The following is a 55,531-nucleotide window of genomic DNA, read 5'->3' on the forward strand; positions in this document are numbered from 1 at the left end:
GTGCTGAAAGGTCTGGAAGGTCCGCAAACCGTGGTGCTGTTGTGAAAGCCACGCGTGCAGGTCGTTCATATGAGCTCCTTCGAATAGCGGAAGAAGCTACCGGTTTATACAGTGGTGGTGCGGGGAGGGGAAGGGTGGGGGAGATCGAATGTGTTGAGCCAGTCCGTCTTCGCCAAGAGGCTTCGCCGGACACGCTTCACCCTTCGGGCTACAGGTGGCTTCGCACGGCCGCGCCACGCGTAGCCCGAAGGGCGAAGCGTGGTGCCCCTGGCCAGCACCAGAATAGCGAACTAAGTATCTGTCAAGTAACCAATTTCCTAGTTTGAGCTGCAAGAGTTACCCAGACTGTTACCCAAAAGTCAGGGAAGGGGAGTAGGAGTTGGGCCGACTGTGAGATTCCAAACTGAAAACGAATGCGTTGATAATAGCGCGTTCCTTATCCTCAAAAGAAAACACACTCTGTGTTTGAATATATTAGATTCTATTAGAGCGAACTGGCATTTCCAAAATTGCCTTATGTGGCAACGTATATCGGCAATCCGATTCGAAATTCCTTGTGTCAGAGACCCCACTTTGTTGTGTCAGAGACCCCGGGTCCTTGTGTCAGAGGCCCCACCTGATGCACAGTTATCCACACTCGGCGCAGCGTCTTTCCGACGAAGCTTATGAAGGGCGACTCATTGACAAGTCGCAATTCATGTGTCGCGAAACAGATATTGTCCGACCCATTTTATATGGCTCTGTTGGGCCATATCTTCACAGCCATCTATTTCGTGGCTCGGCTGAGCCACTTTTCAACGCCAGAAGCGGCTTCGTGATGTATGGCGCACGTGCAATACGTGGACTTCGTTACCAGCCACCTTGTAGAAGATGAAATATCGCAGTTGAGGCACGACGAGCAGTAAAGTGCCTGGTTCGTCGGTTTGGCGTCCTTGGTCAGGAAGATGCCCCAGCGACCAGGAAATTTCGATTAGCCGCGTTATAACGCGCGAGGCAGCGTCGGGATCGAACCGGCCTATGTAGTCCTGGATTTGAATGAGGTCGGCTTGCGCGGGCCGGGTAAACCGAACTCTCATGCCTCCCGGTGCAGCTTATAGAACTCTTCCATTTCGTTTTCGGGGGCGAAACTGCCTTCCTCAGCGGCGACTATTCCCTGTCGAATGGCGGCCCTTTCCTCGTCGGACAAGGCATAAATGCCGGTTCGGCGAGATTCAATTTCACGCGCGACGCTAGCTAACTCTTCCTGATCTTCAGCAGGCCAAGCCTCAACACGCTGCAAGAGCCGTTTAGTACCTTGTGTCATACTGGCATTATATCAAACAGGCGTACTTTCGCCACGAGCCTCCCGCCACTGTTCAAACGTCTGGATCTGGTCGGGGTGACGCTCGGCCGTGATGCGAGCCCGGGCCATATCGGCGAGATGTGATCGTATCGGATTATTTCCCTTCTCCTCCCCTACCTCGGTCTGAGCTAGCGCCAGGATCGCCTGCTGCTCGTCGAGCGGAAGCGATGCGAAGAGCTTGTCTGCCGCCCTTCGGCGGTATGTGCTGTACTCAATACGCCCCGCTTGGGCTTGCTTTTCCGCCGCCGCTCGTTGCGCAGCTTTGGTGTCCGTCGTCCGGCGCTCCCGGCGCTCAAGGTAACCTGCCAAGTACTGCTTAAGGCCGCCTAGCGATTTCACGTCGAATTTCGTCTTGTCGGCCTCAGCGAGTGCGTAGGAAAGGAATCGCGAAATCTCCTCGAAGGGTACTTTGGTCAGGAGAAATTTTGCAGTCTCCACGTCCTTGGAAGGAACATATGGAATGGCAGTGGTCGGCTGGCCGGTGCGTTTCTCCAAAAACATGTATGCGACCTTAAGCGGCTCCGCCGTCTCATATTGGTCGCTCTGAAATTCGAACTGCATTTCTGCCTGATATCGGCCGCGATAGAAGCGTTCGTAGTCTGTGATGAAAGCGAGACCGGGACGGAAGGTCAGAATAAGACCGTTCCCGTCCGCAGCGGGCGCGATACCATACGACGCTAAAAAACCGATCTCCCTCAATTTTCGGAGGTGCGGACCCAATTGGTCGCGCTCGATAACGGATGGCTGTGTGTGAACCGTAAGGCCGCCAAGCCATTCGGTGTTGATGTCCTCGTAACGTTTTTTGAACGTCGGTCGATTGCGCGGATTATCCATGTACAGATTCGCGAAATGGAAGAACAGGCGCATATAAAGCGCTTGCCCAATCGTGCCGAGCTCGGCCATGAGTGTATGATTGAGGCACGTGAAGTGCTCGTCATTGAGCGACGCAACAATAGGACGCGCCAGTGTCACCGTGCATCGTTCGACGGGATCACTGTCCTTCTCTCGACGCTCCAAATAGACTTCGGGGAAAATGCTAAACGTTTGCTCTGCGTATTTTCCATCCGCAGTTTTGAAATTTGTTCGCACGTGCGAAAACTGAATTTCTTGGAGCGCACGTGTGAGCCGTTGATTGTAAATTCCTCCCCACTGCTTGTAGCCAATGAGACGCATAAGCTCGCGCCGTGAGAAAGATATGTCGCTCTGGATCGGGCGGCCGTAATTTGAGTGTTTCTTGATGAGCGCAACAAAAATTTTGTGTGCGAGTGGACCGGGCTGGCCAAGCGCTGGGTCGGGCCGAATGAAGACCGCTTTTTCTTTTACGTTGTGATTGAGTGCAATCTCTTTGGTGCGTGTCGATGCACGCTTCGCGTCGTGGCAGAACAACGCGCCGGAAACGCGAAGTAGCGTGTTCTCCATGTAAATCTTTTCAGCTGGTGCAGGCGCGGCCTGACCGATTGTTGTCGTTTGCTTGGCTGCCATAGATCGGCAGCTAAATTATACGCCGAAAATCGTTGGTAATTCGAGCGGCTCGTGTGGAGAGCCGCTACGGCTGCTGCCCCTCCTCTGCACCTCGGCGATCGGGTGAGGCGAGAAGCGGAAACATTTTTTGCAGGCCTGCTATCAAATGATTGGTCTCGCGAGCGCGTTCGGTCAATTCGGCTATCTGTGTATTCTTGACGGAGATTTCGCCGCGCAAAAACTCTACCTGGTTCTCAAGCATCAACACATACTTGTCGTCGCTTGTCGTGGCTGTCGCGACAGATCGCGGCTGGTCGGTGCTTGTCGTCGTTGGTCGCGGCGCTGGTTCGGGCTTAACTTCCAACGTGCGAACGGTCGCGTCTTGTCGCGATTTGTCGTGACTAGTCGCGGCTGGTCGCGACACCTCTTTGATGTATTTTATGTGCCGCTCAACGGAATAGGGCGCGACAAGGTATCGTTCGCCGGTCGGCGTCTCGGCTTTATGGCAATCGAGTTTGTTTAGCGCGCAATAGCGTTGGATGGTACGGGGATCACGGGGGAGGCCCGCCTCTTCGTACATGTCCGCAACTTCCTCGACGGATAGGAAATAGAGCTCATCTGGCGAACGGTCGCGACTTGTCGTGTCCTGTCGCGGTTGGTCGTCTTGCATGGCTTGATGATAGCCCGGCGGCCCTCCACCTGCCGCCGGTTATCCCCATCTGGCGGGTTGGAAGCTCGCAAGTGCGGGGCCGTGCAATCTAGAAAGATCAGTCGGCGGACGGTATGAATTCGCATAGATGGTAGGGAACGTACCGGGAAACAACTGAGTGAGGTGCTCCAACTCTAGAGGTCGGCCCTGAAGCGCAGCAGTGTGCCGGATAACAGCCTTCCGATCGGCTGAGATGCGGGGTCCTGGCTTTTGTTCGCGTGCGGCCACGAGCCTCTTCGTAGGTGCTGGCCCCGCTGCCATTGCCTTCATCCTTGCTGGGCGTCTATTGTAGGCTTGACCGCCGGACGCGAGGGGCCGTGCCGAGACGATTTTCCGTTGCGTCCGGCCCCACGTCGCCCTTGCCGGCGCGCAACGGTGAAGAAGCGAATGGACCAACCCCCTATCAGTTCCGAGCGTGCGCTGCCACCTGGCTGGGCTTCGGTGCGTGTTGATCAGGCGGGTGAGGTGCGGCTCGGTCGGCAGCGATCACCCGAACAGGACTCGGGTGCGCATATGACGCGTTATGTTCGTGCCGCCAACATTACGCCCGGCGGCATGGATTTCTCAGACCTTCTCGAGATGAATTTTACGCCGGCCGAACGGGAAGTGTTCGGACTTAGGGCTGGCGACGTCTTGTTGACGGAGGCATCGGGCAGCGCGTCACAGGTCGGTCGTGCTGCGATATGGCGAGGCGAAGTCGAGCCTTGCTGTTTCCAGAATACAGTAATCCGTTTTCGTCCGCATGTAACCACGTCTGAGTATGCGTTCCTGGTGTTCCGGTACTTTGCGGTGGCCGGTGTTTTCGCACGCGTCGCGCGGGGTGTAGGTATTCAGCACTTGGGCGGCTCACGCTTTGCCGAAATGCCTTATCCCTTGCCGCCGCTGGCTGAGCAGAAGCGGATAACGGACATCGCTGACCTGCGCCTAGCGGAGATTAGGGAAGCGGAGGTCCGCCTTCGATCTGTGCTGAACCACCTAAGTGAACAGACGCGCGAGATTCTAGCTGCGGCGGTTGCTGGTGAATTGGTACCGAGATCGTCTCCGGCGCCTGAGCCAAATCGCCCGCGTCGGTCGCCAGCGAGTGGGCAGGCCAGTCTATTCGAGGACGAGGCTGCGCTGAATTTTGACGCTCCGAGGCTTGGCGCTACAGTGCCAGAAGGGTGGACAAGGCGTCGTGTCGATGAGGCCGGAGAAGTTACGCTCGGGCGACAGCGTGCGCCCAAGCATGCGCGTGGTCGCAATATGCGTCCCTATCTCCGGGTGGCAAATGTGCATGAGGACAGGATCGACACGTCCGACATCTTGCGCATGAACTTCGAGCCAGAGGAAGTCGCGATTTACGAACTGCGAAACGGCGATGTTCTACTTAATGAAGGGCAGAGTCCGGAGCTTGTTGGTCGTCCAGCGATTTATCGCGGAGAAGTACCAGGCGCTTGTTTCCAAAATACGCTGATCCGTTTCCGGTCCGGGGACGAGATTGAGCCCGAATATGCGCTCCTTGTCTTCCGTCATTATATGCATTCGGGGGTATTTCGTGACATCGCACGATGGTCGACAAACATCGCTCATCTAGGACTGGAGCGGTTTCGAGCACTTCCGTTTCCGATTCCGCCTCGTGACGAGCAACAGCGTATTGTCGCCGAGGCTCGCCGACGCCTGGATGCTACAACAGCTCAGACAATCGCTGTCCAAGCCTCTCTCAAGCGCTTACCAGAGATCGAAAGGGAACTGCTGGCCGCAGCCTTGGCGGGCGAGCTAGCGCCGCAAGACCCAGATGATGAGCCGGCTGGCGAGCTTCTACGGCGGCTGGGCGCTCCGCGCAAATCCCAAGCCACATTATTCCCCGCGCCCAGGAGAGGCCATATTATGCAGAAGAGCAGACCTCGCCCGACACAGCAAGCTGAGCCGTCGCCTGACTTGGCAGCCGTGTTGCGGGAAAACGGGGGGGCTTTGCCGTTGCCTGAACTTTTTGCGCAGGCCGGGTACAACCGGGATCTTCCCGAACACATCGAGCTTTTTTATCTTGCTCTGCGGGAGGCTCTCGGTAAGACGATTCGTTTGGTGGGTGATGCCGCCGAAAATGCGGAGCTTGAGATCGCCGATGCGACTTGAGTCGGTCAGGATTGGGGCATTTAAGAACCTTCGGGATCTCTCGGTCGACTTTGACGAGGGATCGCCCTACACAGTGCTGGTTGGTGAGAATGGCGCCGGGAAGTCCAATCTGATTGAGGCGTTAACACTGATCTTCCGCAATCTCGATCTCGACGTCGAAGCGCCGTTTGACTACGACCTAAAGTACGAGTGCCGTAGGAGCCATATCGAGGTCCGAGCGAAGGCGGACGAGTTTCCGACATTTCGGGTAAAGCAGGCTGGCCAAACCGAGTATAGCGATCTTCCTCGAAGAAGCTTCATGGCGGAAGATGCGGATGGTCGGCCCCGTCATCGTCCCGCATTTGTATTTGGCTACTACTCAGGGCCTAGTGATCGTTTAGCGGCAATCTTCGAGAGGCACCGTGAGCGATTTTATAGTTGGATCATAAAAGCACCTGAGCAGCGCGGGAAGGCGATCAGCGATCCTAACGCGTTGCGGCGTTTGTTCTACGCTCAAACACTGCATGGGCAGTTCGCCCTCATCGCGTTCTTCATGGAGGCCAGCGAGGCCTCGAAAGAAGACCGCGGCTTTCTTCGAGAGCATCTTCAAATCGACGGGTTGGATAGCGTGCTCTTTGCGCTGAAGGAACCGCCCTGGAAGCGAAAAGGCGGAGATCCGCGGTTTTGGAATGCAGTAGGAGAAGTACAGCAGTTTCTCAGTCGCCTATATGACCAAGCGATGCTTCCGCTGCGCATGACGCGGCGTATTCCAGTCGACTTAACAAAGAATCCAATCGTTAAGAGTCTTTATCTCTTTCTCTCCAGCGCGGAATCTCTCGCAGACGTGTACCGATCGTACGGCAACCAATACGCCTTCTTCACGGCGCTCGAAAGCATGCACCTATCGAAGGTGCTGGCCGAGGTCCGTACACGTGTCCGGATGAGCGCCGGGGCCGGTGGCGGGAATGTCACATATCGCGATCTAAGCGAGGGTGAGCAGCAGTTGCTGTTAGTTCTCGGTTTACTAAAATTCACGGCTCGAGATGAGGCTCTGTTTCTGCTGGACGAACCGGACACTCACCTCAACCCGGCTTGGAGCACGCAGTACTTGACGTTCCTGGATCGCTTCATCAGAGGGCGCGATAGCTGCCACATCGTGATGTCCTCGCATGACCCGCTCGTATTTGCCGGCCTTGAGCGAGCTCAAGTGCGAATCTTTAGACGTGACCAGGAGGGCCGCGCTATCGCAGAATTACCGGATCAGGACCCCCGGGGAATGGGCGTCGCGGCAATCTTGACCAGCGATCTTTTTCGCCTCAAGACGACGCTTGATGCCAAGACCCAGGCCGCCCTCGATCGTCAACGCGTTCTTGCCATGAAGGATGCGCTGACGCCCGAAGAGGAGGGAGAGCTTGGTCGGATCAGGGATGACCTCCGTGGTCGGGGCTTCGACTTCACGATACGGGACCCCCTCTATCAGGAATTCTTGAGAGCGTGGACAGCGCAAGAGGACCCAGCCTGGCGCGACGCGGTGGAATTGACACCGAAGCAGCGCGAAGATCGCGGGAAGTTGGCAGCGCGGATCGTCGAAGAACTGCGCCGGGAGGCAGGTGCGTCCTGACAGCTATGCGGTTTATCAATCTCGAAGCCATCCTCCCGAAAATCCGGGACCTTCTAGCTGACCTACAAGTCGCGCAGGATGCGACGCTCGCAGAACCAGACGCTCAGCGGCGTGCGCGCATCATTGAGGCCAATCAACAACGTTGGGCGGCATTGCGGCAGGCATTCGAGGAGGCGTCATTTGACAAGTGTTGGTACACGGAGTGCAAAAGTCCCGGCGCAGACAATGATGTCGACCACTTCCGCCCGAAGGGAAAAGTGCGAGAGGACCGAACTCATCCGGGTTATTACTGGCTGGCGTTCGATTGGAAGAACATGCGGCTGAGTTGCCAGCGCGCCAACCGGCCACGCCTAGTCCCTGGGGCGCGTATCGCTGGTGGAAAGGCGACGCACTTTCCTCTCCTGCCGACGGGTGTGCGCGCTCGGGGACCGAATGACGATTTAGCTTTGGAGCATCCTGCTCTTCTTGATCCTACGGAGCCAGGTGATCCTGTTCTTCTGACCTTCAGGCCGAATGGCGAGATTGACGTGTCGCCTGAATTCAAGGGAAACAGAGTCGCCGAGGCAAAGGTAGAGGCAAGCAGGCTCGGCTTACACCTGAACTGGCCAAAGTTCGTCGAGGGTCGGTTGACGCTCTACAATCTGGTGGAGCGAGCAGTCGAGCGCGGTCGCCGAGAGGCGCCTACCAATTTCGAAGGCTGGCCGATGGCCAGCGAGGCGTTTAAGGATGCTATCCGCGACTTGAAAGCTTACATGGATCCTCAGGCCGAATACTCGGCCGCGGCCAAGGTCTACGTTGAGTCGTTCAAGAATGTTTGGTGGGTGAACGACGTGGTTCTAAGGCTTTGAAATGACGGACAACCGGGCGCCTGGGGCGCAGATCCTAGTTCGGAAACTCTGGCAGTATTGCAACGTCTTACGAGACGATGGCCTTTCGTATCCAGATTATGTCGAGCAACTAACCTATCTGCTGTTCTTGAAGATGGCAGACGAGCAAGCCGACCGCGCGATACCGAGGAAATACTCGTGGAGCTCGCTGGTTCGTCTCGGCGCTGGAGCGATGCATGTGCATTATGGGCGTGTTCTGACCGCGCTCGGTAAGCACGGAGGTATGCTGGGGCTGATCTTTGGCAATGCAAAAAATAAGATTAGAGATCCCGCAAAACTACGCCTATTGATTGTTGATCTCATCGGCCAGACGGAGTGGACGGGGCTTTCCGACGATCTGAAAGGCGACGCCTATGAAGGCTTGCTGGAGAAGAATGCGCGCGACACCAAAAGTGGGGCAGGGCAGTATTTCACGCCACGTCCACTCATTGAAGCGATTGTTGAATGCGTGAATCCGCAACTGGGCGAAGTGATATGTGATCCAGCCTGCGGAACGGCGGGTTTTCTTTTGGCAGCCCACGATCATCTGCGAAGACGTTATCCCAAGATGACGGCGGCGCAGAAAAAGATGCTCGCCACGAAGTCCATTCGAGGCGTCGAGTTGGTTGAAGAAGTCGCGCGCCTCGCGACCATGAATCTGCTATTGCACGGCGTTGGCGGTAACGCCGATGATGAGTTGCCGATCGCGTGTGAGGATAGCCTTAAAGCGCCGCCAGCTCGGCAGGTTGACGTCGTCGTTACGAACCCTCCGTTTGGGATCAAAGGTAGCGTGACCTATGCCCAAGAGAAGTCGACCCGCCCAGAGGATAGCCTGACGATTGTGCGCCCGGATTTTTGGGTTCAGACGGCGAATAAACAACTGAACTTCATGCAGCATATTGTGGCGCTTCTGAAGCCAGGCGGGCGGGCTGCGGTCGTGGTCCCAGACAACGTGTTGTTCGAGAGCGGTGCCGCAGCTTCGGTGCGTCGTCGGCTGGTTGAGACCTGCAGAGTCCATACGGTGCTTCGGCTTCCGCCCGGATTATTCTATGCCGCAGGCGTCAAGTCCAACGTCGTATTCTTCGACAAACCGAAAAGGTCATCGACGGCAACCCAGCGGGTGTGGATCTACGATCTTCGCTCCGACAAACGATTTTCGCTCCGCACGAAGCCGCTGCAAAGGGAGGACCTGCAAGAGTTCGTGACTTTATACGCCGATCCGGTTCGTCAAGACGGCGAAAGGCATCGATCATTTGACGTGGCGGAAGTACTTGCCGATCCTGATTGTCGCCTGGATCTTTCTTGGAGCGACCCCGCTCTGCGTGCTAGGGCACCCGGGCTCGCTCGGCTTGATGAGCTTTCAAGATTGGTGGTCGATGATCTTCAACGCGCTCTGGCGCTGATTGCGAAGTCCCCGGGTTCATAGAATCCTGAAGTCGTGTTGAGGCATTGGCAACGGACGGCAGCGATCGTTCCATTTTGTGCGTTATGCAGATGTTGGCTGCGACCGACCGCAACCATATGCGTTCCGCAAGAAATCGCTGGTCTTGCTGATTTGAAGGCCACTAGGCGCGAGCCGCATTGCGGTGACCTCTGCGTGTTCCGCGGAAAGAGCGACAAGCTGACAAGACCTCTCTGAAATGACGGATTGGGTTTTTCCCATTCTAGGGCGGCCGATCGAACGATGTGGTGAATTGCGATCAGAGTTTCTCTCCGTGATCCTGGGCTGCTTCAGAATGCGACGCCGCCATCCGATGGAAATAGCGGCGCAAATCCAAATGCGATTCATGCCGAGCGGGAAGCAGGGCTAGTTGTCGTTCCCGTTGAAGAACGATCCTCCAGTATAACGCGCGCCAAGAGGTCGAAAGCGAACGTTCTGGAGGGTGAGCGGAATTGTCGTTCGGCGCCCGTCAACAGACACGAAGAAGGCGAGGGTGACAGGAACAGCCTGGAGACCTGAAAGCATAGTCAAATTGCAGTCGGGAGATGCTATCGAAATTGTGCCACTGATTGACTGACCTGGCGCCAGTGTTGTCAAGCTTCTATCTATCACGTCGACCCCGGCGTTTGTATCAACTGCCGGTATCCCTGCTGTTGCCGGATTCCATCCTCTTGCCATGCAAGGACCGGCGGAAAGTGATCTATCTTTGAGAGCTACAGCCGCAGGACTTGTACCAGCATTGCGGACGCTAAAACTCAACACGCTGTTTTCGCCAACATACGTGGCGGAGGGGTGGATCGCAAAATCGGAGACGGCGAGCTGAAGTTGAACCGAACTCGGCGGCCGAACGGCCGGACGATCAGGTGAAATATCCACAGGGGCGCCGACGGGCGGTACCATCACTTGGAATTCCTTTTGGGAGAGTACTTGGCCATTGGCCTTAACCAAGACAGCGTAACGATCGCTTTCTAGCGGCTCATTCCACCAACATGACACCACTCCTTTCGGAGTCCTGACGATCTCGGGCGCACAGGGCCATTCCCAGTCGGCCTGAGCAGGCTTGAGCACTAGAATGATCTTGTCTGCAGAGGAGGAGCTATTTTCGTACGAGACCGTGGCAACGACCTGTGTCCGCTGTTGCACAAGATCCGGCAGCTTATCTAGACGGCGCCCATGCCCGTCGGCTTTATTGAGCACAATGGACCGTATCGTTGGTGGTAAGGGAAGTGCAGGAGGCTGGGTGGCCAGTGGCTCTATTCGAGTGTTCGTATTCGGCTTCTCAATTGGTGGGGATTGTATCGCCGAACTGGCCGGAGGCGCCTCGGAATTTGCGTGTCGCTGAGCCGGTTGTTCATGGGGCGCTGCTTCCGGCAGCGGCGGCGGCGAGGCACTCGGAGCAGGGTGCGGTGTTAAGGGTGCATTGGAAGCAACGACGTTGGTCTGCTCGACGGCAGTAGTGAACAATTGCACGAGCCCCGAGTACACCTCAAAAATGAGCGTGGCCACTAGCAGAAGGAGTACCAGAGCCGGCCAGTCCCAAAACGGTATACGAGGACGACCAACAGGTCGGGGTGTGGAAGGTGGTACACTCGGCGGACTGTCGCGGCGAGGCCCCTGAGGCTTGTTTCCGTTAGAAGTGACAGGCTTTGGTTTCGTTTCGTTCGCCGTCCAACATCGTCGAACAGATTCCGGCAGCTCCTTTTTAATGAGATGTTCGAGGATCTGTTCTCCGAGTTCCCTGCTGATCGGCTTGTTTCGACGTTCAGTGGCGAGGCGGCCATTGACGAGTGCCACAACGTTCTCGAGTTTATCGACGAAAAATGGGAGGTCGGCGTCAACTTTGAGAACGCAATTCGGATTTGTCACCACGACGGCGTAGTTGACCCAGATACTCCTCTTTAGCCCTTTGTCTTTTTCTACCAGTGTATCTTTGAGTCCCTGGGAGGCGTTGAAGGCCTGGTTAAGTGGATTTCCTTTCTTGCTTATTCCTTCCCAATCTCCGACTTTGGGACAAAATATTTTGCCGCTAAAGTACTTAAGCTCAAGTACGATGATTCCTTTTGGACCAAGAAGGACGACGTCGATTTCGTTCTCGGCGGCAAATGGCGGGAGATTAGTGAGCAGTATCCATTCGTCTCCGAAAGACTGACAAATCTGCTCGATAGCGTCGCGTTCATTAGAATGAGGGGGGCCGCAGGAAAAGTGGAACGCCATGGTTAGCCCGGCGACTGATAAATCGATGAGAAGTAAGAACAAAGTAGCCCCGCGACAATGCGAGGCTACGACGACTGCTACTTCATCAGCTCCTCAAACCTAAGAGTGGCCGCCTTCAGAATTTTCTCACCAACGTCAATCATCGTCGGCTTATGTTCGACACCTATTTGATAGATATCGATACCGTTTGCGTGGAAGACGTCGATGATCTCCCGGCAAATTAATCTTGCGGCCTTACGTCCGACGTCCGAAATTAGCGAGGCTGGAAAAAGCTTCGAGTCCAAAGAACTCATGAATTCCTCCTGTTCAAGGACAGCCGCCGAAGATTCAGAAGCTGCGTCTCGAACGCGAAAAATTCTGGGATACATCCTGTATTAGAATTCAATTTTTGTCAAGTTGTTGAGCCGCTTGGAGATGGCTTCGGACTATTAGGTCGTCGTTGATCTCTACGGGCGAAACCAAGCGGTAGAGGAGAGAAGCTGTGCTGAATGAGGGCTGCGAATGAATACGCTTCAGCGATACTTGGAGGTCATCGTCGACCCGACGTGGGACGACTTCCACGCCAACCGCAATTCGGCTCGACATGCGTTTCTAGCTTGCGTTGCGATCTATCACGCGGTCGATCGCGTGGCCGAAGCCGAAAACCGGGATGCGGCTCATTGGCGGCAGGTCTGGGGCAGGGAAAGCACAGAGTTTCGGATTATCGACGTGCTGGCCCATCATTTCAAGCATGTCAAAAGCGGCCCTGAGCGGATACCGAAAAGTCGCGAGCGGCTACCCATTGGGCGCGCTCTGGACTTCAATGATGCTGGTGATGAATGGACTTACGCAATCTGTATTTCGTAATTCGTGACGCGGTTCGTGCATCGGAGAGCTGGGACGCAGCATCCGATGCTGCAGGAATGATCTAGTAGAATTTAGGCCGCGCGCGTTGGCTTTGAGTCAGCACAGAAAAAAGACCCACCTTTCGCGTGGGGTTTTAAGGGGTTAGCCCTGCCCACTGGTGGAGCACCACTACGAATCGAACGTAGTTGGGGCGTGTCTCGACGGTCCCCCAGCAGGGCATAGCGCTCGCCAGCGCACTAAGCTTGCTGCTGGCCTAGGTGGGAAAGGGCAGGGCTACAAATATTCTACACCCGGCCATGGCGTTCAATTGCGCGGCGCGGATCGTCGCATACGCTGCTGCACCAGAGCAGGAGACATCGATGCGAATCTATATCAAGTATCGAAATGGGCGAGGCTACTACTACGCGCAGGAGACGATCTATGTTCCGGGGCGGAAAAGCCCGCGGACGCCGACGCGTTACATCGGTCCTGTTGATGGTGTGAGGAGACAACGAAAAGATCCGTTTGCGCTTGAGCCGGGAGAAGTCGCGGCAGACGAGGCGATGCGCAAGTACAGTGAGGAGCTGTTAGCCAAGGACAAAGAAGAAAAACCCGAGCTGTGGTCGCAGGCAAAATTCTTAGAACAGACTGCTGGATCAGAAAAAAGTCCCGCATCAAGCGGGACGTCTGAAGCGAACGACGTTGCCGGCGAGCCAAGCGTCGGGCAGACGTAGCTTGCCGTCGTCGAACTCGGCCCAGCACACCGGCTCGACATCGGGCGGGCAGATCGGAATGAAGAGCTTGCCCCGCTTGCTGCCGATGCGATGCTTGGCGGCATTCTCTTCCGAGATGCCGAGATCCTTCACCCGGTCGTCGTAGACGAGGCTCTGGCCGAATTTCTCCGGATCGAAGCTAGCTGGGGTCTTGGGGGCCGGTTGCTTCCGGCCTTCTTGCTCTTGGGGAAGTGTGGGCTTGGCACGGCCTTTGCTAACTGTAGATACAGTACTGTTGACTGTACTGTCCCCACCGCCGAACTGTTCGTTGATGAAGATCGCCGCGTCTTGCTGGCCGATTTCCATACAGTGCGCGACCAACCCGATACGGTCGCCACCGAGCTTCGCGCGCTGGCAGTAGAATACACCCTCACTGCCGCGCCGGGAGCGGACATGCGGGCTGATGGCCAGCGTGTCTTTGTCGCCGCCATGCACCGGGCATGCGCAGCGCACTTGGTGGCTGCTATAGCGATGCGTCTGCAAGCCAAGCATCTCAGCGAGCTGCTCAATCGTCGCGAGCTGTTCAACATCCTCGAATGGAATGTAGGTGCGCATGTGGATATCCCTCCATGTGGAACTTCTAACCACATGATACCGTGGGCACAGATAGTTTCCTCTTCGGGTGTGGATTTGGCGGGCTCGCGGGGCGATGTGCGCTGGCCCACAAAACCCACGCCTGCATGTGGGAGAAAGGAGCCTTCAATGGAAGGTTCAACAAGCGAGCGCGCCTCCCGCTCCGCGCGACGAGGTCATGAAGACGACAAGCGTGAGATAGCGTATTACGTGCGGGCCAAGACGGGTCCTGGCTCTCAGGATTGGTCGCCAGTCGGCGTCGCGTTCACCCGGAAGAACGGCCAGCCGGGCTTCACCGTCAAGCTCAATACGCTGCCGATTTCGAAAGACTGGAATGGCAACTTGGTGCTCGTGCCACCTCGCGAGGATAGCGAGGAAGATATCGATGAGTAGACACCGCCATGGCGGAGTTTTTCTTAAGTCTGGCTCATGGCAGTTGGTTGGCCTCCTTTGCGCTGGCGCTTCTGCCTCACCAGTTCCTCAGTGAGTAATGCTATGCTAGCCGTCCTGACTGGGCTGCACGCCGGCTTCGGATTGAACAGGCTCCGGGTTTGAGGTCTCAGTGAACCATTGAAGGCTTATGCTCGGTGCGCATCGGACTCACGGTGCGAAAGAAAAATCCTCGGCTATGGCCGAGGACGATGCGCTTTGCACAAGCCTACGAATTCGAGAGACGCCGCTTCGAGGATTGCTGCACCCGTGGCCTCGATCGCTGCGGTGACGGAGTGACCTGCATGTTTGCGGAGAGCGGTTTCTGCAAGCTCGTTAAACAATCTCTCGGCAATTTGTGTCGCCAGCGATTGTGACTTCCAAGTCGGAATATCTATGCCGTGTAGCATGAACTCCCCCTGTGGGCTTCAGACGTCCGAGCGTTCGGGCGGCTGAGGTCAACAGATGCGGTATTTTTATACCATGCCCCCTCTACGAGCGCAAATTGTTGCTTGGCAACCAGCGCGAGCTATAGTTTGTTGCGCCATTTCGGGGGGAAATAGCTTGTCCGAGTTGTTAAATGTGTGGCGAGAGATCAACGCCTGCAATCGCTTTGCTGAAACCAAGCTCACGTTTTTCGTCGGAATCTTGGTGGGCATTCTAGGTTTGTTGAATAGCGGGAGCGTGCTTCTGGCGCATGAAGGACGTGTCCTCGGTGGAGGAGACATCCGCTTAATGAATCTAGCAATGATTGTTGCGCTGGTGGTGTCGGTGGCTGCTGCCTTCCCTCAACTCGCTACCAAGAGCTGGTGGGATTGCTTGGTGCCCAAGAAGACGCCAATTGAGTTGTACTATTTTCTCGACATCGCCAATTTCGAATCCAGCGAAAGTTGGCTTCAGGCTTGCCAACTGAAGATAGCTGACGACGAGCTACCGAGGGCGAGAAGTATCGCTGGGCAAATACATGTCATTGCAAGAATCGCCGCTCGAAAGTTTGCGGTGCTCCGATATGTGTCTATTTTCGTGATGGCCGGATGGATAATTTCGTGGGCTATTCCTTTGTCAAAATACTTAATCCCTTGAAGAGAGCGACGGTTACAAATGGCCGACAACCCGGATAGCGATCTTTCCAAACTGCAAGTCTGGATATCGCAATTGCCGGTGAACATTGACTATGACAACCACGGAGGTTCCTGGTCTCGTCAGGAGTTCTTGCAGCTGTTGAGCGGCGTTGTTGGACCTGGCAGCGTTGTGATTGTTTACTTGCTTGATAGGGATGAGCATCAGAAGAGCTTTTTGACGTTATCGTATATCGCCGGCGAGATTTCAATTCGATCCAGCTTGCAGCGCAGATTGATATTGTTAGCGGAAGGGGATCTTCTATCGTTTGCACGTGCGCGTGCCGAATTGGAAAAAATCGCTGCCATAAGAAACTATTCTCGGCCGATTGTTTACCGGCTTAGCGACCATCGAGACTGCAGCGCCGACGACTGTAAGTTGGAATCCGATGATGTGGGTATCGCTGTGGTTTTTAAACCGAGACCCACGCCACTAGATCATTTGAGCCAAGTCAAACTTCAGATCGCTTTTAGATTTTTTTCAGTCCAGACGACGCGGTCGCGTCACGAACGGTTGTCTCAGGCTATAAGCAAGATGCTGCATGAGGTCGAGAGCTCAGCCGACAAGCCAAAGCTATGTTCAGTTCTGGCTCACTACGTACGTGCAAAAACGATCTTGCTTTACGAACAGATAGGCGGCGCTTATGAGCTCGTTGCCGAATACCACGAGTCGACGCCACCCTCACCAATCACCAAGTTCGAGCGTTCAGAGGCGGATCGCCTGCAAAGGGCGTCTTTGGTAGTTCGTAGCCACACTTATTCTGGAGCGCTGACGAGCAGCATCCAGGGTATTGTCGGAGCGTCGGCTTGGATGTTGTTGCCGTGCCATACTCATGCCGTCGACGTTCTTTCTGGGCGCGATGCGAGCTTTGCGCAGTACCTCATTTTTTTGATCGGCAAAGAAAATCTGGAATACCTGGGTGAAGACTTTAGCTATACCGATCTCCAGATCGGAAAAAACTTGGTGTCTCTCTTGGGGGCGCACCTACCTTTCATGGGACTTTCTGATAAACTTAGGCAAATCTCCAACGAATTAGACGACCAAGCAATCTCTGACTTCACACTGGAGTGGCTAGGTGAGTTATCTAAGCGATATCTGCCGAGTCTGTTCGGCGTAGCGCTACTGTCGGAGCCATCCGACACAGATATGGCGGAATATTACCCGTCACTCTTCCATCTGGGAAAATTAAATCGGCGTGTCATAGATGTTGCTCGTGACAATGAGGCGTGCATTGCACGGGCCGACGAAGGGGCGCAGTTGTGGTGTTTAGCATTTCGTATTCACACGGAATATCGCACTCAGCAAAGAATTGTATTCGCGTTTCGGCAGGACTGTATTCAAAGTGCCTCCGCCCAAATTCTAGAAATGATCGTGGAATACGTCAGAACGGCGTTCGGCGTCATTGATTTTCGTGAGTATCATAATGCGACGCAGGCCCAAATCAGACATGTGATCCGCGGGTCACTTTCCGCCGCCGTCTCCGAGCTTGAGCTTGTCGCTCAGCGTGTCCGACTCTTCTCCTCAATGCCGACAAAGTTGGCTCGTCTGTTGGCCACACCAACGATGCAAACGGCCGTTCAGGACGCTCTTCTCTGGCTGAATGAAGCATATGGCCTAGCTGATGCACCTCGCTATTTACTCGAGACGTTTGACAAGAACGCCGTACGATGGGCGGATGTCGATCCGGCAGCTGTCGTTGTTTCGGTACTCGATCTGGTGCAGGGAGAGCTCCGAAGAAGAGGTATACGAACTTCGTTTGATAAGAACGCAGTGGGTTCTCATCTCATCTCGGCTGACCAAGAGTTCATAAAGATTGTTTTCTTCAACCTAATTGACAACGCGATCAAGTATTCTTTTCAGGACAAGTGGTTGCATATTGAACTCATCTATACTGCGGACCGGTTCCGAGCCGAGATCCAAAACGAGGGCGTCCCGATCAGTGAGGAAGACCGGGACAAGATATTTCATCCTTGGGTTCGGTCCTTCCGGCAATCTGTCGCGACGCGCCGGCCAGGGACCGGACTGGGCCTAGCGGTTACGCAGAGGATACTCCGGGCTCACGACGAAGGTGCCATTTTTAATTTCACGTCGGATCCTATCGACGAAAGAGGAACTGTTGCTCGCACGACTTTCTTTTTCGAGTTAGGGCTAAAAGGAAAGGGCATTGCTGCGTGAAGATTTACCACTTTGAGGACGAGTGGCCGAAAGGACGGTCGATCGCTCACCGGTTGCATGACCGAGTGTTCGATTGGTTGCCGCCGGGACGGCAAATAGACCTCGACTTAACTGAGGAAGAGCATCCAACCAGCGACGATCCGGCCAGGATTCGCGTCACTCTCAAGGACATCGTGGTGTTCGAGTACGTGCTCGTTACTACAATCGTTTCGCTGCAGTCTCACGTTACTAAGGACGACGTGGTCATTGTCGATATCATGAGGAGCAACGAGACCGGACATTTCGTTTCAATCCTAGATGACGTATTGAGGATTTTCCGGGAGGGAGAGCACAAACGAGAAAATTGGCGCTACTTCTCTGCCTATCCCGAGCGAGTGGCTGAGGATTGCGAACTTTCCGGCTTTGCCAAGAAGGAAAATGGCAAGCTTCTCCAGTTTCTATTCGAAAAAATCGAAGGGCAACTGAAGTGACCGATGGTTGGTTTTCATTCGAACGGGCAGGAAATCTAAAGCGACCAGACGATTTCCAAAGCCAGGAACTCGATGCACTCTTCTTGGAGAGTGCAATAATCAATCTCAGCGCGGCTTGGTGTGTTTCATTTCCAAGTATGAGGTTGATTTTCTTTTGGGGTGATCGGAATCAGTTCAACGATAGAGATGCGGAAGGGCTCGGGAGGTTTGGGTATTATCTGAGGCGCTTCAAGCCGCATTTCGAAAGGTTTGTTTCTGCAAGGAGCGCCATTCTTTCGCGCGAAATCACGAATTGTGCCGATACAAGCCCCATCAAATATGTCGGATTAAGGTGGGTCGAAGATAGACCGGCCGAGATTTACGCAGGTAACGGCTTTATCTTCATTTACGAGCTGAAGGAGATTCGCCAGACCTATAGGCCGGATATCAATGTGCGCGCGTATCTCTTAGATCGTAGCGAACTCGGCTTCAGGATCTGCAGTCAGGCGCACCGTTTCTTTGAACGAATACCAAAGAGCGTGCTTAAGATAGATGCGTCGGCTGAAATATTGTTCGAACAATTCTTTTCTCCAAATTGCTTCGATTTGATAAGCGAGCGTGAAGTGCCGTTTGTTTGGCCGTGGCAGAAGTCCCTAGAGCTGAAAAACGGAATTGCGATTCCGAAGCAGATCGCAACAATCTCATTGGTCATGGATATTAGAAATTCGTCGTCGGCCATGTTACTTACGCGCGATCAACCGCAATTCGCGGGTTTCATAGACCGAGCAGTCGAAGGGGCTCGGGAAGCTATAACTGAAAATGGTGGATACTTCGATAAGGAGACGGGCGACGGAGTGGTCGGCCATTTCGTCAACGGAGAGAACGTCGAGGATGTGTCCGCCCTTAGAGATGCTCTCGTCGCTGCCAAGTCAATTTCGATAATGACCACCCGCCTGTGTAGCGACTACCAACAATACTTGCGGTTGAATTTGGACGGGCTCGGGTGCGCGATTGGCCTTTTTGCCGATAGAGCTGTCTGGCTCTACTCTTGGAGAGGTGTTCGAGCGATCGGCGGGTCTGTGGTAAATGCTTCTCGAATCTGTGCAAATGCGAAGCCCAAAGAGGTGGGCTATTGTAATACGATAGCGCAGATGATGAAGACCGCTGGAATCACCCCGGAGGTGTTTCCTACGAACGGTGTTCCGCGCCCGATCAAGATCCATGAAGTTCGTGACGAGGCAATACCTTCTGCTACATTCGCAACTGTCAATTAGCAGGGGGCGCGATTGACGTTCGTAGCTCAGTCGCTGCCGGCGTTGAGAGCGCCTCTGGGAGACGAGATATCACGGCACCCGCCGCAACAATCGCGGAGGATAGACCCCGCTTACGCGGGGTCTATCTTTCAGAGGTGGGTTTGTGGCAGCTTATCTTTATCAGCTTCAATCTCTGCCTTCGTTCTGCGGTGGCGCTTCTGCTTCACCACCTCACCGCCGAGGATCGCGGCAATCTCTGCCTCGGTGTCATCAAGTGTCTGCTTGAGTTCGACGAGACGTGTAAGCTTTTCCTTGTCGATCAACTATCTCACCTCCTTTTGCGCAGTTCGGTTGCCTTTAGGGTTTCCATGATGTTGAAGCGCTCTAGCTCGCCATTGCGAAGGCGTATGTAGTCGCTGGCAAGCATGTTGTCGTTGGGTTCGGGCAGCAACAAGGGCTCCGAAAGAAAGTCTGGAATACCCATGATGAGAACGCGGGGTTGCCAGCGCTCAGGCACAACTTCCCGGATGAGGTCAGGTATCGTCTCATGCGCTCGGTCGTGCTTGGTCGTATGGATCAGCACAGATACGGTGGGGAAGTGCCTTTCATACAACCGGTCGTCAAAGTACTGCACGTAGTTCTGCAGCATCGTGCGGAGCGACTTTCGGCCAAACTCAAAGCGCTCGTGCCCGCGCAAACGTTCGGTCCCGGTGTCGTCCTCTTGGAGGAAGTACATTGTTGCCTTTTCAATATCGGAATACTCGATCATCCAGACATTGTCCGGGACGAGCATGCGTTGGCCAAGATCAATTGGTGAAACCTGCAAAGAGGTCACCTTGCCGGCGAGGCGGTCTCGATGAAACTCGATTACGCTGCGGAGATATTTGTGGTTGACGTGATCGTTGCCGCGAGTGCGCTTCTTGACGCGATCTCCTAGGTATTGAAAGCCGCGTGGCCATACCTCGAGCGGACGAACGCGGTGTCGCTTTTCAGGGTGCGACCAGCCTTCCGGCACGCCGATGTAGTGGCCTTTTTGGAGCTCGGTCAGCCGCTGCCGAATGTAACCGTCGCTCGAAAATAGGGACTTGACGTAGGAGCTTGGCAGGATGTCGTAGTCCTGCATCGCGTCCAAAATTGCAAGATGAACGCGGCTATCAGGCGCAAGTGTCAACTGCGGCTTTTCGCCGGGATAGAAAGCGCTAAAGCGCCTGCGTTTGATCGCCAGAGTTTCCATACGCGAGATATATCAATCATTGTATCTCGCGAAAAATCTGCGCGGCTATCAGGTGCAACTGTGTGCACCCCACTAAAAAATATTCTTAGATGGCGTCTGGGAGGTCTTGGTCGTTCTTAGACCTTGGTGGCTCGGCGCTGAACCGACCATACATGTCGTCCATGATGGCTTGCCAATGTTTCGGGGTCATTTGCGGTTCGCGTTCGAAGTTGACATAGGGTGGAGTGATCTCCTGCAGCTCGCCTTTTCTGACCTGCACGTTCCAATGATATTGCGTTTTGGCTGGTTCAATTTGTACGCCACAAGTCTGAAGCGCTTTGTTGACAAGCGCGTTGGATATCTGGCTCCGAAACTGTTGGGCGAACGTGAATCCGATCTTTTGACGTCGCGCAGTAGCAATAAGGTTGGCGACGATCGGCTCCTCGGCGATGTATTGCCACGCTTCGTCTATGAAGCAGTGGCAGGGGAGGCCTCCTCCGGTACGCGTGCGCACGACGCCCAAGAGCAACGCAAGAAAGTACCGGCCGAAGATCGGCATGTTGTCTCGAAGGACGCTCTCCTTGGTGTTTATGACGATGACGTGGGACTCTCTGAGAAGTTCATACAGATTGAGCTTATTCTTCGGTTGAGAGAAACAAGCTTGAAGGTAAGCGTTTTGGTCGAATGCGTCCAAGCGGGATGCGACCGCTCCGACGCTGGGGCCGTAGTTGCCGCCGAACATGTCGGTCAGTAGGAAGCGCTTTGCTGCGTCGTCGAGCTGGTTGAGTTGTTTGTGCTCCTTCATCAAGTTCTTAAGCCGGCCTTGCACCAATAGCTCCTTGAATGTGAACACCGTGGCGTTCGGAATCAGCGCCAACGCGCGAAGCGCAAAGCCAATGATGTTCTTCATGTGCCCGCTCGGGACGCCAATGGTTGCCCCGATGAAGAAGGAAAGCATCTCGTGGGCTGTCTCCAGCGCTGACAATTGGTCGTTCCTGGACAGTCTATGGTAGCGCTCGAAGTCGAAGATGTTGAGGGCCAACGGATGTTCGATGTCAGGTTCGAAGTAGACGAGCTTCCCATGCAGGTCGCCGCCGGGAGCGAAATCGACCATGTGCGGCAGGTATTGGCCTAAGTGCTCGTCCTGGCTGTCTATGATGAGGAGGCTGCACTCTCCGTCTTTTACCTTGAGCAGATCCTGGGCAATCAGCGCGGAGAGAAGGGAGGTCTTGCCCCAGCCACTCTCGGCTCTGATCCATGTATGCTCAAACCGTGCACTATCGAAGAAGTTGAAGGGGAGTGGCTCCGGCTCGACGCCGACTAATCGTCGATTCTGGCGCATGAACCATTCGAATTGTTTGAATCCCTTCTTGAGCGATTGTATCAGGAGCTCTGCTTGGTATGCGCTATTCCGGTGCAACAAGATCGAGTGAGCTTTTTCATATCCGTAGAAGTCGCCAAACGTAAGTGTGGGAGCGTCTGTTTGGCCGGCGATCTCTAGGTCGAGCATCCGATGCTTATCAAAAAGCACGTGCTCTTCTTCTGTGATCTCGGAAAGGCGCACTAGCACACGGACACCCGTGGTGCCCGGTACATCTTCTGTGAAGTAATCAACCCTCATCGAGGAAGTTTTCGGTACTGACAATACATAGAGGTGGGTTCGACCGCGCAGTCCGTGCAGGCGCTACGGTCATAATTCCACTCGAAACCAGGCGGGCAAAAGCTCCGAGGAATAATTCGCATCCGAATTTCCGCCGGCATAGAGCCTCTTTGCTGGGCGTAGCTGCCAGATACATAGAGCATTTGGCTTGCCAGGAAATCAGTGGCTGCAACCATTTCTCCTTGTGCAGTCGAGATCGTTACACCACCTTGCAGTGCTGTTACTTGAACATCACATCGCTGAGGCAAGTAGACGCGTTCGTTTGGCTTAAAGTTTCGGACCAGAATAGTGAATGGGTGAGCGCAGTCGACATGAAGTAGCCGCTCGTCCACCGGATAAGGTTGCGACGAGGTGGTGGTTGCTGGAGGTATGACAGGGCTGAGACCCCAGATCTCGGATTGGCGCGACGGGGCCGTTGGCATTGCGGCCACACGTTCTTCAGCAGTCGGCGCTTTGGAGGATCTATCAGGAATGATGTTGTATAGGAGAGCCACGAAAAGTGCTGCGGCAACCGCCCCGGCAATGGCGCTGCCCCACGCTGCTGCCTTCAAAAGAGATAAACGTGCGTTGTAGTGAAACTGATCGGCAGCAGTTTGCGCCGCTGGCCCATTGGGAAGAAACTGCATGAAGTGCCGAACAAGAAAATAGGCGATTGCAGCAGCGAGGGCAAAGCCGGCAAAGAAGATAATCAGCACCAACAAGATTGAGGACACGGCCCCTCCATGTCGTTAGGCACTTAAGGTCGGTAAAACGGCATCTGTACTCATAACAAATGTATCGCGTAAGTTGATCAAACTACCAGATACTCGCCGTCTGCCAACTCCATAATTTGCTGCGGCTTGGTTATGGAGCGTCGCTCGCTTCCCATGAACATGGAGGTGTGAAAGTAGGGGAGTAGGGTCTCGGCATCGCTTGGATTGGTTCGAAAGACAATCTTGTTCCTGGCCGTTAGCAAGGCGTCTCGCATCTTGCGCGGCACTTCGGATAGAAAATTTACACCGGCAACGAGCCGGCCTTGGCGGATCAGGCTGGTGTGTAGGTCTCGGCCATAAAATCCAAAATCGGGGATCACAATCTGTCCAGGGTACTGGCCGATGAGCAAGGACGCGAGCACGAAGGCGTCAAAATCGCCTAGCTCGGCGCGGTCAAGCCGCGCAAGAACCGTCGCGCGCAGCGAAAAATTGATCGGGTTAGATAAAACTCGACTGAGGACGGGAGACAGCATTAGAGTCTCGATCTTTTGGTGCGCGTCGAGGGAGGCAGGATCACGACCGCGGCGGATCAGAGTCCGCAGATTTCGAGGTCGCTTGAGAAGCGCCGAAAGAATGACTGCATTGGAATTCTTGCGAGTCAGCGTGTTTTCGCCTTGTGGGAAAATGGCGTCTACGATTTCGATGAATTCGCGGGCCTTAAGATAGTCAATGCCCGTCAGTGGATTAAAGGAATGGTGTTTGTGATCGAAATACAAAACCCGAGGACGGCTCGGTGTGGTGACGCTCTCTAAAAGTGGGATGGTGAGAGCGTCGATTATTGGCCCGTCGTCGATAAGCAAAAACGGGGTGTTAAGTTGTAGTGTGGAAATGATGACTTCTGTTTTGTCACCTGCTCCAACGATCGCGACGTTCATGGGCTGACGCATGTAGAGCCCGCGCGTGTCAGGATGCCGGCGCCAGCCCTAAAATGTGCGTCCACTGTAATGGTATCACGACAGTGCTGCGCGCCTATGCCGAGCGCGGCACTGTCGAGTAGAAAAGGTGTCGCGGTCACGGTGACCGCGACACCAATGGTAGCACGCTCGCGCGCATGTAGTGGCAACAGTGACCGCCTTGTTTCCGTCGTGCGCACAGCGCCGACCTTTCGGCTTTTGCGTCCTCCTGGCTATACAGGCCACGGGGCTGCCGCTCGCTAGATCAAGGCAGAGAAAAAGGCGAAAGGTCGGGGCTGATAAGCCATCGCGGAAACAGGCGGAAGTGTTGTTATCGCAGCGTTTTTCGCTGCGCAGCGATATGCTTAGAGAGAGTAGAGCTGTAAGCATACAGAAAAGCCGGGTTGGACCCCGGCTTTTCCGTCCTCCGATAGGAGGCCCTGTGCGGTTACTTGTTGCCTCCACGACGGTTCAGGTAAGCCACGATCTCTCGTAGCCACCAGACTCGCCGAGACTTCGGATCATCACAAAGTGAGAACCACTTTGGAAATTTTCCGACAACCATCAATCTCTTGAGGTGCGTGCGTGAGTAGTGAATACCCAGCTTCCGAAGCCCTTTGAGATCAACAACCGTTACGTCTTCCATGGCACTAGCTCCTATGAAAGAGCCAGTGGCCACGGCTCGGGTTAACGGCCGCAAGAGTAGGCTAGTTCACGTGGCCTCCTCTCGCAACGACATTCGCATAGAGGTTGTGCAATGCGGCAGCATGTATTTTAGTCGCGGGACCCATGCGTTCGGGCTTGCAATTCGGTTGGGGGCGGCAAATACTGCAACCTCGGATTGGGAGGCTGGCTATGGCTGCGAGATGCTGGCCAGGACTCCGATGCCGGATCTTGAGCAAGGCACTCGGAGTAGGCCGAATAATTTGTATTAGGTCCTTTTTAGTTTGGCTTGTGGCACTTGGTTTTATTTCATACGCGTGGGCAGCGGATGGCGATAATGCAAAAAAGTACTGGGATGCATTAGTCGACTGGCGGGACCGAGCTAAGTCCTTCGTGAGTGATTCTGGCGATCTTGGAATGTTTCCCTCCACGTCGCAGATACTCTCAGCGGGCAGGCTAATCGCATTTCGTGAACGAGATGGTGTAAGTCAGAAAGCTTGGTCTTGTTCGGGCGTTCTTATCTCGCCGACTAAATTTCTCACCGCAGCACACTGTTTCTGTGAGGACGGTGAAGTGTACTTTGTCAACGCGTCTGCGTGTAAGGCAAGCCCCACGTTCGGCAAGATTTCATACAAGCTCTTCTTTCCCGCCTATGGCATTTATGACGTCGCTGGTTTGCCAGAGATCAATCCCAAGTACGTTTCGCCGGCGATTGAGATTGATGCGACAAAGGATGTCGCTGACATCGGAGTGGCGACCCTAAGTGGCTCTATCCCCGGTGCAGGTACCTCGATTGCTGCACCAAAGGACGATGTGCGTAACCTTCTTGTCGGATTCGGTTCGCTGGCCTTCAAGAAAGGAGCTGAAAAAATAGGCTTCAAGTCGAACATCGCGCATCAAGAGGGCGCAGAGATCATATCTGGTCAGCCGCGGCCGCTAGAAGATAGCGGCAGCTGTCCAGAGGCAGCGGCTGACACAATGTGTATCTGGTACAACTCGCTGCCAGCTTCAAGTGGACCGAAGCAGACAACATCGCTGTGTCCGGCCGATTCGGGTTCACCCTTGTTGGCATATGGTCCGTCGGGAGTGGGCTCGTTGATCGGGCTGGCATCTTACTACGCGCCATCCTCAGTCCAAAATTGCGATTCAACTGACAATCGACGGTCCTATTTTGTCAGGCTTGATCGTCATTCTGATTGGCTAAAGCAATTTCAAAGTGCCGAAAATGTATCGGCGCCGCATAGAGATTGCGTCGAGGGAATCGTGGGTGGTCCTAGCGAATTCGACCTAAACGTAGATGCCGGAACACTGACGCTGACAGCCTTTGACGAAGAGCGATTTGGAAGGCCTCGACCTGCGGTGACCATAGCTGGAACGCCTCAACCACGATGCCAATCGGTTTCAAGCACCGGCATTTTCGCCTGCGAAGTGGGCAAGGCCACCGTGCGGATTTCGCTCAGCGCCGGGTATGGGCAGATCACCTATTGCAAAGATCGGAGGTAATAATGCTAGTTCGGCGCAGATTGCTGTTGGCCGCTCTCACGCTGGCGACGGCCACTCCGTTACCGGTCCGAGCACAAACGACAACGTCGGGAAATATAGCAACGCGGTTCGGCTTCGTCGGACCCGAGGACGACCCTGAATTTGGGCCGGAAATTCGATCTGGCGCGGGAAAAACTTCTGGGCACCTTGTTGGAAGCGATCCATCTCGGCCTGAGGAGGTTGCAACTGCCTTTCGCCTCCTAATCAACGCACCAAGAGGCACTGACCCACTCGCCGTTGCGCGATATTTTGAGGCGCTCCCGAACAAGAACGGCGACGATGAACTGTACCGGGCGGAATGGGCCAAACGGGCAAATCCGGTAATCGTAGGCTTCTTTTCGTTGACGAACACTCTCCCGTCGGATGGGGACCAGACGTCGTGGTGCGCGGCATTTGTGAACTTTTGTCTTTATCTTGCATCTCGGAAGGGAACGCTGAGTGCTCTCTCCGGAAGCTTTCGTAAGTACGGAGACCCAACCGACAATCCGAAGCCAGGCGATATCGTCGTCTTTTCGAAATGGGGAGATGACGGAAAGAAAGGCTTCGGGCATGTCGGATTTTTTGTGGATAGAAGTGCAGACGGAATCACCGTCCTTGGAGGCAACCAGCGGGGTGACACCGGGACAACGGGCGCCGTTACGACAGTGGTGCTTCCGAAAGAGAGCGCGGCTCTCAAATTCCACAGTTACCGTTCTTTGAGCTAGCTATGGAGAACCTCAAATGAACCAGAGGAGCAGGCGGAAGCTAATCGCAATCTCGCTAATCGGAGTTTGTTCGTTTGGGGCCTCCTATGCAGCGGAGAACCCTAAGGCTCGTTGGTATGCCGAATGCATAAAGGGCAAAGACGGGATGATCACGTGTCAACAAGGTGATGTAAGCCGCCCCAAGGTTCCAACACCCTTCCAAATACAAGCTCAAGCTAGCGTTTCGAAAACAGCGAAAGGTGCTACCGAGCAGGAAGGCGATCCGAGCGTCAACGCGCCTCCGGTGATTGTTCAGCCAAAGGCACCGAAGAACAGTATCGTCGATGCCGCCGAAAAGCTGGCCAGGGAAGGCAATCCGATTCAAGGAGATCCGAGCAAAGGCGTTCCTCCGGTGATTCGTAACGTGCTTCCTAGCGCGGGCCGAGCGCTCGGCATTCGGTGATTCGAACCATGACCCCCATGTCGGCTTCTTCGTCGATAGAAGTGGAGACCGGACCACCGTTCTTGGAGGCAAACAGCGAGGTTACACCGGCACGACGGGCGCTGTTACGACCGTGGTGCTTCCGAACGAGAGCGCGGCTCCAAATTCCACAGCTATCGTTCGTTGAACTAGCCAACGGAGCATAGAATGATTGAGCGAAGCAGGCGGAAATTGATTGTCATATCACTGGTCTGCATTGGTTGGTCTGGGTCCTCCTGCATGGCGGGAGAGGATGATGAATTTCCCACGTCCTCGAAATGTGTGATCATGAAAGAACTAAGTGGCTCCTTCTGTCCAGCCGGAGATGCGAGCCACAACTTCCCTGAAGCCATAAGAATACAGGCTCAAACCGCCGCTTCGAAGGTCGTACAACGTGCTAGGGAGCAGGTAGGCGATCTCAGCGGAAAGGCGCCGCCGATAATTTCTCCGTCGATTGGCGCTCCCCCAGCAGCTGTAAACAGGAGTGTCGCCGACAATTTCATAGATAGTAATCCTATCGAAGGAGATCCCAGCGGCAACGTACCCCCAGTAATTCGCAAGCTTGAGCCAGCGAGCAGCATTCGATGAGCAGGACCATGAAACTCGTCCGATCTCTCGGTTTCAGACTTTTGGTCACAGTCCTTTCGGCCAGCCTGACCGCCGCATGTCAGGCAGGTGATCCAAGCCGCAACGTTCCCCCAATCATCAAATAGGCTATGTTGGTTCATGACGATGTTAAGAACAGCGCTAGTTGCCGTTGTAACTGGGTTCACCCTGCTAGGCTCGTTTTCGAAAGCAGCGTCGCCGCGAGTGACGCTGAGTTCATCTAATGTATCTACCTGCGATTTTGCTCGCTCATATGACTCTGATGGAGCACGATCGGTCAAAATAAATTTGAAAACCGGGAGTTCGTACAATTACGGCGAAGCTTACGGTCAGATATTCTTCGACTTGCGTACAGGAAATAAACTGCAGGCCCCCGCCGATTGGTTCGCCGGCTTCAGAAGGGCCCTTATCGACAGCGGCCTATTTTCCGAAAACAGGGAATATCTCTTTACTGTTGGAGCGTTTGCGAACGTGCCTGATAGCACCACAGGTGCCTCCAAGAGGGTAGAACTTGGAAAGCAGATTGTTGCTCATTTTAAGACAGGCACAGGCGGTTCGCTCGAGCTGCTAACAACAACTATTCAGGCGGGAAATCGGAGAGTTATTAGTACAGTAGAGCAGGAGGGCATTTTTACACTCTCACCAAGAATGGAAATCGTTGAGAGCACAAATGCGATCCAGCTGGAATTCGAATTCTATCGTTCAAAGCAGACGCAAGTGAACACCGGGTTCCTCGCAAAGATCATAAATTCAATAGCTTCCATCATAGGGCTGGCTGGTGGCATCACATTCCCGCAGCAACAGGCTGTGGCGGCAACTATCGAAGGCGTTACCAAACCCATTCAAGACATCGCCACGGCGCTAAGCGAACAGTTCGAGCCGATGGAGAGCCTGAAGAAGGTTAAGTCAGTAGCATTTCTGCCCGGGATAGCTGTCACCTTAAGCAATGTCGCCGCCTACGCAGCCGAGGTAGACAATGCTGGTCAGACGACGACATATAGCGTGCGAACTTATGCGGCGGTGATCCCCTCGATCATCTCTTTAAGTTTGGATGGTGATTGTCATTATCCGCAGTACAGCGACGATCCCAACTCTATATTGCGGGCTGCCGTGACGCCAGCTAATCAGAGCATCGAGCAACTTTACAAGAACGACAACATTCGGAGAACGTTCCTAGCGCAGTTGGGGTCTCAGAAAAACAAGAGCGATCTGGTTGAGGCCTGCAACAGCATCAAAGAGGACTTGCGGAAGTATTTTGGCGGATTCGACGTGTATGCAGTGTCTTGGGCAATCCTGGCAAGCAGAGAAAACAATTTCGAGGACAAGACCGCGGCGAGAGAGTGCCTTACGACCTCGGAAAAAAAGATTATGTACGACAGATTGCATTTCCCAAAATTGTTTGGAGAGACGTAGGGATACACGCCAAGCGCCAATCAGCTTTACCGGCGTCAGCATTGTGCAAGTCGATTGATGTCTTCGGTTGAGCACCCGCTTGACAACCGCGCTCGGGCGCAAGAAAAAAGCCGCGCTAGGCGGCCTGTTCATGTTGCAGCTTAAATTGGTCCAGAAGATCGGCCCATTGCTGCATCAGCACGGTACGCTCGGCTAGATACTGTGCTCTGTTATAGATGCGTCGATTCTCATCCTCTTCCTGATGAGCCAGGGCAACCTCGATCACATCGAACGGAGCCATGTGGCGTTCGTTCATAATTGTGTCGGCCGACGTACGGAAGCCGTGCGTGACATGCATCTGGCCGTCGTAGCCCATGATGCGAAGTGCCTTGTTGAAGGTGTTGTCGCTCATCGGCTTGTAGAGCGATGACTGTGATGGGAATACAAAGTCGCATGACTTGTCCCAGACAGCCCTAAGCACCGCAAGAGCTTGCCTGCTGAGTGGTATCTGAAACTCGCGTCGCATCTTCATCCGGTCAGCGGGTATAGTCCATACGGACTTGATCCAGTTGACCTCATTCTTGCGCATCAGTCGGGCTTCGCCCGGTCGACAGAGTGTAAGAGCAATGAATTGAAGTGCGGGGCCGACAACAGAACGGCCTTTGTATGCTTCGACAGAAAGCATGAGGCCGCCAAGCTGCACCTCGTCCGTGATAGCGGCTCGGTGGGTAACTTGTGGCTGAAGGAGTGCACCACGCAGGGCATAAGTAGGGTCCTGCTCGGCCTTAAGATTGGCTATGGCGTAGCGAAACACACTGCCGATAGTCCCTCTAAGCCGCGTAGCGGTCTCGCGCTTCCCGGCATCCTGAATTTCCTTGAGGATGACCAGAATCTCGTATGGCTTGATATCTGCGATAGGTCGCTTCGTAAGGGGAGCGGCCAAGTCCTCTAAGAGCCATGTGTTCTTGTCGAGTGTTGACGTCGACCGGCCCTCAGCTTTGAGTTTTTTGAGGTAGTCTTTGACGGCTGCACCAAACGTGTTGGCCGCAGCGATAGCGGCTACTGCTTTGTCTTCCTTGCGTTGAACCGAGGGGTCCTTACCCTCAACTACCAGCTTGCGGGCGGCGGCCCGTTTGTCGCGCGCTGCGACGAGTGAGACTTCGGGATAGGTGCCGAACGAAAGCATCTTCTCCTTGCGGTCGAACTGGTAGCGGAAGCGCCACCACTTGCTGCCGTTAGGTTGTACGAAGAGATACAGGCCGTCACCATCAGAGAGCTTGTAGGGCTTCTGTTTTGGCTTGGCCCGGTCGATCGCGAATGCCGAGAGGGCCATCGGTAACTCCTCTGAGTGTAAAAGAACCTACCCAGAATCTTACCCAGAGTTACCCGTTCTGTCACAGGTCACCATGTGCAAAGGTGGAGGGGTAAAAACGTAGGAAGGCCCTGAAATACGGGCATAATCTGCAATGGTGAACAATGGTGGTACAGGTGAATGGTGCCCCTGGCCGGAATCGAACCAGCACTCCTTGCGGAACTCGATTTTGAGTCGAGCGCGTCTACCAGTTCCGCCACAGGGGCCCTCGGTCGGCCCTTGAAGGGAGCGTCGCGAAGCCGGCGGACTATAGCCATGGACAAAGCGGGGTCAACCCGCGCCAAAGTGATCCCGGCCGTTCTCGACAGCCGCATGGACCGGAGCTAGAGCCTTGGGGCGAGAGACCTGCGAAAGAGGCCGCCGTGACCACCCAGAGTGCCGCAATACCTGCATTCAGGCCGGGGGCCGCGAGCCCCGCGCTGACGGCCTCGCTGCTCGTCACGCTGATCGCGGCCGCCACCATCGCGGGCGCCTGGTTCTTCCAGCTGGTGCTGGAGATCCTGCCCTGTCCGCTCTGCCTGGAGCAGCGCTACGCCTATTACCTCGCAATCCCGCTCGGTGTGCTCACGGCGGCTGCGGCTCGAAGCGGCGCGCCGCGGCCGCTGCTGCTGGCGGGGCTTGCGATCCTCGCGCTGGTGACGCTCGCCAATGCCGGTCTCGGCACCTACCATTCCGGCGTCGAATGGGGATTCTGGAAAGGGCCGACCGATTGCACCGGTCCCGTCGTCAATCTCGGCAATGCCGGTGATCTCTTTTCACGGCTCGACACCGTGAAGGTGGTGCGCTGCGACGAGGTGCAGTGGCGCTTCCTCGGCCTCTCGCTCGCCGGCTACAATGTGCTGATCTCGCTGCTGATGGCTGCGATCGCCGGGTGGGGATTTGTCCGGACGGCGAAGCGCTAAAGCTCAATCGTCCACGTCGTCCTGCGTGCGTCCGAACAGATGCACGATGCCGGGCGTCGCGATCGTCACGAACACGAAACGCGACAGATGATGGGCCCCGACGAAGATCGGGTCGATGTGCAGCGTCAGCGCCAGCGCCAGCATGGCGTCCATCGCGCCGGGCGCGAAGGCGACGACGACGTCGGAGAATTTCACCTGCGTGGTGAGCGCGACGATGCCGACGAAGATGGCGGAGACGGCGATCGCCACCGTGAACGAGCCCAGCGCCGCGTTGATGTGGCCGGCGAGCGTCTTGATTCGCATCCGCGCGAACCGGCTGCCGATCAGCGCGCCGATCCCGACCAGCGCCACGCCGCGCACCCAGTCCGGCAGGCCGCCCTCGACCCAGCCGGCGCCGTGCAGCACGCTGGAGGCGATCATGGCGCCGAACATCCAGCTCGCCGGAAACTTGATCAGCCGCAGGAGCAGCGCCATGGCGAGCGAGGCGCCGATCAGCTCCACGAGATCGAGCGGCGAGGCGATCGTCGTCGTCAGCGACGGCGCGGCCGAAGGCGCGACGCCTGCAAACGCGAGCACCATCGGCAGGGCCGCGGTGAGGATGATGACGCGCATGGTCTGCACCACCGCGATACCAGGCAGGTCGGCGCCGCGCTCGACCGCCAGGATCGTGATCTGCGACAGCGCGCCGGGACTGCCGGCCAGGAAGGCCGAGGTGCGGTCCCAGCCATGGACGCGCTGGAGGTAATAGCTGGAGCCGAAGGTCGAGCAGAAAGTTGCAAGCGCAAGCAGCCCGATGGTGACGGGATAGGCCCCGACCTGCTGCAGCAGATGGCGCGAGACCACCGAGCCCAGCGAAATGCCGAGCAGCACCAGCACGGTCTGGGTCAACAGCGGCGGCAGTGCCAATTGGCGGCCGGCGATGGCGGCGATCCCGACCGCGATCATCGAGCCTGAGATCAGCCCGCCGGGCAGGCCGGCGAGGAGAAACACCAGGCCGCCGGCCGTGCCGATGACGAGCGTCTCCGCCGTGCTCAAGAGCTTGGCACGACTCGGCCATTCGAACGGCAGGAAGGCGACGATTTGCTTCACGCCGCCTTATCGCAAATCAGCGCGAGGCGCACAATTGCAGGCTCGTCATGCCGCAATGCGCGCGGCTCCCGGTGACGCGCGCGGAGGACCCGCGAGGGGATTACTTCTTGTCGGCGGCAGGGGCGGCGGGCGCGGCGGTACCGGCCCTCGCTTCCTTCTTGCACTCGCGACGGAATTTCTTGCGCTCCTTGCCCTTCAGCCCCTTGGCGTCCGCCTGCTTGGAGCACTCGATCGACTCGGCCGTACGCTCCTTCGTTGCCTTCTTGTCGATGGTGGTCGCCGTATCGGTCTTGGCCGCCGGCGCGGCGGTCTGCGCGAAGGCGGCGCCGCTGGCGAGCAGCGAGGCGAGGACGACGGCGGCGAGGCGAGAGGCGAGGGTCATGGTGTTGCGCTCTTTGCGAGATTGCGAAGGGCTGCGAACCTCGGCTCGCCTTGCTGAACGCGACATGAATAAATACGAACGAGGCGCTCACTATATTTTGGCGGCAGAGGCGATCGCTTTCTTGTCGCGAGCGGCCGGCACGCTAGGATAGCAATTCTCGTTTCACTTCCCCGTCGGGGGAAGACCAAGGAGGAGACCCAAGGGATGACCATCCAATCGAAACTGCTGTGCGCGATCGCGTTGTCGGGATTTGCTGCGCTCGCGGCGTCGGCGCCGGCGCAGGCGCTGACCTCGCAGGAGTGCAGCGCGAAGTACCAGGCGGCCAAGAAGGACGGCTCGCTCGGCACCATGAAGTGGAATGACTTCCGCAAGGCCCAGTGCGGCGCGGACGCAACGCCGGCCGCCGCGCCAGCGGCTGCTGCGCCGACCGCAGCTGCGCCCGCAGCTCCCGCCGAGCCGAAGCAGGCGAAGAAGGAGGCGGCCCCGGCTGCCGCACCTGCCCTGCCGGCCGGGCCTGCGATCTATCCGAACGCGGTCGATCCGAAATACGCCAAGGAAACTCCCGGCAAGGCTCGGATGCATACCTGCGTCGACCAATACAACGCCAACAAGACCACCAACGGCAATGGCGGTCTGAAGTGGATCCAGAAGGGCGGCGGCTATTACAGCGAATGCACCAAGAAGCTGAAGGGCGCCGCCTGAGCCTCGAATTGATACGATGGCCGGAGCAACGCTCCGGCCATCTCGTCTAATCGAGTAATTTCTCCGCCGATTTCGCCACCAGCTGCGATCGCTTGCGCGGACCGCGCTCGACGAACAAGAGGCTCTGGCCGAAGATGAAGCAGTAGAACAGGAAGGCCTGCGCCTCGGCCTCCTCGGCCGCAAGTCCGGTGGCGCGATAGAGCTCGGCGACGTGCTTGAGCCGCGCTGCATCGACGCCCGCCACCGCCGATGCGGCATTCTCGTCCGAGCGGGCCCATTGCCGGATCGCGAGCTCGATCGCCATGGCTTCCGGATTGAGCCGCTCCGAATAGAGCTGGATCACCGCCTTCAGCCGTTCGCGGGGCTCCTGGCCGTCGAGGCGCGTCTGCTGTGCGATCGATGCGGCACGCCCCTCGCGCCAGCGCTGCAGCATGGCATCGAGCAGCGCGGCGCGGTCGGCGAAGCGGCGGTAGAAGCCGCCCTTGGTGACGCCGAGATTCTTGGCGAGCACCTCGACCCTGACACCCTCGACTCCCGAGCGGGCGAGCTCGGCAAACCCCGCCTCGACCCATACATCGCCCTTGCCGTCGCTCATGAAGCGAGCTCTCCGATTCTTGATACGGTGCCGTATTGCTAACGCGGGAATGCCTTGATACGCTACCGTATCAATCGCCGAAGGGCGCAACCGCGAGAGTTTCCCGAGCCCGCTCCCCATGCCGGCCGAGGGTGCAGGTCATGTCCGCGTTCCAGCCGAAAAATCCGGATTACCGCACCGCCGCCACCGCGATGTTCGCCGCCCAGCCGGCGATGGGCACGCTGGGCATTTCGATCGTCGATCTCGCCCCCGGCGCGGTCGAGCTGGCGATGCCGCATTCGGCCGCCTTCACGCAGCAGAACGGCTTCATCCATGCCGGCATCATTACCGCAGGTCTCGACAACGCCTGCGGCGTCGCCGCCTTCAGCCTGATGCCGCGCGAGGCCGACATCCTCACCGTCGAGTTCAAGACCACGCTGCTCGCCCCCGCCCGCGGCAGGCGGTTCGTGTTCAAGGCCGAGGTCGTCAAGCCCGGCCGCACGCTCACCTTCTGTGAGGCCAGAGCGTTTGCCGAACACGAAGGCAAGACGGGTTTGATCGCCACCATGACCGCGACGCTGATGGCGATGCTGCCTCGCAATGCTGCCTAGCGTGTGCCGCGCGCCTCCCACGCAGGGCTGCGATTGACAAGCCTGTCGACGCATCCCTTGATGCGAAGATCATGCTTGCGAGTCTCGGCCTCATCCTGCTGTGCCAGTTGATCGGCGAAGCCGTCGTGCGCGGCCTCGGCCTGCCGTTGCCGGGACCGGTGCTCGGCCTGCTGCTGCTCCTGGTGCTCCTCCTCGCTCGCGATCGTTTCGCGTTGCTCGCGTGCGGACCGCTGCGCAACGCCGGCGTCGAGACGGCAAGCAAGGGCCTGCTCGCGCATCTGTCGCTGCTGTTCGTCCCGGCCGGCGTCGGCGTCGTGCAGAAGCTCGATCTGCTCGCGTCCCACGGCATCGCGATCGTCCTGGTGCTCGCGCTGTCGGTGATCGTCACGCTGCTGGCGACGGTGCTGACCTTTCGCCTCGTCAGCCGCCTGTTGCGGCAACAGGATGCGCGATGAAGGACAATCCATTCTCGCTCTGGGTCTATCTCTCGCAGTCTCCGCTGCTGTGGCTGACCGTGACGCTGCTGGTCTATGCGACCACGGACGCGGTGTCGCTGGCGACGCGGCGCCATCCGCTGGCCAATCCCGTGCTGCATGCGATGTGGATCATCGGTGCGTTCCTGCTGATGACCGGCACCTCCTACACGACCTATTTCGCCGGCGCGCAGTTCGTGCACTTCCTGCTGGGGCCCGCCACCGTCGCGCTCGCCGTGCCGCTGTACGAGAACCGCAAGCGCGTGGTCACCTCCATCGTGCCGATGCTGGTGGCGCTGCTCGCGGGATCGGTCACGGCCGTGGTGTCGGTGGTGCTGCTGGCCGAGCTCGCCGGCCTTCCCCGCGACGTCGTGCTGTCGCTGGCGCCGAAATCGGTCACCGCCGGCGTTGCCATGGGGATCGCCGAATCCATGCATGCCGATCCTTCGCTCACGGCGGTGGCGGTGATCCTCACCGGCATCATGGGCGCCATCATCGTGACGCCGCTGATGGACCGCACCGGCGTCACCGATTACCGGGCGCGTGGATTCGCGGCGGGCCTTGCCGCGCATGGTATCGGGACCGCGCGCGCCTTCCAGGTCGACGAGATCGCCGGCGTCTTCTCCGGTATCGCCATGAGCCTGAACGCTTTGGTGACCTCGTTCCTGGTCCCCTTGGCGGTTACGCTGCTGGTGCGATGACATCGCCGCCGCGACACTCTATATGACCAGTAACAATTCCCGGTCCCGAACCGTATTCGGGAGGATGGGGCCGAAATGGGACGAGATATGGCTGGACTTAAGGATAAGGGCCTCATGCCGACGCGGCGCGCAGCGTTGACGCTGATCGGGGCGGGCGCTTTCGCGGCGGGCGGGATCACCGTGGTGCTGGCCGCCCCCGGCGACGATGAAGTGCTGACCGAAGCCAAGGTGCTGCGCGATCCCGACACGCCCGTCGCCGGCAATCCCAACGGCAACATCACCATCGTCGAATGGTCCGACTACAATTGCCCCTATTGCCGCAAGCTCGAGCCCGAGCTGCGCCAGGTCGTCCAGGACGACGGCAAGGTGCGGCTGGTGATGAAGGACTGGCCGATCCTCGGGCCGGTCTCGGTCACGGCGGCGCGAACCGCGCTCGCGGCGAAGTTCCAGGACAAATATCATCAGGCCCATGACGCCATGATGGGCGTCAGCTCGCGCCTGACCGAGCCCCGCATCAACGAATTGCTGGCGGCCGCCGGCGTCGACATGGATCGCCTGAAGCGCGATCTTGCCGGTCATGGCAGCGACATCGATGCGCTCCTCAAGCGCAACAACGAGCAGGCCGAAGCCTTCGGCTTCCGCGGCACCCCGGCCTTCATCGTCGGCAAGTACCGCGTTCCCGGCGTGCTCAGCATGGCCGAGTTCGAGCAGGTCATCGCCGATGCCCGCAAGGCCAAGATGAACTGATACGCGCAGCGTTGACCGCAGCCGACACAAAGGCGCCGCCGCGGAGTTCGCGACGGCGCCTTGTTCATGATACCGCGTCGTTACTTCGACGAGATCCGGACCCAGTCCTTGTGCGCGCGATCGCGCAGCGCATCCCAATCCGCCTTCGCGACGTCCCAGTTCACGATGGTGCGATTGCTGGTTGCGACCTCGCCATTGGCGACGGATGAGGTCTGCATGGAGTCATAGACGTAGACGCCGCCGGCAAGAAGCAGCGCGCCCAAAATCATTCCAAAAAACGTCCTCATAGCGAACCTCCGGTGACGCGCCGATAACGTCGGCGCGGCACGATGGTTCCGCGGCCATGCGGCGCATCTAAGGACAGGTTGTTCATTTTCCATTCAGCCACCGCACCAGCTCCGCATTGATCTCGCGCGGATAGGTGTGGCTGAGGCCGTCGATCTCGCGATAAATGACGTCGGCGCCGGCGGCCGCGAGCGCCGCCTGCGTCTGGCGCGCGGTCTGCACCGGAAACATCCAGTCGAGCTTGCCGTGGGTGATGAAGATCGGCAGCCCCTGCAAGCGCGTGGCGTCGGCCATCTCCGCCATCAGCGGATGGAACGTCGCCGCAACAGGCGCAAGATGCGTGAAGGGCGAGGCGCCGTCGAGCCCGCTCACGTAACAGAAGGTGCCGCCGTCGCTCATGCCGGTCAGCAGCATGCGTGAGGCGTCGATAGTCCAGCGGCCGCGCACGCTCTCGAGGATGCGCATGAGATTGGGCGTATCGGCATCATCGCCCATCAACGCCCAGGTCGGGCCGGTCGCGGTCGGCGCCACCAGGATCGCACCAAGGCTGCGGGCGTCGCGCAGCCAGCTCCACAGAAAGCCGCGGCCGTTGCCGCTGCCGCCATGCAGCGCCATCACCAGCGGCATGGCGTGACCTGGCGTGTAATATTCGGGCACATAGACCGAGAAGCCGCCGCGGCTGCCGGGTTCGTTGTGATCGTGGAAGATGCCGGTATCTTCGCTGGCGCCGGCTTCGAGCCGCGACAACAGATCCGCATTGTCGCGATTGGCGGCGTTGAGGAAGAAGCTGCTCACCGGTGGAAACTGCTGCGACAGCGGATAAAGCGCCTCCTGCGCGCGCGGAAGATGGCGCAGCGCACGGAAAACCGCGACCAGATCGCCGTTGCCGCGCTCGACCTCGCGGATGCCGGCAAAGGCGGCGAGCGTCTCGTCGCAGGTCCGATCCAGTCGTGCGCGCAAGTCCGCGAACTGCTCCGGCCAATCCCCGGTCGATACCCGCGCCGCCCGCAGCGCCTCGTCCGGTGTGCCGACTGCGCTCATGACGGAGGCAAAGGCCGGCGGATGCAGATTCCGCTGGAAGAACCCAAGCGCCTCCAGCGCGTTCAGCAGCGGCGGCAGCACGGCCACGATGTCGTCGATCACGTCCTCGCTCATCGCGGCTTCCTCGAGCTTGGGATCAATGCAGCTTCGGCGCCTTCAGAAGCTTGAAGCGGTCGGTCGAGGTCACCGTGACGTCGAAGGTGACGCCGTGGTGGTGCACGGTCAGCGGCACGTCGACGCCGGCGGCGCCGAGGGCCCACATCTTCTTGTAGAATTGGGTCTGGCTCGTGACCTTGTCGCCGTTGACGGCGAGGATGACGTCGCCGGTCTTGAGCTCGGCACGGGCGGCGGGGCCGTTGGTGGAGATTCCGATCACCACCACGCGGTTATCGATCTCGGTCGAGAACAGCCCGAGCCAGGGCCGCGCCGGCTTGTTGACGCGGCCGAACTTGCGCAAGTCGTCCAGGATCGGCTTCAAGAGGTCGATCGGCACGACCATGTTGACGTGCTCGGCCTTGCCGTCGCGTTCGCGGTCGAGCTGAAGCGAGCCGATGCCGATCAGCTCGCCGCGCTCATTGAGCAGTGCCGTGCCGCCCCAGTTCGGATGCGCGGGATAGGTGAAGATGGCCTCGTCCAGTAGATATTCCCAATAGCCGGCGAATTCCTGCTTGGCCACGATCTGGCTCGCGACCGAGCGCGTGCGGCCGCCGGCGCCGCCGACCACGACGCGGTCGCCGACCCGGGTCTCCGCCGAATTGCCGAGCGGCAGCGGCTCGACGTCGAGCTTACCGAGAGCCTGTACCAGGCCGAAGCCGGTGACGGAATCGAAGCCGAGCGCATGCCCTTCGACCACCCGCCCGTCGGCGCGGTGCAGCCACACCGATTCCGCCTCGGTGATGAGATAGCCGATGGTGAGCACCAGCCCGTCGTCGATCACGACGCCGTTGCCGGCGCGTTCGGTGCCCAGCGTCTCGGCGCTGAAGGCGTCCGGAGGGATGATGGCGTGCAGGCCGACGACGGATCCGAGCGCGCGGTCGAGGTCGAAACCGTAGTCGCTCGCACGCGGCTGATTGGCCGGCGGCACTCTCCATTCGGTCAGGGTGGACATGGAGTTCTCCTGGTCTTTCTCTTGGCGCTTGACATGCCTCTAGCGCGAGAAGTGCCGCGTGAAATCAGAGACAATCTATGCCGCGAACGTCTCTCTTTAAAGACCGCCGTGCGTGGACCGGCCGCGAAATGCAGAAATTCTGGAGCAGGCGCACCTGGTAAGTCTCGGCGCTCGCTCGAAAAGACATTGTCGGTCCCATGTGGCAGGCGTATCGTTCCTCATCTGTGGAACAAGCCATGAGCGATGACAAGAATTTCGATCGGTTGACTCTGGAAAATGCGCTGACCGAGCTTGGCCGCCGGGCCTACGCCGCAGGCCGTACCGTCGAAATCGTAATCTATGGCGGATCGGCCCTCCTACTGACCTTGAACCGGCAGATCAACACCGGGGACGTCGACGCGGTGTTCGAAGGCAACAAGGATTTCATCAAGAGGCTTGCGGTCGAGATGGCGGAGGAGTTCGGCTGGGACGAGAACTGGTTGAACGACGGAGTGAAGGGGTGGTTGAGCAAGAGAGACGCGGATCCAGACGTGAAGGCCCTATTTAAGACCTACCCCACCGAGGATCAGCCAGGCCTCCGCGTCTACACCGCCAGACCGGAATACTTGTTTGCCATGAAATGCCGGGCGATGCGTGTCGGCGGTGTGGAAACGAACTCGGACATCGACGACATCAAGCTCCTCGCACGCGCGATAGGCGTCAAGAACAGCCGGGATGCACTGACATTGGTCGAAAAATTCTATCCGCAGAATATGCTTGAACCCAAGACCCGGTTAGGTCTCGAGGAGATTTTCTCAAATCTCGAAAATGGAACGGAAGACGATCACACGCCTCCGGCGAGCCAGTCATGAGCCTGTTCAGCAAGAAGCCCGCGACGCTAAGTGATGTCGTTCGCCGCGTACGAGCTGGCGAGCAGAAGTTCGACCCGTCGCTTCGCGAATTTCTCGATTGGTTCTACATGAACCCGCACGCGCGCCAGCAGGCCATCGAAGAACGACCTGCATCGATCGACCCTGTACACGACGCCTATGCAGCGGCAGTGGCGGAGCACCTTGCGCGCGTGTACGGATTGCAGATACCGGAGTGGACCGAGGTTCACGGCAATGAGCTTCGGGAGCCCTTCTTTGCAGGCGGTCTACAATCTCTGAAGGGGGTGCTGGTTGCAGAGAGCCCGACGGCCTTCCGCCGGCGTCTCCTGTTTGTCAGTAAAGACGCGCTGTCGAGGCCGAGAATGTAGTGGTGCGGTGGTGTGTGCGGCCAGTCGCCTTGGACCGCGCCGTGAGACCCTGCTGGGCCGCATGGCTGGTGTCCCTGCCCCTGCTAGGCGGCTCCTACCTAAGCTGCTAACCATTGTCGCTTCGTTTGACCAGGGATCACGGACGACAAGCATGGACAACCGCAGCGACATCTGGCGTGGCGTCGACACGATCAAGGCGCGTTTCATCGACCTCAGCGACAGGGTCTGGGGCATGCCGGAGGTGTGCTACACCGAGGCGCGGTCCGCCGCCGAGCACCTCGCCGAGCTGCGCCATCAGGGCTTCCGCGTCACCGAGAACGTCGCCGGCATTCCGACCGCGGTGATGGGGGAGTGGGGCGAGGGCGGTCCGGTCATTGCCTTCATGGGTGAATACGACGCGCTGCCGGGCCTCAGCCAGGAGGCGGGTGTCGCCGAGCATCGCCCCGTCGAAACCGGCGGCCATGGTCATGGCTGCGGTCACAACCTGCTCGGTTCCGCCGCACTGCTCGCCGCGACCGCCATGAAGGATTGGCTCGCCGAGAACAAGGTGCCCGGCCGCGTGCGCTATTACGGCTGCCCGGCTGAAGAGGGCGGCGCCGCAAAGGCCTTCATGGTGCGTTCCGGCGCGTTCGAGGACGCCGACATCGCCATCACCTGGCATCCGCACAGCTTCTGGGAAGTCGCGGTGACGCCCTCGCTCGCCAACACGCGCGCGGACTTCATCTTCACCGGCCGCACCTCGCATGCGGCGGCCTCGCCGCATCTCGGCCGTTCCGCGCTCGACGCGGTGGAATTGATGAATGTCGGCGTGAACTACATGCGCGAGCACATGCCGAGCGACGCGCGCGTCCACTATGCGCTGCTCGATACCGGCGGCATCGCGCCGAACGTGGTGCAGGCCCATGCGCGGGTGCGCTATTCGATCCGCGCGCGTGATCTGCCCGGCATGAACGAGCTGGTCGGGCGCGTGAGCAAGATCGCGGAGGGCGCGGCGCTGATGACCGAGACCAAGGTGGAGATGAAGATCATTTCCGCGGTCTCCAACATCCTGCCGAACGCGCCGCTGGAACAGGCACTGCACCGGGTCATGGAAGAGCTCGGGCCGCCGCATTTCGATGACGCGGACAAGAGCTTTGCCAGCCAGATCCGCGCGACGCTGAGCGACAAGGACATCGCGTCCGTCTACTACGCGATCGGCATGGAGCCGACGGATAGGCCGCTGGCCGATTTCCTGGTGCCGCTCGATGCCAAGCGCAACCCGCTGGTCGGTTCGACCGACGTCGGCGACGTCAGCTGGGTGGTGCCGACCGTGCAGGTGCACGCACCCACAGTTGCAATCGGCACGCCCTTCCACACCTGGCAGGTGGTGGCGCAGGGTAAGAGTTCGCACGCCCACAAGGCCATGGTGCAGGCGGCCAAGGCGATGGCCGGTCTCGGCATCAAGGCGCTGACGGATCCGGAGCTGATCAAGGCGGCGAAGGCCGACCTGAAGAAGCGGACGGCGAGGACACCGTATGTCTGTCCGCTGCCGGATCACGTCGAGCCGCCGCTCACCATGTCCGTGGCGTAGAATTTCGCCTCGATACTTCGTCTGATCCCACGAACAAATTTTCCGCAGTGCAGCGTGCAATCCGGCATGTTTTGATGCTGGATTGCCGAACAGATGGGCTGCAGAACACGGTTTTGCCCAACAGACAGCCAGAAGACCGTTTGCATACACACGGTCCCAGTTGACGCGCCCCCCATTCGGTGTGCCATCTACTGCCAGCAAATTGGGCGGCCGCTCTTGTCGACCGTCTTCATCACGATGGGAACCAGACGGGGGACAACCATGCTGGATAAAGAACTGCGTTCGATGATCGGTCAGGTGAAGGACGGGCGGATGGATCGCCGCGCCTTCATCAAGCGCATGGCCGCGGTCGGTCTCACCGCGCCCCTCGCCAACCAGATCCTCGCGCTCGGCGGCGTCGCCATGGCCGCGGGCGCCTCGACCTACAAGCCGACCAAGCGTGGCGGCGGCGGTGCGCTGAAGCTGCTGTGGTGGCAGGGCCCGACCCTGCTCAATCCGCATTTCGCCACCGGCACCAAGGACCAGGACGGCTCGCGCCTGTTCTACGAACCGCTCGCGTCCTGGGATCCCGAAGGCAACATGAAGCTGGTTCTGGCGGCGGAGATTCCCTCGCTCCAGAATGGCGGGCTCGCCGCTGACGGCAAATCGGTGACCTGGAAGCTCAAGCCCGGCGTCAAATGGCACGACGGCAAGCCGTTCTCCGCCGACGACGTCGTGTTCAACTGGGAATATGCCAGCGATCCCGCGACCGCAGCCGTCACCATCGGCACCTACCGCGACATCAAGGTCGAGAAGATCGACGATCTCACGGTGCGCATCGTCTTCAACAAGCCGACGCCCTTCTGGGCCGATGCTTTCGTCGGCGCTCCCAATACCATCATCCCCAAGCATCTTTTTGCGGACTACAAAGGCGCCAAATCCCGCGAGGCTCCGAACAACCTGTCGCCGGTCGGCACCGGTCCCTACAAATTCGTGGAGTTCAAGCCCGGCGATCTCGTGCGCGGCGTGATCAATCCCGATTACCACATGCCGAACCGCCCCTACTTCGACACGCTCGAAATGAAGGGCGGCGGCGACGCCGTTTCGGCCGCGCGCGCGGTGATCCAGACCGGCGAATACGATTTCGGCTATAACATCCAGGTCGAAGACGATGTGCTGCTGCGCCTGGAGAAGGGCGGCAAGGGCAAGGCCGTCTACGCCGTGGGCGGCGACACCGAGTTCATCGCGCTCAATTTCACCGACCCCAATACCGAGGTCGATGGCGAGCGCTCCTCGATGAAGACCAAGCACCCGCTGTTCTCCGACCCGGCCGTGCGCAAGGCGCTTGCGATGCTGGTCGATCGCGAGTCGGTCAAGAAGGCGATCTACGGCCGCGCCGGCCGCACCACCGCCAATTTCCTGAACGGGCCCGAGAAGTTCGTGTCCAAGAACAACACCTGGGAATTCAACGTCGAGAAGGCGGCGAAACTCCTCGACGACGCCGGCTGGAAGCCGGGCGCGGACGGCATCCGCGAAAAGGACGGCAAGAAGCTGAAGCTTCTGTACCAGACCTCGATCAACGGCCCGCGCCAGAAGACCCAGGCCATCGTCAAGCAGGCTTGCCAGAAGGCCGGCATCGAAGTCGAACTCAAATCAGTCGTCGCCTCGGTGTTCTTCTCCTCGGACGTCGGCAATCCCGACACCTATCCGAAGTTCTACGCGGACCTGGAGATGTTCCAGATCCCGATGAGCCAGCCGGATCCGTCGCAGCACATGCGCCGCTACACGTCGGACAGGGTGGCGACCAAGGAAAACAAGTGGCAGGGCACGAATTATCCGCGCTGGGTCAACAAGGACTATGATGCGATCATCGCAGCGGCGGAGGGCGAAATGGACCCGATCAAGCGCGCCGAGCTCTACATCAAGGCCAATGACCTCCTGATCCAGGAGGTCGTGTTCATCCCCGTGCAGCATCGCCTCAAGGTGGAAGCCGCAGCCAATAACCTCGTCTGTATCATCAGCGGCTGGGCCAACGAAACCGACAACCTGTTCGACTGGTACCGGGAGGCGTGATCACGCGGGCGTAATCGGGATATTTCCCCATGAGTCAGTATGTCCTGCGTCGCCTGCTGATCGCGATTCCGAGCCTGCTCGGAATCTCGGCCGTGCTGTTCTTCGTGCTGGCGCTAGCGCCCGGCGATCCCTTCTCCGAACTGGCGACGAACCCGAACGTCCCGCCCGAAGTGCAGGCCGCACTTCGGGCCAAGTTCGGCCTCGACGACCCGATCTACCTCCGTTACGTCCACTGGCTCAACGCCATGCTGCACGGCGACTGGGGCTTCTCCTTCGTCAGCCGGATGGACGTCGACAAGCTGATCCTGCAGCGCCTGCCGACCACGCTCTTTGTGATCGGCTCGGCGCAGATCCTCGCGCTGCTGATCGCGATCCCGGTCGGCGTATATGCCGCGACCAAGCCGTACTCGCTGTTCGACCAGATCGCCAACACGCTCGCCTTCGTCGGCTTCTCGCTGCCGACCTTCTTCACTGGCATCCTGTTCATCCTGATCTTCTCGGTCACGCTGGACTGGCTGCCGTTCGTCTACACCACCGACATCAAGGCGACCGGCATCCGCTGGGTGCTCGAAATGATCCGCCAGGCGATCATGCCGGTGGCCGTGCTAGGCCTGTTCCAGGCGGCGTCGATGACGCGCTTCGTGCGCTCGGCGATGCTGGACGTGATCCGGCTCGACTACGTCACCACGGCGCGCGCCAAGGGCCTCGGCCAGGCCAAGGTCATCGTCAAGCACGTGATGCGCAACGCCATGATCCCGGTCGTGACGCTGATCGCCTTGCAGATCCCCGCGGTGTTCGGCGGCGCCATCGTCACCGAGCAGATCTTCCGCATCCCCGGCATCGGCTCGCTGCTGATCTCTTCGATCCTGTCCAACGACACGCCGGTGGTGATGGCCGTCACCTTCGTCTTCGCGTGCCTGGTCGTGCTGTTCAATCTCATCGCGGACATCCTGTATGGCTGGCTTGACCCTCGCATCTCCTTCCGCTGAGCGGCGCGTCTATTCGCCCTGGCGCGAGACGTGGCGGCGCTATAGCCGCCACAAGCTCGCCGTGGTCAGCGCCTTCTTGCTGCTTGTTCTCATTCTGGCCGTCTTGCTCGGGCCCTTCCTCTGGCGTGTGAAGATGAGCGACATCGACATCGTCGCGGGCCTGCAAGGGCCCTCGCTCGCCCATCCCTTCGGCACCGACGATCTCGGTCAGGACATCCTGGCGCGCATGATCTATGGCGGCCGCATCTCGCTCGCGGTCGGCCTCGCCGCGATGCTGGTCTCGGTCTTCATCGGCACGCTGATCGGCGCGCTCGCCGGCATGTCGCGCGGTGCGCTCGGGCACGGCTTGATGTGGCTCACCGACCTGTTCCTGTCGCTGCCGCAGCTGCCGCTGCTGCTGCTGCTGATCTATCTGTTCCGCGACGGGCTGAAGCAGGTGTTCGGGCCCGAAGGCGGCATCTTCATCCTGATCGTGCTGGTGATCGGCGGCCTGCGCTGGATGCCGGTCGCGAGGCTCGTGCGCGCCCAGTTCCTGTCGATCCGCGAGAAGGAGTTCGTCGAGGCTGCGCGGGCGCTCGGCGCCAGCCCGGTGCGGCAGGTGGTGCGGCATATCCTGCCCAATGCGCTCGGCCCGGTGATCATCGCCGGCACCATCGACGTTGCCGCCGCGATCATCGCGGAATCGACACTGTCCTTCCTCGGCCTCGGTTTCCCGCCGGATACGCCGACCTGGGGCCGGCTGCTGTATGATGCCAAGGACTTCCTCGACATCGGCCCGCATTGGGCGCTGTTTCCTGGCGGCGCGATCTTCATCGCGGTGGTCGCGATCAACTTCATCGGCGACGGTCTGCGTGACGCGCTCGATGCGCGACGGGTGATCTGATGGCGCCGCTGCTCGAGATCAAAGGACTGAAAACCCATTTCTCCACCGACGACGGCATTTTGCAGGCCGTCGACGGTGTCGACATCTCCATCAACCGGGGCGAGACGCTCTGCGTGGTCGGCGAATCCGGCTGCGGCAAGACCGTCACCGCGATGTCGATCCTGAAGCTGATCGCAATGCCACCGGGCCGTATCGCGGCGGGGCAGATCATCTTCGAGGGCCGCGATCTGGTGCCGCTGACCAGCAACCAGCTCGACGAGATCAGGGCCAAGGAAATCGGCTTCATCTTCCAGGAGCCGATGACCTCGCTCAACCCGGTGCTCACTATCGGCGAACAGATCGCCGAGAGCCTGCGCCGGCACGAGGCCGTGACCAAGAAGCAGGCGCTCGACCGCACCATCGAGATGCTGAAGCTGGTGCAGATCCCCAACGCCGAAGGCCGCGTGCACAATTATCCGCACCAGTTCTCCGGCGGCATGCGCCAGCGCGTGATGATCGCGATGGCGCTCGCCTGCAAGCCGAAGCTGATCATCGCCGACGAGCCCACCACCGCGCTCGACGTCACCATCCAGGCGCAGATCCTCGACCTCCTGCAGGACATGAAGGAGCGCTTCGGCATGGCGGTGATGCTGATCACCCATGCCATGGGCGTCGTCGCCGAGACCGCGCAGCGCGTCGTCGTGATGTATGCCGGCAAGGTGGTCGAGGAGGCGGGCGTCGACGAGCTGTTCGGCGATCCCCGCCATCCCTATACGCAAGGGTTGATCCGCTCGATCCCGCGCATCGACCTCGACAGCGAGCACAAGACGCGGCTCGAGGCGATCGGCGGCTCGGTGCCGATCCTGATCAACCCGCCGGTCGGCTGCCGCTTTGCGCCGCGCTGCAAGTTCGCCATGAACGTCTGCACCGAGAAGGAGCCGCTGCTGCGCGAGATCGCACCCGGCCATCGCATGGCCTGTCATCTGGGAGATACTAGCCTGGGAGGCGCGTCATGAGCGAACCCCTGCTGCGCGTCAGCGGCCTGAAGAAACATTTCCCCGTGCTCGGCGGCCTGTTGTCGCGCCAGGTCGGGACCGTCTATGCGGTCGACGGCGTGTCGTTCTCGGTCAATCGCGGCGAGACGCTCGGTCTCGTCGGCGAATCCGGTTGCGGCAAGTCGACCACGGGGCGCTGCGTGCTGCGCCTGATCGAGCCGACCGACGGCGAGGTCACTTTCGACGGCCAGGACGTGCGCAAGCTTGGCGGCGACGATCTGCGGGCGATGCGGCGGAACATGCAGCTGGTGTTCCAGGACCCGTTCGCCTCGCTCAATCCGCGCATGACGGTCGGTGCGATCCTCGGCGAGGCGCTGATCATCCACAAACTCGGATCCTCGGCCAAGGAGCGCGAAGAGCGTGTCGCTAGCCTGCTGGTCAAGGTCGGACTCAAGGCCGAGCACATGCGGCGCTACCCGCACGAGTTCTCCGGCGGTCAGCGCCAGCGCATCGTGATCGCGCGGGCACTCGCGGTCGAGCCGAAGCTGATCGTCTGCGACGAGCCGGTCTCCGCGCTCGACGTGTCGATCCAGGCCCAGGTCATCAACCTGCTGGAAGATCTCCAGGCCGAGCTGAACCTCACCTATCTCTTTGTCGCGCACGACCTCTCTGTGGTCGAGCACATCTCCGACCGCGTCGCGGTGATGTATCTCGGCCGCATCGTCGAGCTGGCGAAGGCCAGCGATCTCTACCGCAATCCGCAGCATCCCTACACCAGGGCGTTGCTGTCGGCGGTGCCGGTGCCCGATCCAAAACTCAAGCGTGAGCGCATCCGCCTCAAGGGTGACGTGCCGAGTCCGATGAAGCCGCCGTCCGGCTGCCATTTCCACACCCGCTGTCCGATCGCCCAGCCGCGCTGCGCCGAAAGCGCGCCCGTGCTGAAGGAAGGGGCGGGCGGGCACTTCGTGGCGTGTCATTTGGCCTGACGCCGGCAGGCGAAGGGATCGGTGCCGGGAGGAAAACGGGAGCCAGATGCAGGACGCCGGTCTCACCACGGCTGAAGCGCAGCCGCTTTCGAGCCGAAGCACTGACGTCGGCGCTGATGCGCGCAGGGCACTGTGGGGATCTGCGCTGGGCTACGGCATGGATGGGTTCGATCTTCTCATCCTTGGTTTCATGCTGACGGCGATTTCGAAAGATCTTCATCTGACGCAGCCGCAGGCCGCCTCGCTGGTGACTGCAACGCTGGTCGGCGCGGTGCTCGGCGGCTTCATATTCGGCCTGTTGTCTGACCGGCTCGGGCGGGTCCGCGTCCTGACCTGGAGCATCGTTCTGTTCGCGGTCTTCACCGGACTATGCGCGTTGGCTCAGGGCTATTGGGATCTCATGATCTACCGAGCCATCGCAGGCGTCGGGCTCGGCGGCGAATTCGGCATCGGCATGGCGCTGGTCGCCGAGGCCTGGCCGTCGGACAAGCGGGCGCGAGCGACCTCTTATGTCGGTCTCGGCTGGCAATTCGGTGTGCTCACTGCGGCGCTGGTGACGCCGCTGCTCCTGCCCCTCATCGGCTGGCGCGGCATGTTCGCGCTTGGTTTGTTTCCGGCTCTCGCTGCCTATGTGATCCGACGCAGGCTGCATGAGCCGGACATCTTCCTGGCACGGAGAGGCACGACGACGGACGCCATCGCCTCGCTTCGCGCGCTGGTGGCCGACAGACAGACGGCGAAAATCAGCCTGGCGATGGTCATCCTCTGTTCGGTGCAGAATTTCGGCTATTACGGCATCATGATCTGGCTGCCGAATTATCTCTCGACGCGGTTCGGCTATGGCCTCACCCAATCGGCGATCTGGACTTCCGTCACCATTGCCGGCATGGCGCTCGGCATCTTTCTGTTTGGTCATGCGGCCGATCGCTTCGGCCGACGCCCTGCGTTCCTGGTCTACATGCTGGGCGCGGCCTTCATGGTGACGGTCTATTCGCAGTTGACCGCGGCAACGGCGCTGTTGGTCGGCGGAGCCGTGATGGGCTTCTTCGTCAACGGCATGCTCGGCGGCTATGGCGCGCTGATGAGCGAGCTCTATCCGACCGCCTCGCGGGCGACCGCGCAAAACGTGTTCTTCAATATCGGTCGCGCGGTCGCCGGTTTCGGTCCGCTGGTGGTCGGCATGATCAGCGCGTCCTACGGCTTTCCGACGGCGATCGCTGCTCTGGCGCTGCTCTACCTGCTCGATGTCGTAGCGCTGCTCGCGCTTGTCCCCGAGCGGCGCGGCGCGCAGCTTGAATGACCCGGCGTCCGCTCAGGACGCCTCGAGCAGGCCGTGCTTCGAGAGTGCCTGCCTGAGAGCTTCTGGCGTGGTGTGCTGATGTGCCAGGAGACCGGCTTCCTTCGCACCGGCGACATTCTGCGCGAGGTCGTCGATGAAGAGAACGGCCCCGGGCGCCACCTGTAGCTCGGACAGGCAGCGGCGATAGCAGTCCGGGTCCGGCTTGGCCGTCTTGAACTGGGCCGAGGTGTAGATACGGGAGCCGAACAGCGAACGCAGCTCCGGCAGCAGCATGTCGATGTGGTCGGCGACCAGCGTGGTATTGTTGGTCAGGACGGCGACATCGACGGTCTGCCGCAAGCGGGCGACAATCTCCAGCATCGCGCGGTCCGCCCGCATTGAACGGCGCCGCGCCTCCACCCACTCCGCGCGCGAGAGGGGATAGCCGATGCGTGTCCCAAAGCCTTGCAGATAGTCGGTGGCGGCGAGCGCTCCGGAATCGCCGAGCAGCTCGAATCCGCTGCCCCAGATCGCCGCGTGGACGGCCTCGCTGCTGGTCCCCGCAAGCTCTGCCAGATAGGCGACACGCGTCGGCCTGTCGTAGGTGCAGAGGACATTGTCCATGTCGAAAAGGACGAGCTTGATGGCATCGGTCACGGCGGCACTCGCGAGCGGGCCTGGTGTCCGGCCCGGTCGGACTCATATCCCGTCGGACCGCCGGCGACAAATCCGGGGTGGAGCCCGATCGCCGCGATGCGCCCGCCGTCATCCCTCCAGCGTGAAGCCGACGCGCAGCGTCACCTGGTAATGACGTACGGCACCGTTCTCGATGTGGCCGCGGGTCTGCACCACCTCGAACCATTTCATCTCGCGAACGGTCTTGGCGGCGCGGCTGATCGCGTTCTTGATCGCGTCCTCGATCGAGGTCTCGGACGATCCGACGAGGTCCAGGATCTTGTAGACGTGATCGCTCTCGGTTGCGGGCATGGGTCTTCCCCTGTTTCGATTTGCGGCCGACGACGCGTTCGCGGAACGTGCATGCGAGTGCGCCTGGCGTTGACTCTGAACGGGCAGGGCGGCCTCAGGTTCCCCGCACCGTGATGGCCCGCATGCGCCAGCCGAGGTGGAGCGGGCCGCGCCTGGCTGCTAAGCGCTGGTGATGGACCCGGCACGACGCGACAGGACGATCGGCTCTCTCTGCCTCTGCGTGACGGCCTTCGGCTGGGCGTTGAACTGGCCGCTGATGAAGCTGCTGCTCCAGCAATGGCCGCCTCTGTTCGCGCGCGGGCTTGCGGGCGTCTGCGCCTCGCTCATTCTCGGTACTCTGGTGCTGAGCCGGAAGGAGTCGTTCGCCGTTCCGCGCGAGGCCATCCCGCGGCTGGTGTTCGCGACCTTCACCAATGTCTTTGCCTGGATGGGGCTCGGCACGGTCGCGATGAAATATGTGACGGTGAGCGAAGGCGCTCTGCTCGCCTACACCATGCCGATCTGGGCGATGCTGTTCGCCTGGCCGGTGCTGCACGCGCGGCCGGGCCTGCGGGACATCTTCGGGCTCGTCCTCGGTATTGCCGGCGTCACGCTGCTCCTGAGCGGCAACGGCTTCACGTTCGGCCCCGACAAGCTGGTCGGGATCACGCTGGCGCTGCTCTGCGCCATCCTGTTCGCGCTCGGCAACGTGCTCAACCGCAAGCCGCTGCCGATGCCGCCGCTGGTCGTCGTTGCCTGGCAGGTCGGGCTCGGCTGCGGCACGATGCTGGTTCTCGGCATGCTGTTCGAGCGTCCCGACGTCACCGCGATCAGCCCGCTGGGGCTCGGCTGCTTCGTCTACATGACACTGGTGCCGATGGGCGTCTGCTACGTCACCTGGTTCGAGACACTGCGCCGTCTGCCGCCGACCACAGCCTCGACCGGCATGCTGATCGTGCCCGTGATCGGCGTGGTCTCCGCCGCGATCATTCTCGGCGAGCCGCTGGGCTGGCGCGAATGGACGGCGATGGCGCTCACGCTCGGCGGCGTGACGCTAGCCCTGCAGCGGGGATAGCCTCGCCAACCTCGAGGCGGTGGGAAAGCGGGAGAAGTGCTTTCCAAATCGCCCGCCGGCGTTGGATGCTGCGGTTGCCTGCGCGAAGACGGCTGAGCTAACCTGCGCGCATGTCGTGGCATCGTCGGGTGCGGTGATGATCGACCTTTGGACGAGGGGCGCTCTGGTTGCGATCGGCCTCGGCGTGCTGGCTGCGCCGTGCCCTGCCCGGGACGAGCTCGATGGCGCGCCGGCGAGCATGTCGCTGCAGGTCACGACCGATCCTTCCACCATCGCGTGTCGCCGGCTGGATGAGGTCAATCCGGCCTCGCTGGTGTTCCTGCCGCTGCGCCGGACGTTCAGCGAGGATTTTGACGAGCATCCGCTGTCGAGCGGCCGCTGGGTTCCGCATTATGCGGGCGGAGCGGCCTGGCCGGAGGCGCGCTATTGGGGCGGCGACGGCTCCGACTTCAAGCGCAAGACCAGCGCCAATGGCGAGCAGCAGATCTATGTCGATCCGCGCTATGCGGGGCGCGCGGCGGCGCCGCTCGGACTCGATCCGTTCAAGGTGAAGGACGGCGTGCTGTCGATCGTCGCCAGCCGCACGCCGCCGGAATTGAAACCGGTGCTGTTCAACAACGAGTACATCTCGGGCATCCTGACGACCCAGGGTACGTTCGCCCAGAAGCACGGCTACTTCGAAATTCGCGCCAAGGTGCCGGTCGGCCATGCGGTATGGCCGGCGTTCTGGATGCTGGCGGACGACGGCGGCTGGCCGCCGGAGGTCGACGTGCTGGAAGGCCGCGGCGAGCGGCCGGGCGATCTCGTGATGACGACGCATTGGCGGATTCCCGCGACCCAGAAGATCCAGTCCTGCGGCTTCGATTTCGCGGTCGGCGACGCCTCCAGCGCATTCCACAATTACGGTGTGCTGTGGCAGGAGGACCGCCTGGTCTATTTCATCGACCGCAAGCCGGTGTCCGACATCGAGGTGCCGATCGGCTTCGACGATCCCATGTACATGATCGTCAATCTCGCGATCGGATCGAAGTTCTTTCCCGGCGTCAGTCAGGTCGACGCGGAATCGCCAACGAGCGTCGCATTCGAGATCGACCGCATTTCCGTCTATCAGATCGAAATGGAGCAGGCGCGGAGATAGCGATGTCGGCCGATGTCTCGCGGCGCTGTTTTACAGGGCTCGCGAGTCTTTGGACGGCCTGGGTTGAGTGCGGTGTCCTCTCGCGATGTGATATCAAGCAACGCGATCGAGGGCGCCGGCTTCGACTCCTACGGATCCAGCTCCGTATCCCAGTAAAGATAGTCGAGCCAGCTGTCGTGCAGGTAGTTCGGCGGAAACAGCCGGCCGTTGCGGTGCAGCTGGTGCACGGTCGGGGCAAACGCGTTCTGGCGCGGAAACATCTTGGCCTGTGCCGGCGTCAGATTGCCCTTGCGCAGGTTACAGGGCGAGCATGCCGCGACCACGTTCTCCCAGGTGGTCTGGCCGCCTTTGCTGCGCGGGATGATGTGATCGAAGGTGAGGTCTTCGGGCGAGCCGCAATATTGGCAGGCGAAACGATCGCGCAGGAAGACGTTGAACCGGGTGAAGGCCGGATGGGTGGTCGGCTTAACGAAGGATTTGAGCGAGACGACGCTCGGCAACTGCATCTGCAGCGTGGGACTGTGGACCGCCTGATCGTAGTGGGCGACGATGTTGACGCGGTCGAGGAACACCGCCTTGATCGCGTCCTGCCACGACCAGAGAGACAGCGGGTAGTAACTCAGCGGCCGGAAGTCCGCATTCAGCACCAACACCGGCCAACTGCCTTGCGAGACATGTGCGTTCAAGTAACGCTCCCGGCCTCCAATATACGCTGCGAAGCAGCATGTCCTGACATACTACATGCAGCGTGACGGGATTGTGAAGCCCGTTGAGCGACTTATTCAGGCGCATGCAATGCGGCGCCGGGGTGGCAAAAGCGCTCAAAAAGCCGCGATCCCGCTCAGGGCAGACCGGCGGCGGGGAACCGTCAGCCCCGTTCGTCGCACGTTGCCGTGACTGCTACTCCCGTACCCGCTCCAGCTTCTGCAAGCACCTGCTGGCGCGCACGACGGCCGGCATCTCCTCGTCCGGAAAGCTCGTCTTCCAGTCGGTGACGCCGACCTCGCCGACATAGATGTCGCCCTTCGAGTCCAGCGCGATGCCGTGCGGTGCCAGGAATTTTCCGCTCGCAACACCCGGTCCGTCCTCGCCGCCGAGCCGCGCGACGCGTTTGCCCTTGGCGTCCACGATCGACAGCCGCGGCCCGAGATTGGGCACCTTGCGATTGACGGCCAGGCCGGGGCCGAGCTCGCCGATCACGAAGGTCGGACTCTTGGCCCCGCCGCAGCAGCACAGCGCGCAAGGGCGGTGCAGATTATTCCACTGCGTCTCGTACGCGCCTTCGCCATTGAACACCTGGACGCGATGGTTCTCGCGGTCGGCGACATAGACCCAGCCGTCGGCGTCGGTGGCGATATTGTGCACGATGTTGAACTGGCCGGGATCTGTGCCGGGCTCGCCCCAGCTCTTGATCAACCTGCCGTCGGGGGTGAACTTGTGCACGCGCGCATTGCCATAGCCGTCGGAGACGTAGATCTCGCCCTTCGGCGACAGGGCGGTATGGGTGCAGCGGTGGAACGGTTCCCCGCTCATGAACGGCGCAGGCTTGGCAGGGATGCCGATGGTCAGCAGCACCTTGCCGTCGGTGGTGCATTTGCGCACTGTGTGGTCGCCGTCATCGGTGCAATAGAGATTGTCGTCGGCATCGATGTGCAGGCCGTGCGCGCGCGAGAACAGGCCTTCACCAAAGCTGCGCAGGAAATTGCCCTCGCGGTCCAGCACCACCATCGGATGGGCGCCGCGGTTGAAGACGTAGACGCGGTCCTTGCTGTCGACCGCGACCGAGGCGACGTCGCTGAGCTGCCAGCCGTCGGGCAGTTTCGCGAAATTGTCGACGACGCGATAGCGGTGCTCGCCGCTGCCGAGAATGGCTGGCATGGGTCTCTCCTCATTGTCATTCCGGGGCATGCGAAGCGTGAACCCGGAATCCATTGTACGGCATCTCTTGCGGATAGATGGATTCTCAGATGCGCAATTGCGCATCATAGCTCGCGCTGACGCGCGCCCCGGAATGACGTTTGTGGTTATGCCCCGCCCAAAATCCCTTCCTCGATCGCCTTGATCTGCAGCGCGAGATATTTCGAGTTGATGCGGCACTGCGCGAGGCTGCCGGCGATGAACCACAGGCCGGGCTGTTTCGTGCGCGCATACATGTTGCGCAGCTCAAACCCGTCGCCAAAGCCCCAGATCGGGCCGACGCGGTCGGCGACGGCATCGCCGTACAGCTTTCGCACCAGATATTCCTGCGGCTTGTAGCCGGTCGAGAGCACGATGAGGTCGGCCGCAATGGTCGAGCCGTCCTTCATCCGCGCGCCGTCAGCGACAAAGCTCTCGATGTCGTCGAACTGCCTAAGCTTGACCTTGCCCTCGACGATCAAATTGGAGCAGCCGACGTTGAAATAATAGCCGCCGCCGCGGGTGAGATACTTGAATTGCCACCCTGTGCCGTCCTCGCCGAAGTCGAGCTTGAAGCCGACGCGCGCGAGGCCGTCGAGCAGATCCTTGTCGAGCTGCTTCGACTGCTCCGTCAGCATCACATGCGTCTTCTTCGCCAGCGGCGTCGGCATCGAGGCGGCGATCAGGTCGTTGTCCTCGAGCGTGCCTTCATTGTAGGTGGCATAAGCGAGCTGCGCCGACGGCTCGATATTGGTGACGAGCGTGGGCGAACGCTGCACCAGCGTCACCTCGGCGCCGCTGGAATAGAGATCCTGCGCGATATCGTGCCCGCTGTTGCCGGTGCCGATGACGATCGCGCGCTTGCCGGTCCAGTTCTCGCCGTCCTCGTAGCGGCTGGAATGCAGCAGCGTACCCCTAAAATTTTCGAGCGTCGGAATGTCCGGAATGTTGGCAATGCCGCTGACGCCGGTCGCCATGATCACGTGGTGCGGATGCATGGTCCGCGTGCTGCCGTCGGCGCGGCGCAGCGTCACCGTCCAGTGACCTCTGGCCTCGTCATAGCTGCCGCCTTCGAACTCGGTGCCGGTCCAGAAATTCAGCTCCATGGCGTCGACATAGGCCTCGAGCCAGTTGGCGAGCTTGTCCTTGGGAATGTAGGTCGGCCAGTTCGGCGGAAACGGCATGTAGGGCAGGTGATTGACCTGCACCTGGTTGTGCAATGTCAGCGCGTGGTAGCGCTTGCGCCAGTTGTCGCCGACCCGCGTCTCGCGAT

56 protein-coding genes, 1 tRNA gene and 1 pseudogene (1 of these 58 cut by a window edge) are annotated in these 55,531 nt (G+C 59.2%); 33 read left to right on the plus strand and 25 right to left on the minus strand.

What is annotated here, in order from left to right; genetic code table 11:
• Positions 1–794: 794 nt before the first annotated feature.
• From UNPF46_RS38700 to UNPF46_RS18150, 4 genes are all read right to left on the minus strand, one after another.
• Positions 795–1,076 carry a type II toxin-antitoxin system RelE/ParE family toxin gene (locus UNPF46_RS38700; protein WP_142250896.1) on the minus strand — a complete coding sequence of 94 codons (282 nt, stop codon included), beginning with the start codon at positions 1,074–1,076 and terminating at the stop codon, positions 795–797.
• Positions 1,073–1,303: a hypothetical protein gene (locus UNPF46_RS18140; protein ID WP_142250897.1), complete on the minus strand. Its 231-nt coding sequence runs from the start codon at positions 1,301–1,303 to the stop codon at positions 1,073–1,075. Before UNPF46_RS18140 ends, UNPF46_RS38700 begins: the two co-directional genes overlap by 4 nt.
• A gap of 12 nt (positions 1,304–1,315) precedes the next feature.
• Positions 1,316–2,824 (minus strand): replication initiator protein A, encoded by a 1,509-nt coding sequence (locus tag UNPF46_RS18145; RefSeq protein ID WP_142250898.1) that lies wholly within the window; start codon positions 2,822–2,824, stop codon positions 1,316–1,318.
• A 64-nt stretch (positions 2,825–2,888) separates the two neighbouring features.
• Positions 2,889–3,383 carry a hypothetical protein gene (locus UNPF46_RS18150; protein WP_142250899.1) on the minus strand — a complete coding sequence of 165 codons (495 nt, stop codon included), beginning with the start codon at positions 3,381–3,383 and terminating at the stop codon, positions 2,889–2,891.
• A gap of 642 nt (positions 3,384–4,025) precedes the next feature.
• Here UNPF46_RS18150 and UNPF46_RS18155 point away from each other — a divergent pair.
• The 4 genes from UNPF46_RS18155 to UNPF46_RS18170 are packed head-to-tail and all read left to right on the plus strand — an operon-like array spanning position 4,026 to position 9,516.
• Positions 4,026–5,624 (plus strand): restriction endonuclease subunit S, encoded by a 1,599-nt coding sequence (locus tag UNPF46_RS18155; RefSeq protein ID WP_181769995.1) that lies wholly within the window; start codon positions 4,026–4,028, stop codon positions 5,622–5,624.
• Positions 5,614–7,224 (plus strand): AAA family ATPase, encoded by a 1,611-nt coding sequence (locus UNPF46_RS18160; protein ID WP_142250901.1) that lies wholly within the window; start codon positions 5,614–5,616, stop codon positions 7,222–7,224. The genes UNPF46_RS18155 and UNPF46_RS18160 overlap by 11 nt, the downstream gene beginning before the upstream one ends.
• Positions 7,225–7,229: 5 nt before the next feature.
• The gene (locus UNPF46_RS18165; protein WP_142250902.1) at positions 7,230–8,072 is read left to right on the plus strand and encodes an HNH endonuclease family protein; all 843 of its coding nucleotides are present in this window, start codon (positions 7,230–7,232) and stop codon (positions 8,070–8,072) included.
• 1 nt (position 8,073) lies between these two features.
• Entirely contained in the window at positions 8,074–9,516 is a 1,443-nt protein-coding gene (locus UNPF46_RS18170; RefSeq protein ID WP_142250903.1) for a class I SAM-dependent DNA methyltransferase, read from the plus strand.
• A 381-nt stretch (positions 9,517–9,897) separates the two neighbouring features.
• Here UNPF46_RS18170 and UNPF46_RS18175 read toward each other — a convergent pair whose 3' ends face one another.
• Both UNPF46_RS18175 and UNPF46_RS18180 read right to left on the minus strand, forming a co-directional pair.
• Positions 9,898–11,787, minus strand: coding sequence for a nuclease-related domain-containing protein (locus UNPF46_RS18175; RefSeq protein ID WP_142250904.1), 1,890 nt, complete (start codon positions 11,785–11,787; stop codon positions 9,898–9,900).
• Positions 11,788–11,822: 35 nt separating this feature from the next.
• On the minus strand, positions 11,823–12,038 hold the full coding sequence (locus tag UNPF46_RS18180; protein ID WP_142250905.1) for a hypothetical protein: 216 nt from the start codon (positions 12,036–12,038) through the stop codon (positions 11,823–11,825).
• A gap of 208 nt (positions 12,039–12,246) precedes the next feature.
• On the opposite strand from UNPF46_RS18180, the gene UNPF46_RS18185 reads away from it, so the two are divergent.
• A complete protein-coding gene (locus UNPF46_RS18185) occupies positions 12,247–12,591 on the plus strand; it encodes a hypothetical protein (protein ID WP_142250906.1) in 345 nt (114 codons plus the stop codon).
• 359 nt (positions 12,592–12,950) lie between these two features.
• Positions 12,951–13,304, plus strand: a complete 354-nt coding sequence (locus UNPF46_RS18190) for a hypothetical protein (RefSeq protein WP_142250907.1) — start codon at positions 12,951–12,953, stop codon at positions 13,302–13,304.
• On the opposite strand, the gene UNPF46_RS18195 is transcribed toward UNPF46_RS18190, so the two are convergent.
• Positions 13,245–13,898, minus strand: a complete 654-nt coding sequence (locus tag UNPF46_RS18195) for a hypothetical protein (RefSeq protein ID WP_142250908.1) — start codon at positions 13,896–13,898, stop codon at positions 13,245–13,247. The genes UNPF46_RS18190 and UNPF46_RS18195 overlap by 60 nt on opposite strands.
• Before the next feature lie 147 nt (positions 13,899–14,045).
• Between UNPF46_RS18195 and UNPF46_RS18200 the strand changes: the two genes are divergently transcribed.
• The 5 genes from UNPF46_RS18200 to UNPF46_RS18220 all read left to right on the plus strand — a co-directional run bounded on the left by UNPF46_RS18200 (position 14,046) and on the right by UNPF46_RS18220 (position 19,362).
• Positions 14,046–14,309: a hypothetical protein gene (locus UNPF46_RS18200; protein WP_142250909.1), complete on the plus strand. Its 264-nt coding sequence runs from the start codon at positions 14,046–14,048 to the stop codon at positions 14,307–14,309.
• Positions 14,310–14,909: 600 nt separating this feature from the next.
• Entirely contained in the window at positions 14,910–15,428 is a 519-nt protein-coding gene (locus tag UNPF46_RS18205) for a Pycsar system effector family protein (protein ID WP_142250910.1), read from the plus strand.
• Between the two features lie 18 nt (positions 15,429–15,446).
• Positions 15,447–17,639, plus strand: coding sequence for an ATP-binding protein (locus UNPF46_RS18210; protein WP_142250911.1), 2,193 nt, complete (start codon positions 15,447–15,449; stop codon positions 17,637–17,639).
• A complete protein-coding gene (locus UNPF46_RS18215) occupies positions 17,636–18,109 on the plus strand; it encodes a hypothetical protein (RefSeq protein WP_142250912.1) in 474 nt (157 codons plus the stop codon). Before UNPF46_RS18210 ends, UNPF46_RS18215 begins: the two co-directional genes overlap by 4 nt.
• Entirely contained in the window at positions 18,106–19,362 is a 1,257-nt protein-coding gene (locus UNPF46_RS18220; protein WP_142250913.1) for a hypothetical protein, read from the plus strand. Before UNPF46_RS18215 ends, UNPF46_RS18220 begins: the two co-directional genes overlap by 4 nt.
• Positions 19,363–19,490: 128 nt before the next feature.
• Here UNPF46_RS18220 and UNPF46_RS37550 read toward each other — a convergent pair whose 3' ends face one another.
• From UNPF46_RS37550 to UNPF46_RS18240, 5 genes are all read right to left on the minus strand, one after another.
• Positions 19,491–19,664, minus strand: a complete 174-nt coding sequence (locus UNPF46_RS37550) for a hypothetical protein (RefSeq protein ID WP_181769996.1) — start codon at positions 19,662–19,664, stop codon at positions 19,491–19,493.
• A gap of 5 nt (positions 19,665–19,669) precedes the next feature.
• On the minus strand, positions 19,670–20,575 hold the full coding sequence (locus UNPF46_RS18225) for a hypothetical protein (protein ID WP_142250914.1): 906 nt from the start codon (positions 20,573–20,575) through the stop codon (positions 19,670–19,672).
• Positions 20,576–20,660: 85 nt separating this feature from the next.
• Positions 20,661–22,175 carry a type IV secretory system conjugative DNA transfer family protein gene (locus UNPF46_RS18230; protein ID WP_142250915.1) on the minus strand — a complete coding sequence of 505 codons (1,515 nt, stop codon included), beginning with the start codon at positions 22,173–22,175 and terminating at the stop codon, positions 20,661–20,663.
• Positions 22,172–22,927 (minus strand): hypothetical protein, encoded by a 756-nt coding sequence (locus tag UNPF46_RS18235; RefSeq protein ID WP_142250916.1) that lies wholly within the window; start codon positions 22,925–22,927, stop codon positions 22,172–22,174. The genes UNPF46_RS18230 and UNPF46_RS18235 overlap by 4 nt, the downstream gene beginning before the upstream one ends.
• 77 nt (positions 22,928–23,004) lie before the next feature.
• Positions 23,005–23,841 carry a hypothetical protein gene (locus tag UNPF46_RS18240; RefSeq protein WP_142250917.1) on the minus strand — a complete coding sequence of 279 codons (837 nt, stop codon included), beginning with the start codon at positions 23,839–23,841 and terminating at the stop codon, positions 23,005–23,007.
• Positions 23,842–24,939: 1,098 nt separating this feature from the next.
• On the opposite strand from UNPF46_RS18240, the pseudogene UNPF46_RS38705 reads away from it, so the two are divergent.
• The 5 genes and pseudogenes from UNPF46_RS38705 to UNPF46_RS18260 all read left to right on the plus strand — a co-directional run.
• Positions 24,940–25,086, plus strand: a pseudogene (locus UNPF46_RS38705) (trypsin-like serine protease); the annotation flags it as partial.
• A 9-nt stretch (positions 25,087–25,095) separates the two neighbouring features.
• Complete coding sequence (locus UNPF46_RS18245) at positions 25,096–26,025, plus strand: hypothetical protein (RefSeq protein ID WP_246668688.1); 930 nt, start codon at positions 25,096–25,098, stop codon at positions 26,023–26,025.
• A 2-nt stretch (positions 26,026–26,027) separates the two neighbouring features.
• On the plus strand, positions 26,028–26,768 hold the full coding sequence (locus UNPF46_RS38710; protein ID WP_502705493.1) for a TIGR02594 family protein: 741 nt from the start codon (positions 26,028–26,030) through the stop codon (positions 26,766–26,768).
• Positions 26,769–26,784: 16 nt separating this feature from the next.
• Positions 26,785–27,210 (plus strand): hypothetical protein, encoded by a 426-nt coding sequence (locus UNPF46_RS18255; protein ID WP_142250920.1) that lies wholly within the window; start codon positions 26,785–26,787, stop codon positions 27,208–27,210.
• A gap of 744 nt (positions 27,211–27,954) precedes the next feature.
• A complete protein-coding gene (locus UNPF46_RS18260) occupies positions 27,955–29,247 on the plus strand; it encodes a hypothetical protein (RefSeq protein ID WP_142250921.1) in 1,293 nt (430 codons plus the stop codon).
• A gap of 115 nt (positions 29,248–29,362) precedes the next feature.
• Here UNPF46_RS18260 and UNPF46_RS18265 read toward each other — a convergent pair whose 3' ends face one another.
• Positions 29,363–30,559, minus strand: coding sequence for a tyrosine-type recombinase/integrase (locus UNPF46_RS18265; RefSeq protein ID WP_142250922.1), 1,197 nt, complete (start codon positions 30,557–30,559; stop codon positions 29,363–29,365).
• Between the two features lie 160 nt (positions 30,560–30,719).
• Positions 30,720–30,804: transfer RNA gene (locus UNPF46_RS18270), tRNA-Leu, on the minus strand.
• Positions 30,805–30,960: 156 nt separating this feature from the next.
• On the opposite strand from UNPF46_RS18270, the gene UNPF46_RS18275 reads away from it, so the two are divergent.
• Entirely contained in the window at positions 30,961–31,500 is a 540-nt protein-coding gene (locus UNPF46_RS18275; protein ID WP_142250923.1) for a disulfide bond formation protein B, read from the plus strand.
• 3 nt (positions 31,501–31,503) lie between these two features.
• Here the strand turns inward: UNPF46_RS18275 and UNPF46_RS18280 are convergent, their stop codons facing one another.
• Together UNPF46_RS18280 and UNPF46_RS18285 are read right to left on the minus strand one after the other, a co-directional pair.
• On the minus strand, positions 31,504–32,589 hold the full coding sequence (locus UNPF46_RS18280) for an AbrB family transcriptional regulator (protein ID WP_142250924.1): 1,086 nt from the start codon (positions 32,587–32,589) through the stop codon (positions 31,504–31,506).
• A 100-nt stretch (positions 32,590–32,689) separates the two neighbouring features.
• On the minus strand, positions 32,690–32,971 hold the full coding sequence (locus UNPF46_RS18285) for a PsiF family protein (protein ID WP_142250925.1): 282 nt from the start codon (positions 32,969–32,971) through the stop codon (positions 32,690–32,692).
• A gap of 204 nt (positions 32,972–33,175) precedes the next feature.
• Between UNPF46_RS18285 and UNPF46_RS18290 the strand changes: the two genes are divergently transcribed.
• On the plus strand, positions 33,176–33,673 hold the full coding sequence (locus UNPF46_RS18290) for a hypothetical protein (protein WP_142250926.1): 498 nt from the start codon (positions 33,176–33,178) through the stop codon (positions 33,671–33,673).
• 46 nt (positions 33,674–33,719) lie between these two features.
• Here the strand turns inward: UNPF46_RS18290 and UNPF46_RS18295 are convergent, their stop codons facing one another.
• A complete protein-coding gene (locus tag UNPF46_RS18295) occupies positions 33,720–34,268 on the minus strand; it encodes a TetR/AcrR family transcriptional regulator (protein ID WP_142250927.1) in 549 nt (182 codons plus the stop codon).
• 140 nt (positions 34,269–34,408) lie between these two features.
• On the opposite strand from UNPF46_RS18295, the gene UNPF46_RS18300 reads away from it, so the two are divergent.
• The 4 genes from UNPF46_RS18300 to UNPF46_RS18315 all read left to right on the plus strand — a co-directional run bounded on the left by UNPF46_RS18300 (position 34,409) and on the right by UNPF46_RS18315 (position 36,779).
• Positions 34,409–34,858 carry a PaaI family thioesterase gene (locus UNPF46_RS18300; protein ID WP_142250928.1) on the plus strand — a complete coding sequence of 150 codons (450 nt, stop codon included), beginning with the start codon at positions 34,409–34,411 and terminating at the stop codon, positions 34,856–34,858.
• A 71-nt stretch (positions 34,859–34,929) separates the two neighbouring features.
• Entirely contained in the window at positions 34,930–35,313 is a 384-nt protein-coding gene (locus UNPF46_RS18305; protein WP_100177886.1) for a CidA/LrgA family protein, read from the plus strand.
• Positions 35,310–36,032 (plus strand): LrgB family protein, encoded by a 723-nt coding sequence (locus UNPF46_RS18310; RefSeq protein WP_142250929.1) that lies wholly within the window; start codon positions 35,310–35,312, stop codon positions 36,030–36,032. Before UNPF46_RS18305 ends, UNPF46_RS18310 begins: the two co-directional genes overlap by 4 nt.
• Before the next feature lie 87 nt (positions 36,033–36,119).
• Positions 36,120–36,779, plus strand: coding sequence for a DsbA family protein (locus tag UNPF46_RS18315; RefSeq protein WP_181769999.1), 660 nt, complete (start codon positions 36,120–36,122; stop codon positions 36,777–36,779).
• Between the two features lie 80 nt (positions 36,780–36,859).
• Here UNPF46_RS18315 and UNPF46_RS18320 read toward each other — a convergent pair whose 3' ends face one another.
• From UNPF46_RS18320 to UNPF46_RS18330, 3 genes are all read right to left on the minus strand, one after another.
• The gene (locus UNPF46_RS18320) at positions 36,860–37,066 is read right to left on the minus strand and encodes a hypothetical protein (protein WP_008142940.1); all 207 of its coding nucleotides are present in this window, start codon (positions 37,064–37,066) and stop codon (positions 36,860–36,862) included.
• Between the two features lie 82 nt (positions 37,067–37,148).
• Entirely contained in the window at positions 37,149–38,219 is a 1,071-nt protein-coding gene (locus tag UNPF46_RS18325) for an alpha/beta hydrolase (protein ID WP_142250931.1), read from the minus strand.
• 22 nt (positions 38,220–38,241) lie between these two features.
• Positions 38,242–39,213, minus strand: a complete 972-nt coding sequence (locus UNPF46_RS18330) for a S1C family serine protease (RefSeq protein ID WP_142250932.1) — start codon at positions 39,211–39,213, stop codon at positions 38,242–38,244.
• A 236-nt stretch (positions 39,214–39,449) separates the two neighbouring features.
• On the opposite strand from UNPF46_RS18330, the gene UNPF46_RS18335 reads away from it, so the two are divergent.
• From UNPF46_RS18335 to UNPF46_RS18375, 9 genes are all read left to right on the plus strand, one after another.
• A complete protein-coding gene (locus UNPF46_RS18335; RefSeq protein WP_142250933.1) occupies positions 39,450–40,064 on the plus strand; it encodes a hypothetical protein in 615 nt (204 codons plus the stop codon).
• Positions 40,061–40,450: a hypothetical protein gene (locus UNPF46_RS18340; protein WP_028134102.1), complete on the plus strand. Its 390-nt coding sequence runs from the start codon at positions 40,061–40,063 to the stop codon at positions 40,448–40,450. Before UNPF46_RS18335 ends, UNPF46_RS18340 begins: the two co-directional genes overlap by 4 nt.
• Before the next feature lie 151 nt (positions 40,451–40,601).
• A complete protein-coding gene (locus UNPF46_RS18345) occupies positions 40,602–42,020 on the plus strand; it encodes a M20 family metallopeptidase (protein ID WP_100177880.1) in 1,419 nt (472 codons plus the stop codon).
• A gap of 261 nt (positions 42,021–42,281) precedes the next feature.
• Positions 42,282–44,072, plus strand: a complete 1,791-nt coding sequence (locus tag UNPF46_RS18350; protein WP_142250934.1) for a peptide ABC transporter substrate-binding protein — start codon at positions 42,282–42,284, stop codon at positions 44,070–44,072.
• A gap of 29 nt (positions 44,073–44,101) precedes the next feature.
• Complete coding sequence (locus UNPF46_RS18355) at positions 44,102–45,061, plus strand: ABC transporter permease (protein ID WP_100177878.1); 960 nt, start codon at positions 44,102–44,104, stop codon at positions 45,059–45,061.
• Positions 45,027–45,944 (plus strand): ABC transporter permease, encoded by a 918-nt coding sequence (locus UNPF46_RS18360; RefSeq protein WP_063197783.1) that lies wholly within the window; start codon positions 45,027–45,029, stop codon positions 45,942–45,944. Before UNPF46_RS18355 ends, UNPF46_RS18360 begins: the two co-directional genes overlap by 35 nt.
• Complete coding sequence (locus tag UNPF46_RS18365) at positions 45,944–46,939, plus strand: ABC transporter ATP-binding protein (RefSeq protein ID WP_100177877.1); 996 nt, start codon at positions 45,944–45,946, stop codon at positions 46,937–46,939. Before UNPF46_RS18360 ends, UNPF46_RS18365 begins: the two co-directional genes overlap by 1 nt.
• Positions 46,936–47,904 carry an ABC transporter ATP-binding protein gene (locus UNPF46_RS18370; protein WP_100177876.1) on the plus strand — a complete coding sequence of 323 codons (969 nt, stop codon included), beginning with the start codon at positions 46,936–46,938 and terminating at the stop codon, positions 47,902–47,904. The genes UNPF46_RS18365 and UNPF46_RS18370 overlap by 4 nt, the downstream gene beginning before the upstream one ends.
• Before the next feature lie 46 nt (positions 47,905–47,950).
• Positions 47,951–49,204 (plus strand): MFS transporter, encoded by a 1,254-nt coding sequence (locus tag UNPF46_RS18375; protein ID WP_246668689.1) that lies wholly within the window; start codon positions 47,951–47,953, stop codon positions 49,202–49,204.
• A 12-nt stretch (positions 49,205–49,216) separates the two neighbouring features.
• Here UNPF46_RS18375 and UNPF46_RS18380 read toward each other — a convergent pair whose 3' ends face one another.
• Positions 49,217–49,840: an HAD family hydrolase gene (locus tag UNPF46_RS18380; RefSeq protein ID WP_246668690.1), complete on the minus strand. Its 624-nt coding sequence runs from the start codon at positions 49,838–49,840 to the stop codon at positions 49,217–49,219.
• Positions 49,841–49,948: 108 nt separating this feature from the next.
• Positions 49,949–50,170 carry a dodecin gene (locus UNPF46_RS18385; RefSeq protein ID WP_035711602.1) on the minus strand — a complete coding sequence of 74 codons (222 nt, stop codon included), beginning with the start codon at positions 50,168–50,170 and terminating at the stop codon, positions 49,949–49,951.
• Positions 50,171–50,342: 172 nt separating this feature from the next.
• On the opposite strand from UNPF46_RS18385, the gene UNPF46_RS18390 reads away from it, so the two are divergent.
• The gene (locus tag UNPF46_RS18390; protein ID WP_142250935.1) at positions 50,343–51,224 is read left to right on the plus strand and encodes a DMT family transporter; all 882 of its coding nucleotides are present in this window, start codon (positions 50,343–50,345) and stop codon (positions 51,222–51,224) included.
• A gap of 136 nt (positions 51,225–51,360) precedes the next feature.
• Positions 51,361–52,362: a glycoside hydrolase family 16 protein gene (locus UNPF46_RS18395; RefSeq protein ID WP_142250936.1), complete on the plus strand. Its 1,002-nt coding sequence runs from the start codon at positions 51,361–51,363 to the stop codon at positions 52,360–52,362.
• A 128-nt stretch (positions 52,363–52,490) separates the two neighbouring features.
• Here UNPF46_RS18395 and UNPF46_RS18400 read toward each other — a convergent pair whose 3' ends face one another.
• From UNPF46_RS18400 to UNPF46_RS18410, 3 genes are all read right to left on the minus strand, one after another.
• The gene (locus tag UNPF46_RS18400) at positions 52,491–53,048 is read right to left on the minus strand and encodes an HNH endonuclease (protein WP_028134115.1); all 558 of its coding nucleotides are present in this window, start codon (positions 53,046–53,048) and stop codon (positions 52,491–52,493) included.
• A 214-nt stretch (positions 53,049–53,262) separates the two neighbouring features.
• A complete protein-coding gene (locus UNPF46_RS18405) occupies positions 53,263–54,240 on the minus strand; it encodes a peptidyl-alpha-hydroxyglycine alpha-amidating lyase family protein (protein WP_181770000.1) in 978 nt (325 codons plus the stop codon).
• 146 nt (positions 54,241–54,386) lie between these two features.
• Positions 54,387–55,531, minus strand: partial view of a flavin-containing monooxygenase gene (locus tag UNPF46_RS18410; protein ID WP_142250938.1) — the 3' portion only. The gene runs 619 nt beyond the window's last position; 1,145 of the gene's 1,764 nt are visible here — the last part of the coding sequence; its start codon lies beyond the right edge, outside the window; its stop codon occupies positions 54,387–54,389.

Source organism: Bradyrhizobium sp. UNPF46 (genome assembly GCF_006658625.1).
GTDB lineage: Bacteria > Pseudomonadota > Alphaproteobacteria > Rhizobiales > Xanthobacteraceae > Bradyrhizobium > Bradyrhizobium nitroreducens.

What these genes read in the sequence shown, in the direction of transcription:
- UNPF46_RS18355 (WP_100177878.1), top strand. Translation starts at nt 44,102, where the DNA reads ATGAGTCAGTATGTCCTGCGTCGCCTGCTGATCGCGATTCCGAGCCTG.
- UNPF46_RS18260 (WP_142250921.1), top strand. Translation starts at nt 27,955, where the DNA reads ATGACGATGTTAAGAACAGCGCTAGTTGCCGTTGTAACTGGGTTCACC.
- UNPF46_RS18325 (WP_142250931.1), bottom strand. Translation starts at nt 38,219, where the DNA reads ATGAGCGAGGACGTGATCGACGACATCGTGGCCGTGCTGCCGCCGCTG.
- UNPF46_RS18335 (WP_142250933.1), top strand. Translation starts at nt 39,450, where the DNA reads ATGAGCGATGACAAGAATTTCGATCGGTTGACTCTGGAAAATGCGCTG.
- UNPF46_RS18180 (WP_142250905.1), bottom strand. Translation starts at nt 12,038, where the DNA reads ATGAGTTCTTTGGACTCGAAGCTTTTTCCAGCCTCGCTAATTTCGGAC.
- UNPF46_RS18340 (WP_028134102.1), top strand. Translation starts at nt 40,061, where the DNA reads ATGAGCCTGTTCAGCAAGAAGCCCGCGACGCTAAGTGATGTCGTTCGC.
- UNPF46_RS18160 (WP_142250901.1), top strand. Translation starts at nt 5,614, where the DNA reads ATGCGACTTGAGTCGGTCAGGATTGGGGCATTTAAGAACCTTCGGGAT.
- UNPF46_RS38700 (WP_142250896.1), bottom strand. Translation starts at nt 1,076, where the DNA reads ATGAGAGTTCGGTTTACCCGGCCCGCGCAAGCCGACCTCATTCAAATC.
- UNPF46_RS18185 (WP_142250906.1), top strand. Translation starts at nt 12,247, where the DNA reads ATGAATACGCTTCAGCGATACTTGGAGGTCATCGTCGACCCGACGTGG.
- UNPF46_RS18210 (WP_142250911.1), top strand. Translation starts at nt 15,447, where the DNA reads ATGGCCGACAACCCGGATAGCGATCTTTCCAAACTGCAAGTCTGGATA.
- UNPF46_RS18350 (WP_142250934.1), top strand. Translation starts at nt 42,282, where the DNA reads ATGCTGGATAAAGAACTGCGTTCGATGATCGGTCAGGTGAAGGACGGG.
- UNPF46_RS18300 (WP_142250928.1), top strand. Translation starts at nt 34,409, where the DNA reads ATGTCCGCGTTCCAGCCGAAAAATCCGGATTACCGCACCGCCGCCACC.
- UNPF46_RS18265 (WP_142250922.1), bottom strand. Translation starts at nt 30,559, where the DNA reads ATGGCCCTCTCGGCATTCGCGATCGACCGGGCCAAGCCAAAACAGAAG.
- UNPF46_RS18310 (WP_142250929.1), top strand. Translation starts at nt 35,310, where the DNA reads ATGAAGGACAATCCATTCTCGCTCTGGGTCTATCTCTCGCAGTCTCCG.
- UNPF46_RS18195 (WP_142250908.1), bottom strand. Translation starts at nt 13,898, where the DNA reads ATGCGCACCTACATTCCATTCGAGGATGTTGAACAGCTCGCGACGATT.
- UNPF46_RS18230 (WP_142250915.1), bottom strand. Translation starts at nt 22,175, where the DNA reads ATGAGGGTTGATTACTTCACAGAAGATGTACCGGGCACCACGGGTGTC.
- UNPF46_RS18285 (WP_142250925.1), bottom strand. Translation starts at nt 32,971, where the DNA reads ATGACCCTCGCCTCTCGCCTCGCCGCCGTCGTCCTCGCCTCGCTGCTC.
- UNPF46_RS18360 (WP_063197783.1), top strand. Translation starts at nt 45,027, where the DNA reads ATGGCTGGCTTGACCCTCGCATCTCCTTCCGCTGAGCGGCGCGTCTAT.
- UNPF46_RS18390 (WP_142250935.1), top strand. Translation starts at nt 50,343, where the DNA reads ATGGACCCGGCACGACGCGACAGGACGATCGGCTCTCTCTGCCTCTGC.
- UNPF46_RS38710 (WP_502705493.1), top strand. Translation starts at nt 26,028, where the DNA reads ATGCTAGTTCGGCGCAGATTGCTGTTGGCCGCTCTCACGCTGGCGACG.
- UNPF46_RS18405 (WP_181770000.1), bottom strand. Translation starts at nt 54,240, where the DNA reads ATGCCAGCCATTCTCGGCAGCGGCGAGCACCGCTATCGCGTCGTCGAC.
- UNPF46_RS18150 (WP_142250899.1), bottom strand. Translation starts at nt 3,383, where the DNA reads ATGTACGAAGAGGCGGGCCTCCCCCGTGATCCCCGTACCATCCAACGC.
- UNPF46_RS18170 (WP_142250903.1), top strand. Translation starts at nt 8,074, where the DNA reads ATGACGGACAACCGGGCGCCTGGGGCGCAGATCCTAGTTCGGAAACTC.
- UNPF46_RS18385 (WP_035711602.1), bottom strand. Translation starts at nt 50,170, where the DNA reads ATGCCCGCAACCGAGAGCGATCACGTCTACAAGATCCTGGACCTCGTC.
- UNPF46_RS18375 (WP_246668689.1), top strand. Translation starts at nt 47,951, where the DNA reads ATGCAGGACGCCGGTCTCACCACGGCTGAAGCGCAGCCGCTTTCGAGC.
- UNPF46_RS18370 (WP_100177876.1), top strand. Translation starts at nt 46,936, where the DNA reads ATGAGCGAACCCCTGCTGCGCGTCAGCGGCCTGAAGAAACATTTCCCC.
- UNPF46_RS18190 (WP_142250907.1), top strand. Translation starts at nt 12,951, where the DNA reads ATGCGAATCTATATCAAGTATCGAAATGGGCGAGGCTACTACTACGCG.
- UNPF46_RS18200 (WP_142250909.1), top strand. Translation starts at nt 14,046, where the DNA reads ATGGAAGGTTCAACAAGCGAGCGCGCCTCCCGCTCCGCGCGACGAGGT.
- UNPF46_RS18255 (WP_142250920.1), top strand. Translation starts at nt 26,785, where the DNA reads ATGAACCAGAGGAGCAGGCGGAAGCTAATCGCAATCTCGCTAATCGGA.
- UNPF46_RS18395 (WP_142250936.1), top strand. Translation starts at nt 51,361, where the DNA reads ATGATCGACCTTTGGACGAGGGGCGCTCTGGTTGCGATCGGCCTCGGC.
- UNPF46_RS18155 (WP_181769995.1), top strand. Translation starts at nt 4,026, where the DNA reads ATGACGCGTTATGTTCGTGCCGCCAACATTACGCCCGGCGGCATGGAT.
- UNPF46_RS18145 (WP_142250898.1), bottom strand. Translation starts at nt 2,824, where the DNA reads ATGGCAGCCAAGCAAACGACAACAATCGGTCAGGCCGCGCCTGCACCA.
- UNPF46_RS18365 (WP_100177877.1), top strand. Translation starts at nt 45,944, where the DNA reads ATGGCGCCGCTGCTCGAGATCAAAGGACTGAAAACCCATTTCTCCACC.
- UNPF46_RS18315 (WP_181769999.1), top strand. Translation starts at nt 36,120, where the DNA reads ATGGCTGGACTTAAGGATAAGGGCCTCATGCCGACGCGGCGCGCAGCG.
- UNPF46_RS18320 (WP_008142940.1), bottom strand. Translation starts at nt 37,066, where the DNA reads ATGAGGACGTTTTTTGGAATGATTTTGGGCGCGCTGCTTCTTGCCGGC.
- UNPF46_RS18330 (WP_142250932.1), bottom strand. Translation starts at nt 39,213, where the DNA reads ATGTCCACCCTGACCGAATGGAGAGTGCCGCCGGCCAATCAGCCGCGT.
- UNPF46_RS18140 (WP_142250897.1), bottom strand. Translation starts at nt 1,303, where the DNA reads ATGACACAAGGTACTAAACGGCTCTTGCAGCGTGTTGAGGCTTGGCCT.
- UNPF46_RS18225 (WP_142250914.1), bottom strand. Translation starts at nt 20,575, where the DNA reads ATGGAAACTCTGGCGATCAAACGCAGGCGCTTTAGCGCTTTCTATCCC.
- UNPF46_RS18305 (WP_100177886.1), top strand. Translation starts at nt 34,930, where the DNA reads ATGCTTGCGAGTCTCGGCCTCATCCTGCTGTGCCAGTTGATCGGCGAA.
- UNPF46_RS18290 (WP_142250926.1), top strand. Translation starts at nt 33,176, where the DNA reads ATGACCATCCAATCGAAACTGCTGTGCGCGATCGCGTTGTCGGGATTT.
- UNPF46_RS18345 (WP_100177880.1), top strand. Translation starts at nt 40,602, where the DNA reads ATGGACAACCGCAGCGACATCTGGCGTGGCGTCGACACGATCAAGGCG.
- UNPF46_RS18240 (WP_142250917.1), bottom strand. Translation starts at nt 23,841, where the DNA reads ATGAACGTCGCGATCGTTGGAGCAGGTGACAAAACAGAAGTCATCATT.
- UNPF46_RS18295 (WP_142250927.1), bottom strand. Translation starts at nt 34,268, where the DNA reads ATGAGCGACGGCAAGGGCGATGTATGGGTCGAGGCGGGGTTTGCCGAG.
- UNPF46_RS18165 (WP_142250902.1), top strand. Translation starts at nt 7,230, where the DNA reads ATGCGGTTTATCAATCTCGAAGCCATCCTCCCGAAAATCCGGGACCTT.